Origin of the sequence: Lactiplantibacillus sp. 7.2.4, from assembly GCF_018991185.1 — a bacterium.
Taxonomy (GTDB): Bacteria; Bacillota; Bacilli; order Lactobacillales; family Lactobacillaceae; genus Lactiplantibacillus; species Lactiplantibacillus pentosus.
The window spans coordinates 1-57671 of record NZ_JAGYGS010000010.1 but is presented as its reverse complement, the minus strand read 5'-3'; the positions used below and the strand labels follow the sequence as shown (position 1 = coordinate 57671).

Below are 57671 nucleotides of genomic sequence, written 5' to 3'. Positions count from 1 at the left end.
TTAATTGAGTCAAAGGGGGAGAATCGCTATGAAGCAAGTGCATTTATTAACGCCGGTCGCAGGGCAGCTAGTTCCGCTTAAGGCGGTCCACGATCCAGTATTTTCACAAGGCATGATGGACGAAGGCTTTGGGATTGAACCAACTGAGGGCCAGGTCGTTGCGCCAATCAGTGGTAAGGTAACGATGGTGGCGGCTAGCCTTCACGCCATCGGTTTTACGGGGAACAATGGTCTGGAAGTGCTCGTGCATTTAGGAATCGATACGGTCGAATTGGCGGAGAACCCACCGTTTACCGTCACCGTCCATGTCGGGGATACCGTGGAAGCGGGTGACAAAATTGCCACGATGGATCTGATGGCGATTGCGAATGCGCATAAGGCCACCACCGTCATTATGGCCGTTACGAATTCGGTGGATCACGTCACCAAGCTGACACCAGAAGTCGGTGAAGTCCGTGCGGGTGTCGTTGGCGCGGTCGTTGAACTCAAAGAGGACGTGCCGGCACAGCCTATCGTTAAGGGCCAGGGTGGCAAGTACGATGAACTCGCCACTCAAATCATTGCCCAAGTAGGTGGACCGGTCAATATCAAGAGTGTCATCCACTGCATTACCCGAGTTCGTTTTTACTTGAAAGACGAAGGCAAGGCGGACGATGACACGATTCGCAATCTCAAGGGTGTCATCGATGTGGCTAAGGCGGGTGGTCAGTATCAAGTGGTGATTGGTCCCGCAGTTAACGACGTCTATGATGCGATCGTTGGGCAGCTTGGGGCTGGCTTTGGTGACGCGGATGCCTCCGCCGTTGCGATGGAAAAGGAAGCGAACCGGCTCGCCTGGCAGAAGATGTCGCCGTGGCAGAAAGTGAAACACGGGTTTAGCAGTCTGATTGGGGTCATCACGGGCTCCATGATACCAGTGATTGGCTTGTTGGCCGCTTCTGGTATCTTAAAAGGGATTCTGTCGTTACTGACTAATTTCAAGATAGTTTCGGCAACCACGCCGACCTACGTTATCATCAACGCGATGGGCGACTCGGTCTTCTACTTCCTACCGATTTTCGTGGGCTTCACGGCTGCTAAAAAACTCGGTGCGGATCCCGTTATCATGGGAATTGTTGGTGGGGTGCTCACTTATCCAGCCATCGTTGGGATGGCGACGACTGGTAAGGTGACCGGACACCTGTTAGGGATGGCGATCAATGCCAACTTCTTCGGAATCCCGGTACACGTGGCTTCCTACACGTACTCGATCTTCCCAATGATTGCGGGGGCCTGGTTAGCAAGTAAGTTGGAACCATGGCTCAAACGGGTGATTCCAACGGTGCTACGGATGATTTTTGTGCCACTGTTTGAAGTTGTCTTGATTTCTGGTGCGATTATCCTGATTCTCGGCCCAGTCATTACTGCGTTATCTGGCGCTTTAGCTGCCGGAATCGTGGCGATTTACAAACTAAGTCCGGCTATCTCTGGCTTGATTATTGGTGGGTTCTACCAAGTACTGGTTATCTTCGGGCTACACTGGGCGATCATTCCAATCGTGGTCAACGACATTACTACAACGGGTCACAGTTACCTGAACGCCATCGTTTCTGCAACGATGGTCGCGCAAGGTGGTGCGGTCTTGGCCATTGCCTTGAAGTCTAAATTCGCTAACATCAAGGAACTCGCATGGCCAGCGACGATTTCAGCTTTCTGCGGTGTCACTGAACCTGCAATGTACGGGATCAACTTGAAATACGGTCGGGCCTTCATCACCGCAAGTATCGGTGGTGCGGTCGGTGGGTTCTTGACTGGACTCTTTAACGTCAACATGTGGGGCTTTGCCGGCTCCCTGATTGGATTCACCTCCTTCTTCAATCCGAAGGGCATCGACTTCAGCTTCTACGGTTTCTTGATTGCATCCGCAGCTGACTTGATTGTCGCCTTCGCATTGACTTGGATGTTCGGCTTCTCAGACAATGACGTTAAGAATGTGAAGACGGCGCCGAAGAAGAAGCATCTTGGGCAGCAGGTCGCATAGGCTAAACGGGTAGAATTGAATGGTTTACTGAGATTTGGCTAAAATTTTTAGCGTAAAATTGAGATCTTATTGGCAGTCATCGTAAATTGGTGGCTGCCAATTTTTTGTGGTCGTAGCGATGATGGTTGGGGGACGATGACTTAAGCGCAGTGCACGCCAGTTTCTAAGTCAGCAGGAAACAGACTTTTATGGTACCTTCCTGACCATAAGCAGTTTTGATTGACAAACGCAACTAAATCCGGTTTAATGTAACTAATGAAGTTACAAGAAGGGGCGGGTTAAGATGAAATATGCGATTACAGGTGCTACGGGTCATTTGGGGCAACAGATTGTTGCGGCTATCAAACCGTTAGTGGACCCCAGCGACTTATATTTAGGTGTTCACACGCCTAGTAAAGCACGGGCTTATCAACAACAGGGCATGCAGGTGATGGCAATTGATTACCAACAGCCAGAACGATTAAAAGCTTTTTTCCAAGATAGTGATGTCTTGATTTATATTCCAAGTAAGAGCCACGATAGTTATTCGCGGGTACAAGAGTTTGAAAATGTCTTAGCGGCAGTTCAGCAAGCGAATGTGCAGCATTTGTTAGTGATGGGCTTTATTGCTGATCAAGTCAACAATCCCTTTGCGCTGTCGGCGTTTTACGGCTACGTGCCGCGGCGATTAGCTGGGACTGACCTCAATTATACGATTGTCCGCAATGCGCTGTATGCTGATCCGTTGGTGCCCTATTTGCCCGAATTAATCGAGCGGCACAACGTCATTTATCCGATGGGCGACCAAGCTTTGAGCTTTATCAGTCAGTCGGATAGTGCCGCGGCGTTTGCCAAGGTCGCAACGACGCCAGCCTTATTACAACGCGGCCGCATCTACACGCTGACTCAAGAGCAGGCCTACACGATGCCAGAATTGGCGGCCGTTTTGAGTCAAGTTAGTGGACAATCGATTGGCTATCAACCGGTATCGTTGCAGGCCTTCAGCGACATGTATAATCAGAATAATGAAGGCCCGATGTTAGCGTCAATGTACGCGGGTGGGGCCATGGGATTGTTAGCAACGGTCAGCGATGACTACCAGCAGATTATGGGCCAGCCAGCACAATCCTTAACTGACTACTTACAAACGACGTACCGTCTTAGCTAATTAATCACACAAAATTCCCAGTGAGTTAATGGTGGCGACTAGATTCCATGCTATAATCTAGTGTAATAGCAATTTTGGAAAGGAGGCGCCAGCATGGCAAACGGGACGCGTAGAGATTTACGCGAGCTATTCCATAAGGGTCAACTAACGATTGGCATTAGTGAATTGAGCAGAATGACTGGTGTCTCGCCACGACAACTGCGGTATTGGCAAAAAAAGGGGTACATTATTCCTAAGAATGAGGATGAGCCAGGTCAGGCACGCATTTATACCATGAAAATGGTTATCAAAGCGGCCGCGATGAGTAACTTACTCCAAACTGGTTATACGTTGAAGGCGGCGGCTGCTCAGGTGGATGAGCGGATGCGACCAGCCCAAACGATGTATCACGTCATCTTTGATCGGTATCAAGGGTATCAAGTGGCGGACGATGGCCAGATTCTAGTCGATTTGGGGCCATTTGACCCCCAACCCGAGCAGGAATTATTTGCCAAACTCGTGGGGGACAAAGTGGTGTTTGATTTGAAGAATCGGCGGGAATTAGAGTAGTGAAGTCCTTAGGTCTGGGGGAATCTCAGGCCTTTTTGTGACGGATAGGCAACTTGTGAAAGTAGGAAAAGCAAGATGAAAACAATTAAACTAATCGTAAGCGACATCGACGGTACCTTAGTTGACAGCCACGTCCAATTATTACCCGCGACGATTACGGGTGTTCAAGCGGCGGTCGCAAAGGGTGCAAAGATGGTGTTAGCTTCAGCGCGCTCACCCAAAGGGATGTTTGGTATCGCCCAGCAGTTGGGGATTAATTCTACAATGATTGCGTATAACGGGGCGCTAACGGCAACCACTGATGCCAATGACCAACTGACAGTCTTTGAGGAACGGGCGGTTGCTCCTGAATTGGCGCGGTCGGTTCAGGCGTTGATCGCGCGAGAATGGCCAACTGCTTCCATCAATATTTATACGAATAATGACTGGTTGGTGGCCAGCATGGGTCAGTGGGAGCAACAAGAAGCTGACGGCATCGGCTATCAACCACACGTGGCTGACCTTGCCGACTGGCTACAAGTGGCGCCAACGCCAGTGCACAAAATTATGATTATGGCAGAGGCTGCTGTGATTCAAGCAATCGAGCAACGACTACAAACGTCTGAATTTAAAGACTTAGCCGTTTATCGTTCTAAAGCGACGTATCTAGAAATCGTGGCCACCGGTGTTACCAAAGCCGCTGCTTTGAAAAAACTGTTGGCGGATGAACAACTCGCAACAGCTGAAACGCTGGGGTTCGGCGATAACTTCAACGATGTTGCGATGCTCCAAGAAGTGGGCGTCGGAGTGGCGATGGGCAACGCGCCTCAAGCTGTTAAGGATGCCGCGGATATGGTAACGACTGATAATGATCATAATGGTATTCAACTAACCTTAGCACGGTATTTTGCTGATGTAACGCGTTAATTAGTACGTTCGGCTGAGAAACGTTAAAATAATACAAAAGAGGAAGTCCCCAATATGTGGGCTTCCTCTCTTTGCTGTATCCAAAATAGTGTCTGATGGATAGCTGGCTTATTATGAGCGCACTAAGATTTCTTGAATGGCCGCACTAGCTTCCAATGGTTGATGTCCCAAGACATTTGCCAAGTCTGCTGACGTTTCAGCTAGGGCACCATCATTGATTGGAGCTTGAAATGAGGCAAATAAAGCAGCGGTATCATGATCGAGGCCAGTCGCTTCAAGGGATTGCGTGTATGCTTCCTGACTGACTTGCGTAATCTTAAATCGGTTACCAGTTGCTTTTTGAAGTGCTTGACCGAGTTCGGCATAGGTGCGAGCTGCTCCTGCAAATTCGTACACTTCTTGAGGATCTTCTGCCATCAAAACGTTCGCGGCAGCCGCTGCGTATTCTCGTTCCAAGGCCCAGCCAGCCGTATTGTTAGTCCAATACAGGGCTTCTTGATTATGATTGCCGCTTTGTAAGAATCCCATTTCGTTTTCCAAATACCAGTTGTTGCGCAGAAAGCTGTGCGCAATATTGGTCGCTGTAATGGCATTTTCGGTCGCACGATGGTCACTAGCGAGGGCACTAACTGCTGTCTGTGCGTGGGGGAAACTAGTGTAGGCGACAAATTTAACATGTGCGGCGTTGAGTGCGGTCACGACATTTTTATGAGCAGTGGCCCGGTCAACGGGACCGCCGGGTTGTGAGGAGACGAAGAGCACGCGTTCGACATCTTCGAAGGCTTTCGTCATGGCGTCGACATCGTCATAATTTCCGATTCGAATTGGATTATCAGGAAATAGTTGCGTGGCTTTGTCCTGATTACGAGCAATTACTAACACATTTTCAGGACCGATTTTAGCATTAAGCGTACTAACGGCACTTTGGCCAAACTTGCCAGTAGCGGCAGTGACAGCATATTTCATAAGTAAAACATCCTTTCAGCTTGCTGTATCAATAAAAATTACAGTAATCAGCTTATCACATGTAACTTCAAAGTCAACAACTTTGCTTGTGATAATTGGAAAGACTACTACTTATACGCCGAATATCGGTTGGTTTCCTAGAGAAATAATGGCTGTGATTCTGTCGTAATGTGTTACTAATGTAGTTTCACCATGGATTTTGGGTTGCCCGCAATAGCCGCCGTTTTTGATTCATGTTCAAAAAAATAGGATTAAACAACATTGCGTTATCTAATCCTATTGATGAAAATCAGTGGTAAATGATGTGGCGTTATTTATTATTCAGCGAAGTCAAAATCCGCTGCGCGACCTGGCTGTTAAAGTCGTTGGTCTGCAAGCGTTCGAAGACTTCTCGCATAATGTGCATCAGTTGTTCGTCTGACAATCCTTGAGCAGACAAGGTATTCAGCATGACTTGCAAGAGATCTAGGGGCAATACTGGACGCTGGTCAGGATGGGCGCTGAAGAATTCCTGTACCGCTTGGTCGTGTAATTGCCAGTATACGGGGTTTTGCACGTCGTCGAAAATCGTTTTGAGTTGTTCCAGCGCCGGGGTCAACGGAATGTTTTTGGCGATGATCGTCGTCAACACGCCATCACGGGCTGGAATGCGAACATCCGCCACGTAATCCTTTAACAATAAGAAGTGCGTCTTGAACGGTGGCCGTAGTGTAAAGGTCATCGTGAGTGCAATTTGGCTATCAGTAGCTGCCATGGAGATTCCCCCTTCGAAAAAATAAATTAATTAATGGCGTTTCGTAAAGCGTACGACCGCCTCACAGCGCGCCGTTTGCGGGAACATATCGATCGACTGAATGTAGTCGACTTGGTAGCCGCGCGTCAATTCTTGTAAATCACGCGCAAGGGTCGATGGATTACAAGAAATATAGACGAGTTTTTCTGGTGCGCTTTGTAAGATAGCGTCGATTAACACGCCGTCCAGGCCGGTACGTGGTGGGTCGACGACCATCGCGTCCGGTGTGAATCCGCTGGCTAACCATTGTGGCAGTAAGACTTCGGCTTCGCCAACTTCGTAGTGGGCGTTCGTGATTTGGTTGCGTTTCGCGTTAGCGTTGGCATCCGCAACCGCGGCCGGAATCGTATCCATACCCCGAACTTCTTTGGCGACATCCGCGAGTGACAGGCCAATCGTTCCGACCCCCGAATAAGCGTCGACTAAGGTCTCGTTAGGTGCTAAGTCGAGTGCTTCGCGTGCCAACCGATACAACTTCTTGGTTTGTTGCGGATTCAGTTGGAAGAATGCCCGTGCAGACAGGTCGAAGACTAAGCCGTCGAGTTCCTCCGTAATCGTTGGTTTACCAGCGAGTAAGGTGGTTTGATCACCCCAGATGAGGGACGTCTTACCAGCGTTAACGTTTTGCATGACTGAGACGACCATTGGTAACTTTTCAGCAATCTTCATCAACAGTTGGTGCTTCTTGGGTAGCTTAGGCGTATTGGTGATGAAGACTAGTTGGACTTCACCAGTTGCGGCGGCTTCGCGAACGACCAACGTTTTAACGATGCCTGAGTTGTGAGTTTCATCGTAAATCGGCACTTCGAGTTCTTCTAACCAGGCGACGACTTGACGCATCACCGTCATGGTTGCTGGCATTTGAACGGAACAAGTCGGTAAGTCGACTAGGTCATGACTATTTTCTTTGTAAAGTCCGGCGGCGACGTGACCATCGATCATCCGAACTTGAAATTGGGCCTTGTTGCGGTAGGCATACGGGTCAGCCATGCCAATCGTTGGCCGGACGTCGTAGTGGCGATAACCGGCTGGTCGATATTTTTCGAGTGCTTGGCGAATCAAATCTTGTTTGAACGTTAATTGTGCCGGGTAGTCGAGGTGTTCGAGCTCGAAACCACCCACTTCGCCCGCGTAGACGTCTTGTGGATCGACGCGGTCCGGGCTTGGTTTACGAATACTGCGAATTTTAGCTTCCAAATACCGCGGATGGACTGCGGTGACTTCAGCGACCACGACTTCTTCTGGTAGGGCGCCTTTGACGAACGTAATCACGTGCTTATAGTAACCGATTCCTTCGCCATTGATGCCGAGGCGCCGAATCGTGAGTGGAAAACGTTGGCCGATCGTAACGGTCGACTGCACCTTCTCGGCCGGTTGCTGCCGGCGTCGATCATTGTGTGATCGGGATTGGTGCGAATAATGGTTAGATTGTGGCATAAGTTTAATTTTGACCTCGTTTTTCTGTGAACTGTGTTAACTCCCATTATAGCATGGCGGGAAAGCGACAATCACTGAGTAGTTTTCATTGAAAGCAGATACATTATCAGGTTATAATGATTCTAATCTAATAACGGGGGTGGCTAGAAATGAAGGCGTTAATTTCGTTGTCACAGGTTAATTATCAAGTTGCGGATCAGCACATTTTGCATGATATTAATTGGCAGATTCCGGCGGGGGCCCACATCACGTTGACTGGGCCGTCGGGGGGCGGCAAGAGTACTTTATTGCGAATCATGGCGGCCATGATTTCGAAAACGAGTGGTGACTTGCAGTTTGAGGGCCGACCGATTGAAAGTTACGACCCCATTATGTATCGGCGGAAAGTCTCGTATTGTTTCCAACAACCGACCTTATTTGGCGAAACGGTGGCGGACAACTTGGCCTTTCCCTATCAGATTCGCAAACAACCAATGGATACCAGCCGCGTCGTGACGGCCTTACAGAACTTCGGTTTGTCAGAACGGACCTTACACCAACCCGTCACCGAGCTTTCCGGTGGGGAGCGGCAACGGGTGGCCTTGATTCGCAACGTGTTATTTTTACCACAAGTCCTGCTTCTAGACGAAGTGACGGCGGGATTAGATGAAGCGAACAAGGATATTGTCCACCAGTGGTTACGGCGACTTAATGAGCAGGAACACGTCACGACCATCATGATTAAGCACGATACGACGGAGATTGCCGCAGCCGACCAGCTCGCGAAAGTTGTCGATGGACGCTTGGAGGTGCACGCATGAATTTAGCAGTTAATAATACATCGTTGTTTCTCGCAGCCATGTTAGTCTTAGTTGCGCTCGGGATTAGCTTGTGGCAAAAATTGGGCTTAGACAAGGACATTATTATTGGTGTCGTTCGCGCAGTCGTTCAGTTGTTCATTGTCGGCTACTTGTTGAAGTACATTTTCCGCGTTAATAATTTATGGCTGACGCTAGCGATGATGGGCTTCATTATCTTTAATGCGGCGTGGAATGCGAAAAAACGTGGCCCGGGCATCGACCACGCGTTAGGAATCTCACTATTAGCCATCTTTGTCAGCACCGGCGTGACGTTGGGCGTACTCGTTTTATCAGGGGCCATCAAGTTTATTCCGTCCCAGATGATCCCGATTTCTGGGATGATTGCGTCGAATTCAATGGTCGCGATTGGGTTGGCCTACCGCAGCTTAAATAGTCAATTCCATGATCAACGTCAGGGCGTGCTGGAACGACTGGCACTCGGGGCGGGCTTGCTAGATGCTTCGATTGCCATTGTCCGCGAAGCGATTCGTACTGGAATGTCGCCAACAATTGATTCTGCCAAAACAGTCGGGTTGGTCAGTCTGCCAGGTATGATGTCTGGGCTGATTTTTGCCGGCGTCGATCCTGTGCGGGCCATCAAGTACCAAATCATGGTGACGTTCATGCTCTTGTCAGCGACGAGCCTGGGCTCGATCATCGCGTGCTACTTGGCTTACCGCAACTTCTATAATGCCCAGAAACAACTAAAGTAATGTGATGGGCCACGCAGCTTGGGTGGGCCATTGCTGGTTTTAGGCTAAATGATGACAATTATCAAATCAGTTAGGCCAAAGTAATGGTTCCTGATTGCAGTCCCGCGGCGACTCCGATATGATGGGAGCTGAATAAAACGTTATGCGGGGGTGTTGATGTGAATAATGCGGCAGTGTGGGTCCCAGTTCCAGCCGTGTTTTACTGGGGTTGGCTAGTGCCAATCTTCTTTGGAACTGGCTTTGGGTGGCGGTACCATCGCGATAAAGTGCGCTTAGGTAACGGCATCTGGTTTTCGCTATTTTTCTATTCCTTTTTAGCCATGTTGGCCGTGACGATTCTCGGCAGTAATATTCATTGGCTAATCATCATCAGCGGCACGTTATTTGTGTTGTTACTACTCTTGATTGGGCTGATTTTCGCGTTACAGGCCTTTCTTCTATTATGGAACGCCTGGATTATGTGGCGTCATGAAAGCCATACCTTGTCCAATATGTTGACCTTGTATCTGGGCTTAGCGATTCTGATTTTGCCATTTATCGGCAATCGGGTGAGTCAGTACGTCCCACAACCAGTCAGCCATTTCATGGCGATTTTTCCCAACCTCGTAATACTCTACGTGGGATTTTGGTTCTATAACTATTTGACGATGCTGACGATTTATCAATTTAACTGGCCGCGATTACGGCAAGATTATATTATTGTCCTGGGGGCGGGCTTGCTGGATGGTAACCGGGTCTCACCATTGCTAGGTCAGCGGATCATGCGTGGCTTGCGATTTTATCAAAAGCAACAGCGTAAGACGCAGCACCCCGCCATCATGATTTTTTCTGGTGGTCAGGGTGGTGACGAAACGGTTCCAGAAGGCCAAGCGATGCTAGATTATGCGATTGCCCACGGTTTGCCGGCGTCGGCTGGTTGGGCGGAGACGAAGTCCAAAACGACGCTGGAAAATATGCAGTTTAGTAAGCACTTGATTGACCAGGGCCCAATCAAGCAACCGCGCACGATTTTTGTAACCAATAACTACCATACGCTGCGAGCGGGGATGTTTGCCAAGCAAGCGGGGCTCAAAGCGGATGGCATCGGCGCGCGCACGGCCCGGTTCTTCTTGCCTGATGCGATCTTGCGAGAATACATCGCCATCTTCGTCCGCAATAAGTGGTGGCACGCGCTGGCGGTGGTGGGGCTGTTGATTATGTCACTACTGCTGGTGTGGTTTGATGCTTATTATGCTGGGTGATGACAGAACGGCTCGTTAGTAGCTCCGGTTAAAGTCGGTAGCGACATCGTTTTAGTGAGCGAGATCCAGATAATGCTAGATTAAAAGTGGCGCCTCAAGAATTGATTGCAAAATTCTTGAAGCGCCACTTTAGGTTTTCGGTGGATCAAAATGAACAAGTTGTTGGCCGTAGTTGGTCGGGGTCGTGTATGTGTTAGATACCAAGAATCGTATTGAACACGCTTTGCGGTAATTTGATAGTGTTCTTGGTAGCACGCCGTTTGTTCGCGCTTTGGCGGCGTAACAGGGCGGCCTTTTTGGAAACGCTATGCTTGTCACCGTTGACGGCCGCATTTTTACGTAATGGCGGCACATCCACGCGCGCTAGAACTTTCCCTTCCACGATCGCCTGAACCGGTGTTGGATACAATTGGCGTGGCACGGTTGATTTCAGCCCAATGACTAATTGCTGGGTCATTTGTGGCGCGTCTTCGCGATGAACGACGAAGGTGAGCGCGTCCACGGGTGCGTAGTTGATATCGACTTCCACTTTGACGAGATCACTCGCCTCATTATCGTAAAACGTCGTATTGAGACTCGCAAACCTGTGTGAGACGGATTTGAATTCAGAGAAGAAGTGGGACGCGATTTCAGACAACGGAATTTTGACCACAGCAACGACTAGCTCGCCATTGTTCGATAAGTCGATTAGGGTCCCTTTGTGTTGTTCAGCGAGCTTCAGTACCGCGTTCAAACTAGCATCGGGCGTCGTAATTTCGGCTTTCATGAAGGGTTCTTCGACTTGCTCGATCAAGCTGAAAGCGGGAAATTGCACTGGATTGTTGACGACGACGTGCTGCCCGTTTTTGAGCGTCACGTGATAGGTCACATTCGGCGCGGTCGTCAGAACATCGATGCCATACTCATCCTGCAGTCGCTCACGGATGATCTGAAGGTGAAAAGCGCCCAGAAAGCCACAACGAAAGCCGACGCCGAGCGCTTCTGACCGTTCTTCAACGAATGTAAACGAGGGGTCGTTCAAGTTCAATTTTTGGACGGCCGCTTTGAGTGCGGGGAAATCATTGTTTTGCGGATACAAGCCAGCGAAGACCATTGATTTTGCAGGTTCGTATCCGGGGAGGGGCTGACTAGTCGGTGTCTCCGCGGATGTCAGGGTGTCGCCGACGCGAATTTGTTTGGGGTCTTTGATGCCCGTGACCACGTAGCCCACATCGCCGGCATGTAAGCTGGCTTGGGGCAACATGTTCGGTGTCATGACGCCAATTGATTTACTGGTGAAATGACAGTCAGCAGCCATTAAATTGAGCGCTTGTGGGGACTTGAGTTGACCGTCAATCAGTCGAACGTAGGCGATGACGCCTTGATAGGGATCGTACAATGAGTCGAATACTAAGGCCTTTAGCGGAGCGGCAGCATCTCCAGTGGGTGCGGGGAGCCGGGTCCGAATGGCTTCTAAGACGGCGGGAACGCCTTGGCCCGTTTTGGCGGAAATCAATAAGACTTGGTCTGGCGTAAACGCTGACTCGAGGTCGTGTAATTCTGCCAAGGCGGCTTCGATGTCCGCTGAGGCTAGATCGACTTTATTGAGCACCGGAATCAGGGGTAAATGGTACTTTTTAGCAATGCGATAATTGGCGATGGTTTGGGCCTGGACGCCTTGAGTTGCATCGACTAATAAAATCGCACCCTCCGTAGCCGACAAACTTTTAGCGACTTCGTAATTGAAATCAACGTGACCCGGAGTATCAATTAAATTGTATTCGTATTCCTGCTCATCCTCGCCCTGATAATAATTGCGAACGGTCCGCGCCTTGACGGTGACCCCATGGGCTTGTTCAACTGCCATATCATCTAACAGCTGGGCCCGTTGTTCGCGCGTGCTGACAGTCTTGGTCAGTGCCATGATTTGGTCTGCTAGGGTCGATTTGCCGTGGTCAATATGGGCGATAATAGCAAAGTTACGAATATTGCGTTGGTTCATTTTTTCGAAAACTCCTCTAAATATTGGATTAAATAAAATTTGATCTGTTGTTGTGCTTCGGGCACCAATTGGATTTCAAAATCCGGATAGGTCCGTGCTAACTTCTGGTGATTAAAACTCGTCAACGAGGCCATGTTCATGAGACCGCTGATGATCCCACTTTGCACAATAAATAGGTGACTGAACTGGGCCTGTTCTAACAAGTGGTCAGTTTGAATCACTAACTGTTGACCCAAGCGCTGGCTGACGGCATACAACGCATCTCGTTGTGCGATGGTCTCGGCCATGTTCGCTTTACCTTCAAGGATGGGCCCGCGAATCGCATTCAAACGAATCAAAACGTCATGCTGCTCGATCAATCGTTTCGTCTGCTCGACCATCCAGGCGATATACTCAGATGCTGAAAAGTTTGCTTCTTGTGTCAGTGCTGCAATTAGCTGCTCAAAATAGCGCTGGTAATCTTCCAACAAGATGGTCATGAACAGGTCTTCCTTGGTGGCAAAGTAGCGAAACGTCGTGCCCTTAGAACTACCCACAGTTTCAGCAATCTGCTGCATCGTAATTTCCGTATAGCTGTTATGAGCAAACAAATCGATGGCGGCCTGCATGATTGCCTGCCGTTTGGCCGCTTTTTGGTTGGGGGTGTAAATATTAGCCATGTGAACACCTTCTTTTTAAAAATGACTGGTGGTTATCTTTGGATAGGGTACACCAAAAATAACTGGTGGTCAATTTTGATGATCAACCTAATGGAAGCTAAGCGGTCTGGTCGAATATGGAAGTATAGTTCCATATTTTAGAAAGTTGGGTGTAAATGGAAGTATACTTCCATATTTAACAAATAACAGCTAAAATGGAACTATACTTCCATTTCAGAAATTAACCGCTAAATCCAAAAGTGAGGTGCTATCCATGATTAAGCGTGCGGAATATCTAAGAAAACTCATTCAATTTCGAGATACCGATTTGATCAAGGTTATCACGGGCGTTCGGCGCTCCGGTAAGTCGGTTTTGTTGATGCAATATCGAGATTACCTAAAGTCTCAAGGCGTTGCCGACAATCAAATTATTTATTTGAACTTTGAAGAATTGGAACTTTTGAGCGTGCGTACTGCCGACGCGTTAGTCAAAGTGTTACAGCCTAAGCTGGATAAGCAACGCCACCAATATATCATGCTGGACGAAATTCAAATGGTCGACGGCTGGCAGACGGTGGTCAACGGTATTCGCGTCAGTTATGATTGCGACATTATTGTGACTGGTTCTAATGCAAAGATGTTGTCTGGTGAACTGGCAACACTCTTAAGCGGGCGTTATGTGGAGATTCCCATTTATCCATTTTCATTTAAAGAATTTTTAGCAGCTAAGGAGATCACGTCCGATTCACGTGAGGTGGACCAAGCGTTTTTGGCCTATGAAAAGTACGGTGGCTTCCCACTCGTTACCTTAAGTCCGGTAGCGCTAAAAGATGACATTTTATCGAGTTTGTATGACACGATTACGTTAAAAGACGTCGCAGAGCGAGCACAGGTTCGTGATATTACCTCACTGCGAGCGCTAGTCGCGTTTTTAGCCGATAATATCGGTCAATTAGTCCAACCTGCCAAGGTTGCGGGCGTATTGAAGAATGAAGGCATCTCGATTAGTAATCATACGGTTGAAAACTACCTACAGTTGCTAGAAGATGCGTTCTTATTTTACCGGGCGCGACAATACGATTTACGTGGCAAAAAGTATCTGAGAACTGCTGGTAAATATTTTATCGTGGATCCCGGGTTGCGACGGACGGCAATCGGTCGGCGGCCAGGCAATTATGCTGGTCAGCTTGAGAACGTGGTCTACGTAGAATTACAGCGACGGGGTTACACAGTAGACGTTGGCAAAATGAACACGAAGGAAATTGACTTTGTGGCCCGTAAAGTTGACCGCGTTTTATACGTTCAAGTATCTTATGAAATCCCGGCCAATAGCCATGAAACTGATAATTTACTGCAATTACGAGACAATTACGAGAAGTTATTGATCACGCAACGACATTATCCAGACATTCACGATGTTGATGGGATTCCGGTCGTTAATATCGTGGATTGGTTATTGCGTGATGCCCCTAGTGAGATGTAAACCAGGCTTAGCGGAACAAGCCACGCCGAAATGCTCATTTTATGACGATTTAGTTATACCGGCGCTTCAAATAATCGCGCAATGCTGCCGGTATCTGCACCACCGTGACATCTTCGCCGAGAAACTGCAACCAATCACCAAAGAAGGCAATTTCATCAGTTGTTGATGGTAGGTAGTGTCTCAAAATGCCTTGCATTTGATAAGGATCGGTGTAGGCAAGTGAAAGTGAGAATGGGTGGTAACGTTTAAAACGGCTAACGGCGGTCGCCCCGAGTTGTAACACGACATTTGGTTTGGGTGTGGCCGCTTTTAATTTGGCGGCAATCGTCTGGGAATCCAAATCGTTCTGCGCGGCTGCCACGCCAGTAATCTTGGCTAAGGGTAATTGGACTAAAGTCGTGGTGTCTAACTTAATAAATTCAAGCCACCACTGACTTTGTTCATGATATAGATGGGTAACGGCAATTTGATAGGTTTGACCGTGATTATCCGTGATCTGCATACACTGGCTGATAAGTAGTTGTTGAATCAAAGCCTCGAGGACGGGGTCAGGTAAGTCAGCGCGGTCAAGTAAGTTGGGATTTTGGGGATGAGTCCCATCAAAGACTAATTGTTGACTCAGGACTAGTAAATCGTCTTGTTGGGTGATTGGAATTAGACCAAGCAACTTTTCAGTAACGGTCCGACGACTAGTGAGGTAAGGCAGCTGTTGGTTGCGGGTTGCCATGAATGCAATGAACATCATTTTGATTTCGTCGGTCGTAAAATGAATGGCTGGGAGCACTTGATTACGCATGACCACGTAGCCACCGTTGCGACCTGGTTCGGATACGAGTGGTAGTCCTAAATCTTCGATTGTCCGAACATAACGAATAGCGGTTGAACGCGAAATATCGAATTCTTGCATCAGTTCTTTGAGTGTAAACTGGGAGCGGTTGTTGATATAGCGCATGATTAAGTTAATGCGGGTTGTTTTATTCATCGGAAACCTCCTCTTAAATTAATGCTCTTGAATTAAAGGTGTCATTTTTTGATACGGTTTGTTGCTATTATAAAGGCAATCAAACGGAATACCAAGGTAATTCCCAGAAAGTAGGATTAATTATGGCAACTTATCAAATAAAAACAAAGGAACAATTTACTGTTGTGGGCTTGGAACTGACGATTAAGAGTCAGTTCAATGATTTTGCCGGAATTAGTCGTGAAAAGGCTGATTTTTGGCAACGCATCGAGGCGGATGGGGCGTTGGCCGAACTCAAATCTGGCGCCAAAGATGATTGTTTGTACGCGGTAAATGAAGCCGTCAATAATAAGATGATGTACTATGCAGCTGTTTTGCCCAAAAACGATACCCTCCGTGCTGACCGACGCATTGATTTTCCTAGTGGGCCTTATCTAGTCGTTACGGGAAGTGCAACGTCCCAAGATGAATTGGCTGGCCAACTAACTGGCGCTGTCTTTGGCGAGATTTTACCCCAACTGACCAGTCATCGTTATGTTGGTGGTCCCAACGCGATTCAAATCCAAGCTGTTGGTGACCAATTCAAAGGCGTCGCATTAGTCCCAGTCGTTGCCAACTAGGCCGCTTCAGTTCAGTCGCTGATTACTAAACATGTCAAAAAGCGCGTTCAGACCAAGTTCCTAAACAGGTCTGAACGCGCTTTTTAGTTTGGTGAGAAATCAAGGGTGGTTAATTACTGCTGGTAACCGTAATATCGCCGTCGTTGGTTGAAAGTCGATACTGGCTGGCAGCGGACGGATTCACTTGGTAGACGCCGTTGTCATTGGCATGGTGGCCGAAGATATTGAGGTCGCCGTCGCTGGTGTTAGCGTGAATCCCCGTTGTCCGGGGCGCTGTTCCACGGATGTCGCCGTCACTGGTTGAAGCCGACAGACTGTCTGTGATCCGATTATTATTGAACAAGATGTCGCCATCACTAGTAGTCATCCGCAGGGCTTTGAACCGGTTGTTGGTCAGGTGGATATCACCTTCATCGGTCGTGATTTTAGAAGCTGCGGTGGTGAAGTGGCTGTTAGTGACGCTGACATCGGGGTCACCGGCAATTTGCAGACTAGGGGCCGAGACCCGTGATAAACGGATGTTGCCACCTGATAACGCCATGGACTGATTGATTTTAACGTTGCTCAAATTAACGTCAGCATCATCGTTGAACACGTTTAATTGGTCGACAGTCACATTTTGTAAGGACAGGTTGCCGGTCTGATCGGATTCAGCGGTCACTTTTTCAACCGTAGTCCCCTTAGGAACCGTAATGGTCGTCGTATCGGTATATTGACCAGCGTTGCCGAACATGAAGCCGGCACTGTGCGAATCGTCGGCAGTCGAGGTAATCGTCAAATGCCCGTGACTAGTTTTGATTTTTGGAAACGTGCGGGCGGCCGTCACGGTAATCTTGGTGCTCGTCCCTTGCTTGATGATGATATTGCTGCTGGTATCAAGCGTGATTTCCTTCAACTGACTAACGTGGTAACTACGACTGCGATGACGCACGATATGAAAGCCTTGTTCCCAATAAATGCTTTGAATCCCGTTATTAGCGATGCCAAACATCGTTAAGATGAGTCCTAGCACCAATAAAACAACGCCAATTCTAATTGTCTTTCGCATGATGACGACCTCCTCTCTCTGCACGATTCTTCTTGACGAACCGGTGGTATAAGTTTTGCACGATTTTTGCGATCCCTTGAATAATCAAACTGATGAGCCAGATGAAGAGTGGCATGATCAGTAATTCGGCGCCAATAATCGCAAGCCCGCTACCGAGATAGAATAGGGCAACCCAGAGTGACTGACCAAAGACCCCAATTCCAGCGGTCAACATAGCGAAGGCTAATAGGGTGACGGCTACTAGGATGGCACCGACCGCGATAATAACGGCAAAGGCCGACACGGCGATGGCAAAGAACACGGCTAGGATTGCAATCAGGGCCGGAATGGTGATTGGCGTTGAGAGTAATGCCAGGACAATCAACCAGATAGTGCGGACGTTAGCTTGTGATTTTTGCCGTTTGGATGTATTGGCACTGAGATTCTCGTTGAAGCGAATGGAATAATCCGCCAGCACCTTGCGCTAACCCCAATTCAGCCACACAGTCATCGTAATTGTCGATGCCCGCGTCGAGCAGATATTCGCGATAAAATTCAACAACCTCATCGCGTTCGTCGTCGGTCAGCTGAACGAGTAAGGCTTCAAATTTGGATAAGTAGTCGTTCATCGGTGATCCTCCCCCTGTAATAGTTGATTGATAGCTAGGTAATACGTCTGCCACTCGGTCTGAATCGTGGCCAGTTGGGTCAACCCCGCGCTAGAAATTTGATAATAACGGCGGTTGCGCCCTTGGTAGGCCTGGTCATAAGTGGTGACCCAGCCATTCTTTTTCAGTCGTCGTAACACTGGGTACAGTGTGGATTCAGAGACCTTAATGGCTGCCTGTAGTCGCTGGGTCAGCGCATAACCGTAGTAATCCTGGTCTTTAAGACAAGCGAGCACGCAACCGTCGAGAAGCTCAGAACTGATTTGAATCGCCATTATTATCCCTCCTGTTATATTATACGTCGTATAGTATCGTTCACAGAGTAGTATACAGGTCGTAGTTGGGGATTGTCAAACGGAAATCGTGAGTTGTTGATCCTTGGCAGCTAGGGAATTTTGGATAACTAAAACAGGGCAATCAGTTGGATGGTTATTTGTTGCGTCTAGACTGCCAATTAAGCCGGAGTCAGTGGGGACAACCTATTAAATGGTAAATCGTGATACTAGCGTGATCGTCAACAATTTGCGGTCACACAAAAAGACGGTCAAGAAGATCGGCCGCCATTTTAACTAATAACACGTTAATAGAATAGGCAAAACGAACTGGTTTCTGTCAGAATGCTGAAAAGAAACCAATCACGAAGACAATCAGTAGAATCGCCCACCAGTAACCAGCTAAGAAGTCCCAAATGTTCATTTTGCCTAATTTACGGACGTAGCGGTTGTGCTTGGGGTCAAAGACGAATTCGGTCGAATCGACTTTTTCTTCCGGTTTTGCGCCAAAGACCAGCGTGTCTAAACCGACGTTAAAAATATCGGTGAGTTTAATCAGGTTGGTGAGGTCGGGGGTTGAATCACCTGCTTCCCACTTTGAAATCGCCTGGCGCGAGACAAATAGTTTCGCCGCTAAGTCGTCCTGGGTCGTGTTAGTTGATTTGCGAAGTTTTTTTAGTTGGGTGGGGAATTGATTCATGGTAGCGTCCTCCAAATAAGTAGTGTTAGAAATGTTTTTTTCTGAAAATCAAGTAGCCTAAAGTAACGAACAGTAAGGTGTAGCACAAGGTTCCCGTTAGTAATTGTGCGTTGGATAACTGGCTCGTCGCATAGTAGGTCACGTAGTTATAGTATTCCCGAGTTAGGTTAATCATGTTGAATGGATTCCATTTGATAAGCGGCAGCCAATCCCGGTAATTTAAAAGTGAACTAGAGACAAATTGGCCCATAAAGACAATCAGCAGGCTGATAATCGTTACGGTGGCATTACTGTTGATCAGGCACGAAAATAAGAAAACTAAACTAATGATGAACATTGTCGTTAGTAAATCCACGCCAACGGTTTTCAACATATTTTCCCAGAGTGGCTCATGGTAAAGATAAATGGTGGACCAGGACACGTGCGAGTTTAAGGGCGCATATCTGAGGCCAATCGTAAATAAGATGGCGATGGCGTGGAGAAAACAATCGTAGCAGAACAGCACCAGATATTTGGAGAGGTAAACAATCGCTTTATTGGGTGATTTGGTTAATAAGGTTAGAATCGCGTTGTTTTGAAACTCCATCGAAAAGGTCGTCGCGCCCACCACGACTAGTAATAAGATGATCCAGTCCGGCGAGTTGTAGTTTGTCACAGTTAATAGCTTACCTTCATTGTAACCGATTCCGTATCCGGTGATCACCATTAAAAGCAATAAGATAATTGGTGCCCACCACGTGATTTTTCGATGGCCTAGTTTGTAGAACTCTTGGTAGAGATTGCGGCGCAACATAACGAGGCTCCTTTCAAAATTAATTAAATCGCACGAACTTTAAATTGATGATAGCCAATTATTAGAAAGATGATGCTATAGACGAGCGTTCCGAGAACGAGTTGGCTATTTGTTAACAGTGACAGGTCTGCATAAGCTGGTGATGATAATTGCTGGGTCACAAAGACCATGTTGAAGGGGTTCCATTTTAGAATGCCTGCTAATGACGAAAAGGTCTTGATGATTGCGACCGAGAGACTGGCACCCCAAAAGACGATGATTAGGCCGATACCAATGACGGCGGCGTTGACCTGAATCACCATTAGTAACATGAAGGCCAACGTGATTAAGAAAAATGAGTAAAGCAGGGTGCTGGCATTATTGATCAGGACGATTTGCACTAATTGCGGCGTCCAAGGGTAGCGGTCGCCGGTGAAAATTGGCTTTAGGAGCATCGTGATTAAAGCGGAAACAACTGTCAGTAACAAGCCGTAGCCTAAAATAACGATTAGTTTAGCACCGTAAATCGCACGTTTACTAGTACTCTTGTAGACTAATGGCACAATGGTGCGGTAGCGATATTCCATTGATAGAAATGCGGAACCGACCGCAATCAAAATGAGTGTTATCCACTGGGGTGCCCCAAATTCAAACGTGATAAGTTGGGATGATAGTCGTGTCGTTTGGCCACTGTAAATCATCAAAAAGGGTAGGACTAGGAGGCCCCACAAACCGTTCTTTTGATGGATAAATTTATATAATTCAATCCTGAGATTAGTTTTCATGATGAGGGCCTCGTTGTTTTTCCAAGATAGTAACGATCAATTTTTCAAAACTCGTTTCGACTGGTGTCAGCTCGGTTAGGTAGAGGTCGTCTTGACGTAAGACTTTTTGACTATTAATTCGGTCAGCTTGTTTGATAATCAAATAAGGGGGCATCGACTGTAAATGCCACCTGCGCATTTTGAAGTGCGGTTATCGTTCGTGATTGATCGTTTGTCAGTAATCGATACTGCGTTTGATGGAGCTGGTTAAAGGTGGTGATTGGCTGATTAATGATAATTTGGCCGTTGTTGACGAGAATGATGCGGGTCATGATTTTCTGCAACTCACTTAAAATATGGCTACTAATCAGAAAAGTCGTACCCTGAGCTGCACGTTGCTTGATCAGATTTCTTACTAAAATCGTCGCTTCAATATCGAGACCATTCATCGGTTCATCTAGAATGACGAGTTGCGGCTGATTCAGCAGGGCAATGGCGATCCCTAATTTTTGCTTCATACCCAAGGAGTAATCTTTGGCTGGTCTGTCAATGTAGGGCGTTAATTCTAATTGTGTTACTAACTGCATCAGGTCAGTCTGGTCATGCGAGTATAACGTTAGGTTTTGCCGGCCTGTGAGGAACGGGTAAATGGCCGGATGCTCGATCAAGGCACCGACGTGGGTTAACGCGCTATGATTATTTTCGGTGACCAGCATTTGATTAATGCGAATCGTCCCAGTAAATTTTGTTAATCCCAGAATGGTTTTCATAATGGTAGTTTTACCCGCACCATTTGGTCCAATCAGCCCGACAATCTGACCTGGTGAAATATCAAACGTCGCGTGCATTACTATCGGTTTTCGTCGGATAAAGGTACTAACGTCTTGAAGTTCTAACATTATCCATCATCTCCAAATTCTAAGTTGATCTACGATTGAATGCTTCAATCGCTTCGCTACATCCAGCGTGGCTTTTTACCGCGTTACCTTCAAGCGGTTAAACGTAACATAGTCGCAAATGAAGGGAGAAGTAGCGCAACTCAGTGTGGCATAATTGCACAGAAATGCTGGTGTGACGCGGTTAGATAGGTTGCCCGGTAATTATCAAACAAGGTGGCCTGAGACCTTAAAATGTGGGCTTCGCGGCTTAACTTTGTGTCCATCACGTTCCAGTCATTGCCCAGAATACCTGGAGGCCGGTGTAGGACGCATCCACTACAGAAAGCTTACAGTAACTTGTACTGTTTCCAGTGGGGCTCAGCTGGCAGCACTTGAACTTAGAAAATAGCATTATCTAATCATCCTTAATGCTAATGAATAACTAGCACAACGCGTATAATATATATAGCGAAAAATCACATAGCACGATTATGTCATGGGTCCAATGGCAGACAATCATCATCCTAAAATTCCTGGGGATATTTGGCTTTTTGGGATAGACATAGAAAATAGGGAGTGTTATCTAAAATTCCAAATCAAAAACGGTGATATCATATTCTGGACTTCAACTCATCCTGCCGAATACTCGGTAGAATATCCGCTTAAGAATAGCTTATTTCGGCTTGCATCCTTGGAGGTGCTCATGATGACAAAAAAGTTTTTTTACAATGAAGAATTAGACACTACGGAAGAATATTCAGAGGTGTGGAAGTACGAACTCATGCAAGTCAAAGACATACCCGACTTGATAGTCCGTAATCATTACTGGAAAGATGATCGAGGAGAACTTTGGTTAGATTTTGACGACCCCAATGAGAACTTTAGAAGAGCCTTTAATGCTTATAGAAGTCGAAAGGGATTCATGCAACCAAATGACATAAAAAAGTTACGAGAAAATTTGCGCTTGAGCAAGCGTGTCTTCGCTGAACGTTTAGGCATTAGCTATGAAAATGCCTCACGGATAGAGAATAATAAACGAGTTCAGACACCTTCACAAGAAATCACCTTCAGAAAGGCGCAACAAGACTGTGAAAGATAAGGATTTTTGACGAACTAGTGCCACGCGTATCGTAATGCCTAGTTGAACTCGCACGCTTAAAATAGGTGATGAGACCAAAAAAGTCCCACTAGAATTTTTCTAGTGGGACTTTTCAATTGGATACCGATTTTAGCTAACCAGACAACTTATTTATCCGTCACGTTGCCACCAAAGTACTTGTTAGAAAGTTTCTTCAAAGTCCCGTCTTTCCGGAGTTCTTGAATGGCTTTGGAGATTTGTTTTTGGAGTTTGGCGTGCTTCTTAGTGAGGATGGCGCCAATCTTTTGTGTCTTGATTTCAGAACCGCCACTGATCAATTTCAAGTTGGCTTTTGGGTTCTGCTTGAAGTAAGCGTAGAAGGCTTCCCGTGAATTGATGGTCCCAGCGACACGGCCTTGATTGACCAGGTCGATCGATTGTTGGAAGCCGTCAGTTGGCGTCACGGTCGCGCCTAAACGTTTCGCGTCGGTCGCGTTGTTACTGGTCGTCGTTTGGGCGACTTTCTTACCCTTAATGTCTGTGATCTTATTGATGGACGAATTCTTCTTAACGGCCAATTGTGATTTCGAATAGATATAAGGCGTTGAGAAGAGGTACTTTTGTTTACGTTGTGCCGTTTCGGCAATGTCGTTGATGACCACGTCATACTTATCGACATCGAGTCCGGCAATCAGTGAATCAAACTTGGTTGGGACGAACTTGGCTTTTAAGCCTAATTTCTTGGCAACCGCTTTGCCGAGGTCGACTTCAAAGCCGGTCAACTTGCCGTCTTTGCGGTAACTGTAAGGTTGGAAGGTGCCTTCCAAACCAATTGTTAAGGTGCCGCTCTTCTGCAAATCCAACTGACTGCTGGCTGAAGAAGATTTGGAAGAACTAGAGCTGCCGCAAGCCGTTAAGGTCACGGTCAATGCAAGTCCAAAAAGTGCTAACGCAATGGTTTTAAGCCATTTTTTCATGAGATTACCCCCGTAATGTGTTGTTGTGACTAAAAAAATCAGCAGTCATCCTGTCAAAAAGGACGACTGCTGATCGTGGTACCACCTTAGTTTCCAAGCGCGTGCACGACGCCTGGCTCTATGAGTTAATTAACTCAGTACGCTAACGGGTACGACACGTCACTGGCTTGCAACTGCTCACCAGCACCATTTAGAGACCATCTTCGCAGCATAATCCGACCGTTTTTCACCAACCAACGGCTCGCTAAGCGTGATTATTCCGCTACTCATCTCATCACAACGTTTTGATATTGAAGCTAGTTTACAAGAGTAAATGATAATTGTCAAATCATTTTGCCATCTTTGATTAACGATATTATCATTTTAGACAAAAAAAGACGCCCAGCCCAGGCGAGATGCGTTGGGATGGACGCCGAACAAAATCTAATTTAGTTTATTGGTTGGCCTTGTCCGAAATCGTCGTAAAGGTCATTGCGGCTAAGAAGTCGGCAATTCGTTGGGTCGGTTGTTTGAAGAATTCTGCGGGTGTGCCGTCGAATAAGATCTTACCGTCTTCGACAAACAGAATCTTGTCGGCCACCGCCCGTGCAAATTCCATGTTATGCGTCACGATGATCATTGAATCTTGTTCTTGAGCCAGCGCTAATAGCACGCGGAGGACGCCAGCTTCTAATTCAGGATCCAAGGCACTCGTGGGTTCGTCCAGTAAAATATATTCAGGATTCATCGCGAGTGAGCGCGCGATCGCGACCCGTTGTTGTTGCCCACCAGATAGTTGGCCGGGGTAAGCGTCTGCCTTATCCTGTAAGCCGACTTTGTCCAGTAGGTCTAAGGCCGTTTTTTGGGCAACCGCGGCATCTTGTTTCAATACCTGTACGGGGCCTTCCATGACGTTTTTCAACACGCTGAGGTGGGGGAAGAGGTTGTAGCCCTGAAAGACCATCCCAGTCTTGCGCCGAATCGTCAGAATCGTTTTGCTCGTCAGCGGCTTAGTGAAGTCAATCGTTTCGTCATTGAAGTGATATAAGCCGTTTTCAGGGCGCTCCAGTAAGTTGAGGGACCGGAGTAAAGTCGACTTACCAGACCCGGAAGGCCCGACGATAACGGTCGTTTGATGTTCCTTGAACTCAGTATTGATGTCAGTTAACGCCTGGTGATTGCCAAACGTCTTATTAAGATGCTCTAACTTGATCATTGTGCAACCTCCTAGTTAAGTGGCCGTAAGTAGCGGGACGTCCGTTTTTCCAAGTAGCCTTGTAGCCAGCTGAGAATCGTACATAAAATCGCATACAGCGCGGCAACCAGCGAATACATCACGAGTGGTTGGTAGTTCTGCGCTGCAATCTGTTGACTAACTTCGAACATTTCGATGATCGTGATTGAAGCGGCCAGTGACGTATCCTTCACCAGACTGATGAAACTGTTGGCCAATGGGGGTAGTGAGACGCGAGCGGCCTGTGGCAAAATGATGCGTTTAAGGACTTGCGACTTAGTCATCCCGATGGAATAGGCGGCTTCCCACTGACCTTCAGGAATCGAGAGAATCGCGGCCCGAATCGTTTCAGCACAGTAAGCCCCGGTGTTCAACGAGAAGGTCGCGATACCGGCAGTCCAGGGGTCCAACTGAATCCCGTTTGGAAAAACACCCTTGATTTTGAGGTAGGGTAAACCAAAGTAGACGATAAAGAGTTGGACTAGCAGTGGTGTGCTCCGGAAGAGCCAGACGTAAAAGTTAGCGATAGCTTTGAGAATCAAGAACCAGCCGCGCCGAGCCGAGATTTTGACGAGTGCGGTAAAAACGGCCAGAATCAAACCGAGAATAAATGAAATAATGGCAATCGGAATGGTGTATTTGATCCCTGCCGCAACGATTTGAGGGGTCGATGTAACGATAATGTGCCAGATTGAATCCATAGGGTGCCTCCTGTGATAGTTAGATTATGGTGCTATGTATCCCGCGTGAATCGCGGGCGTGGTCATTACTTGTCAGTAACGTTACCACCAAAGTACTTGTTAGACAATTTCTTCAAGGTTCCATCCTTACGAAGTTCTTGGATGGCTTTTGAAATTTGCTTCTGGAGCTTTGGATGTTCCTTAGTGACGATCGCACCGATTTTTTGAACGGCAATCTGGTCACCAGAATTGATCAACTTAATGTTGGCTTTCGGGTTCTGCTTCAAGTAAGCATAGAAGGATTCCCGGGAGTTAATGGTCCCAGCAGCCCGGCCTTGTTCAACTAACTCAATCGATTGTTGGAAACTGTCGGTTGGGGTAACGGTCGCGCCTAAACGTTTCGCATCCGTAGCGTTGTTACTAGTGGTCGTTTGTGCCACTTTCTTACCCTTGATCTGGGTAATCTTGCTGATGCTTGAGTTCTTCTTGACTGCCAGTTGGGACTTAGAATAAATGTACGGCGTTGAGAAGAGGTACTTCTTCTTACGTGCAGCCGTTTCAGACATGTTATTCATCACGACGTCAAACTTGTTGGTGTCCAGTCCGGCAACTAACGAATCGAACTTCGTTGGGACGAACTTGGCCTTTAAGCCCATCTTCTTGGCGACGGCTTTACCAAGTTCAACTTCAAAACCAGTTAACTTACCATCTTTACGGTAACTGTAAGGTTGGAAGGTGCCTTCCAAACCGATCGTCAACGTCCCCGATTTTTGTAGCCCTAAGTCGCTGGACTTACTGCTACTAGAGTTGCTTCCGCAGGCGGTCAACGTGACGGCTAACCCGAGCCCCAAAATCGCAACACCTAATTTTTTAACCCATGTTCTCATGATTCACACTCCTAGAAATTTTTCACGACACTCCTAGTTTATCCGAAAATGAATCTGTTAACAAAAAATAAGCATTGGATCTCCAATGCTTATTTCATAATCGGCTAGTATAGCGTTAGTGTAGCGAATCGGCGCAGGACTGTCAAACCTTTTTTTGGCGGCCAAAAGGTGGTTCGTAGTTGCTACAACGGCTATTTGGCCATTGACAGCGAGGATGTGTAAAAGTTTACCCGCTAACTGGCAATCGTCACGGCGCTTCAGTCACTAGTTGGCTTGACGGTGGAAGAGGCGTCAGCCCACATGATGAACCGGCGCGATACGATTGGGACTGAATGACGAACTAGTGCTAGACCAACAATGATTTGATAATTAACATCGGTTTGGAACGTACTAATAATATGAGTTGGTGAGCGGATGTTGAGGCTAGTTGCGCCGCTGCGAGCCCAGACAAAGAAAAGACGCTAATTTTGGCAAGTCATCGGTACTTTCTGACCATGAAAAATGCGGCGGCAGTCGTGGTTGACCGTCGTCGCATTTTGAGTGGGCTAATTAGAATGGTGTTGCCAAGGCAGTCGTTGGTACCGTGACTTGAACCGGTTGGAGAATTTGTCCAAGTCGCTGGATGCCTTGCGTGATGGTTGCCACGTCGGAATTGGTAAAGTTCAAGCGGAATCCGTTCGTGACTGCGCGGCTAGCAAATTGGCAAGCTGCTGGAACGTAAGCGACGTGCGCCTGTGGAAGAACCACGTCATTTAATAGGGCTTTGGCGTCCACACCAGCTGGTAAGGTGACCCAGATGAAGAAACCACCGTTTGGCCGCGTGTATTGCACGTTCTTTGGGAAGTAGTTATCGAGTGCCGTCAGCATCGCGTCGCGTTTTGTCCGATATGCAGCACTAATCGCTGCGACGTGTTCATCGATGTCGTGGCTGTCTAGGTAGCTGTTGATAGCTGCTAAAGTCACATTTGGTGATTGGACATCGATAGCGGATTTTAGTCCGACCAATTCTTGCATGATGGTGTCACTCGCCACGATCCAGCCCGTCCGCAAAGCGGGTGAGAGAATCTTGGAAAAACTGGAGATAAAGATGACCCGACCTTCAGTATCGTAATGCTTGATGGCAGGAATGTTTTGCCCGCTATAACGAAGGTCCCGGTATGGGCTGTCTTCCAAAATAATGACATCATATTGATTAGCAAGAGCAACCATTGCTTGGCGACGTTTGGCACTCATCGTCGTCCCGGTCGGGTTGTGGAAGTCAGGAATCGTATAAATCAATTTGATTTCAGGATGAGCCTTCAAGGTCTTGCGAAGTTGCCGAATGTTCATGCCATTATCATCCACTGGAATTTCATAATAAGTTGGTTCGTAAGTGTCAAAGGCGGCGAGGGCTCCCATGTAGGTTGGACCTTCAACGACCATTGCATCGCCGTGGTTTAATAGTAGTTTTGCAACTAGGTCGATGGCTTGTTGCCCACCTTGAGTCATTAGGACGTTGTCAGCACTGACTTGCACATCCGCATGAGTTGCCATGCGGTCAGCGATTTTTTGCCGTAGTGCCGGTAGCCCTTGCGTGGATGAATATTGGAAGATGCCCTGGCCGTCTTGTTCGATGGCGTCACGATAAGCTTGTTTCAAATCGTCATCCGGAAAGAGGTGCTGGTCCGGAAAACCGCCAGCGAAGGAAATGTTTTCCGGGTTGGCACTATTCTTGAAGATTTCATCGAGGTCTGAAGTGTCGTTGTTTAACACACGGTTCGCAAATAAGTTTTTCATGATAATTTCCCCCACTCAATTTTTTGTCCTTAAACTGTTTTCTTTGATTATCAATATGATAAAATAAACCTTGGGATTAGTAAAACTCAACTTTTTCAATATTAAGTGAATTCTATTCATCTAAGGAGGGTAAAAACACGATGGCTAACTTTGCTTATGAGGTTTTTTCGACTGTAGTTGCGCAACATACGTTTTACCAAGCCGCTGCGACGCTTAACGTGACGCCGAGTGCGGTCAGTCATTCCATTAATCAATTAGAGAAGGAACTCGGTTTTCCGCTGTTCATCCGGAACCGTTCAGGCGTTGAACTTACTAGTGATGGTCGGCAGGTTTTGCCGTATGTCCAGGAGATCTTGAACACCGAAAGTAACCTCCGACAGGTCGCTGATAACATCCAAGGCCTGCACTCCGGATCCGTGCGAATCGGCGGTTTTAGTAGTGTTTGCATCAATTGGTTACCCCGAATTATCCGCGAATTTAATCGTGAATATCCCGATATTGAGATTTCAGTGATGCAAGGTAATTTTAATGAAATAACCAACTGGGCCAAAATCGGGACGATCGATATTGGCTTTACGTCGATGCCAGTCAATGAGAATTTACTCGTTCATTCGTTGATCAATGATCCAATCTACTGTGTCACGCCGGCAGACTTCATTCCTGAAAACGGGGAGTACATCACGACTGACGATGTGGCCGACAAAAACTTTATTCTGCAACAAAGTGACTATGACCGGGATACGAAGCTGGCGCTGGACCACTACCACGTTACCAATAATTTCTTGCGATTCTCCATTGATGACCAATCGATTATTTCAATGGTGGAATCCGGCCTAGGAATGGGGATCCTGCCGCAATTAGCGCTACGCAAACTAACTGGGGATGTCAACACGTTTTCCTTCGCTGAACCGTATAACCGTGAAATTGCACTAGTTGCCAACAAGACGCAGGCGACGGCCCCTTCAACGGCGATGATGATTCGGGCCATCAAGCAGTTTCTGACCAAGGAATATCCAGACCAGATGCTGTGGCAATAGAACGGTAGCTTGCAGTCAACTGCATGTCATGAATTATGATTAAAAAGTGCGGGTAGATTTGCTGTTGGTCTGCCGAGGGCGCGTCCTAGTCCGACTTACGGGGCCGGCTGACAATTGCTGGAACAGGGCGGACATCGATTTGAACTCACGCAGAAAAACACTGCGCAATTTCAAATACGAGTCTTCTTCTAGCCCGGGAAACCCGCCCGGACAAGAAGAACTTCGCCCTTGAGCATTGTCAGCCAGCCCCTTCAGTCGGGAAGCCGCTCGAATGGCGGAGGAACGACCACCTAACTTGGTGCAATTGGTTATGGAACATTAAGAAACTGGACCTTCAGGCAAACTTTTTGAATCAGCAGCAACGCTGATTTACGGCAATTTAATACTGAGAAGATTGCCTGAAGATTATGGATTACCTCAATGAAAACTAGCTGAATACCATGCTTACGGTTAGACGGAAAAGTCGCGTTAGTCTTCCAATTCAAGACTTTAGGGCATCAGCTTAACCTAGAAAAATCCATTAAGTTGATGGTTCATAGAATAGTTGGCCGAGAACTCATTGGAGACCAGTCTCACAGTTGAATCTCAAAATACCCGTTTATTGAGAATCAACGACTGTCCATCAAAAGTTGAATTCGCACATGTCTGCCTTTCGAATACAATCCCAGAATGCCTGGAAGACGGCTTAGGACGCGTCTATCACAGAAGATTTACGCCAACTCGCCCCATTTTCCAGCGGTTCTCAGCTGGCTGCATTTGAACTTAAGAACTAGCACGTTTTAATCATCATTAATTCCGAATCATAATTAAGTATATAAAACCGGCTCCCTCGAATCAGGGAGCCGGTTTGTTAGATACGGTATTAGTATGGTACGCCTGACTGACAGGCCTAATTGATGAAGGATTGAATAATGTTGCCAATGCGCCGACTATTCAGTATGCCGGATTCGGTGCGCCAAGTGCGTACGACATGTTGCTGGTAGCGTTTGACAGTCGGTTTGAAAATCGATTGGCCGGCCAAAGCGCTTTGAAGCGGGAGCGTTTGCTTGGATTTGGCACTTTTTTCAGCAATGATCAATACCTGTAACTTGGGATTGATGGTCTTACGCTTGGCAATCAGTGTCTTGAGCGCAGCTGTCTGATTTTTTGCAGCCACTGGCGTTGTTTTGCGACGACGGTTTTGTGAGCCGGTCCCGTTGAAAGGGGTCGCGATTAAAACCAAATGTTGCGGTGTCAGTGCAATCGTGGTCTGTTCGACGTAAGTAGTGGCGGTTAGTCCGCCATCGCCATAACTGACGAGGTTGAACCGCCGGAATTTGAAATGCTGTTGAGCAAGTCCGAGCACCCGTTTGAGTAATTGCGCTTTTTTCGTTGTACTGATGCCAGTTGGCAACTGCACTTGAATGTAAGGGCGATTGTCGCTATTTAGTAGTTGTCCTTTGAATACCACGGTACCATTGGTGCTGGCTTTTGCCGTGACGAGCGTTTGTGAAGCACTGTTATGTTGAATATTGGCCGTTAGTTGTTGATTTTGTTGATGCGTCAAGTGGCTATCTAGTAGTAAGACCATTGGAATGCGTTCAGTTGAGGTCACTGTTACCGCTGTGACCGGTTTGGCCTTACGAACTTGATGTTGCCACAAGATGACGCCCCCAATCATGGCTAGTAGGACGGCCAACCAAGCCGCACCAGTCAGGACTTGTTTCGTTGTTGCTTTCATATGCACTACTCCATCTTTTCGAATAAGCTTCACTTTAAATGTAAGCTACCCGCACAAAACTTGCAACTGTTTCTACATCTTTAAGACAGCAAAAGTCCCAGCCAACAAAATTTGGCTGGGACTCCTTAAAGGTATCAGTCTTGTGCTCCGAACAGGGCAGAGACTGATGCTTTAAGATTACGTTTGGTACTCAAAAAGCATCACCCCCTTTCATTAATTGTCCGTAGTTTAGTCTCTTTTACTGGTAAGGTCAACTAATTAGTTCCCAATCTTGCCAAACGCGGTATAATAAAGTTCCTTGGCAGGGGCACTCGGCAGTTGTCGGGTACTTGATAACTGAATATTCAGTTATGGCATTGGTTATTTGGCGGGTGAATACTCGTGAGAAGCCGTGCTAAAAGGCCTGATTCAAATTTGAATCAGGCCTTTTGATGTTTGACGGTAAAATTAGAACTATTTTCATTCACTAACTAGCACAACGCGTATCAATCCGTCGGTGATATGCCGATAACCTATCACTGATGATTAGTGTTTAGAACTAACTGGCCGATGCAGCGCAAATATTAACAAGCTTGCGATATAAGCAAGAAAAGTGATGAATAGTGCCCATGCGTGACGAGAACTATTAGCAATTGAAATCGTGATATTGCTGCGACCTGCTGGTAATTTGGTTTTTAACTGACCTTGCGAATGTGTGTATTTTACGAGATGATTGTTGACTTTGATCTGATAGTTAACATTCTTATAGCCAATAACAGGTAATCTCAAAGCTTTTGTATGGGCCTGCTGCAATTTAAAACTAACCTGCTGGTCATTAGCAGAGATGAATTTAAACTTGGCCATGCTTTTATGGTCAAATGCTACGGTCTCTTTATTTACACGATTAGCGTCATTGAAACTCAGGTCTTGTTTTAAGGCATGTTTGATTTCCGGTTCAATGTTTGATTTCTTTAAATGATAATCTGGTACGTCCATCCGATCAATATTTTCATAATAGTTTTTTGAAGTGAGGTGTCGTATCCGAAACTGATGAACTGCGGCGCTTGAAGAATCGTGAGGTAGTGACGATAAATAGTTTTTTTGGTTTTGACGATGGATTTGTATGACACCAGTTAAACCAATGATAATCACAAACAAGCTAATAAAAATGGTCGTTGATGTTGTGTGCCAGTTGTTATGATTTAAATATAATATTAAGGAAATTGTTGTTCCCACAGCGACTATAGTTAAAAAACGCATGGTAAATTGTATGAGTGTGGCAGGCGTATTAATTAACTTAAATGTGGGAAGCCAATTCTGTGCCAATATGAAGATGCTACCGGCCCCAATTGCCCAGTAACGCCATGAACCGGTGGCTTTACTCAAAAGTTGTGCCAATAAATAAATCAGAATAAATGTGATCGCGATTCCCATATGTGCACCAGTTGCTGATTCTGTGATGTCATTGCTTAAGATCCGTGAGAATTCATTGTTAGGATCCAGACCAATCAAACCGGGAGTCGGAGATACCATCTTATTGTGAAGCATCCAATCTATGACGTTAAAAAGTGAATAGAGCGACATTAAGATTGTGAGACCAACACTTAGCATCAAATATTTTATCTCATTCAGATCCATCTTCCGAGAAAATAAGCGTATGATTTCGAGAATTCCGACGAATATTGTGAAAATTACCAGCGATAATACATGTGAGTTGGCAACCAGGCTCATACCAATAGATAGCCAGAAAATACCACTTTTCTCCCGGTTCCATATTTTAAACAAGCCTAATATTATCAATGGTAAAAACGCGTATCCAAATGCTTCCCCAATTGCGACACGTGTATACATTAACTGAAAGTGGTAAGCGTTAAATTGATAAGTAATCATACCTAACAGTGTAATTAGTCGATTATGGCTTAGATACTTTGCTAATAGATATGAGTTAGTCACTGTAATGATATTCATTATGAAGAAGCCCAAGGCAAATGCTAGCATAGGACTTTGAATAAGTAATCTCGGGATTACGTATATCATCATGGTGAGCCAAGGATACATTGCGTTCATAGCGACGCCATTGTTTTTAAACCCAATGAAATTGACGAGACTTGGCAAACGTCCAGCTTTGAAGGCTTGATAAAGTGATTCCAAACGCGCGAGGTGAATAGACCCATCATTGCTTAACGCAAAAAAATGCCCAGTAAAAGCTGGATAAGTCGAGATAAAAGCTAACACTAAAATGATTAGTGTGGTGACAATTGCTTTAAACTGAGTTGAAGTTAAAATTCTTTTAAATCGCATGGCTAACATTTATGCATTCCCCTTATTCCCCACTTTTTTATACAATAATTACAATAGTAAACTTGAAAGTTCTATCTGTCACGAGATTATTAATGATTAACATCAATGGTACCTTTTAAAACTTATCCCAATGATTTAATATAGTTATATTATATACGTAAACGTCGACGATAAACGCTAAAATCTAACTATAACGTTCATCATCGTTTGGAATTAAATAAGGGGCAGGTAGCGGCGATGTATGACGCCGTAATTTACCGGTTTATTATAGGGGGAGTATTAAGAATGAAGCTGACAACGCTCACGATTGTGGTGCCATGCTATAACGAGGCTGAAGTTTTACCGACTTCGGCAGAGACACTACGTCAGATATTGCAGAATATGATTGACATCAAGCAAGTAAGTCAAAAGAGTAAGATTTTGTTTGTCAATGATGGTAGTCGTGATAAGACTTGGTCATTGATTCAACAATTAGAACGTGATAATGCGTTGTTTACCGGATTAAAATTTAGTCGAAACTTTGGCCATCAGAATGCTTTAATGGCCGGAATGAAGGTTGCGGGGAAGTACTCAGATTGTGTGATTACGATCGATGCTGATTTGCAAGATGATGAGAACCTGATTCCTAAGATGGTTGCGAGCTATCAAGAGGGCAATGAGGTGGTCTTAGGCGTGCGCAATGATCGTTCGAGCGATTCTCATTTTAAACGGTGGACCGCCGAAGCGTTTTACGGCTTAATGGGGAAAATGGGTGTTCAATTGGTCCCAGACCATGCCGATTTCAGACTGCTGGGACGACGCGCAATCGACGTACTAATGGAATATCAAGAAACCAATCTGTTCCTGCGCGGTATTGTACCGCAATTGGGCTTTAATACCGAAAAACTTTACTATCAACGCAAACCCCGACTCGCGGGTGAGACTAAGTACCCACTCAAAAAGATGTTGTCATTTGCTTTTGACGGTATTACCTCATTTTCGATTGCACCAGTAAAAGCAATTATGTCGTTGGGAATTTTAGTCATTGGGATTAGCCTCATCATGGTCATTTACGCCATCGTCCGCTTCTTCACCGGCAATGTCATCAGCGGCTGGACGTCGTTAATGACCAGCTTATGGTTTTTAGGTGGCATTCAATTAGTCGGTATCAGTGTGATTGGCGAATATATCGGGAAGATTTATGCGGAGGTCAAACACCGTCCGCGTTATATTATCGAACAAGATGACTATACGCCGACACAGCAAACAGCCCAGCTGAATGAAATGGTAGGTGCGTCTTAGTGACTAGAAAGTTATTGATTGGCTTCAACTGGCTAGCCGCTGGTGTTTTAAGTATCGTTCTGTTGCTGGCTGCTTTAATGCCGACAGACTTCTTCAACAAGGAAGACTGGGCAAAACCAGTCATTCTGATTGTGACGGCGCTAGGCTTCTTGCTGATACTTAACGCGATCAAAAAGGCCTGTCAGAACATTTCGGCGCGCACTTATCGCTACTGGTTGTATGGGATTGCCGGATTGATCCTGATTGCGCAAGTGTGGGTGGCGGTCCACTTTATTGATGCGACGCGGGCCGACGTCTACTTTGTGCGTAACCAAGCGATTGCGCTCGCGCAAGGCAGTCATCGCTGGGCGTATTATTTCAAAGTTTATCCTAATAATGTGAATTCTGCGCTGCTGGAAAGTGTGTTCATCAAGCTCTTGTTAGGTATGGGCATCAAGGCACCGTGGATGATCCTGAACCTGTTGCGGTTTGCGTGGATCGATACTGGACTGTTGTCGGGATTGGTGCTGCTCAAACATTGGCAACATTGGCGTCCAAGTGGGTTATTGTTGATGCTGACTTGGCTGCTGAGTATCCCCGTCTATAGCTACGGAGTGTTTCCATACAACGACGCCCTCGTGATGCCACTGGCGCTAAACGTGGCGGCGTTAGGCTGGTTATTTGTGAACAAGCGTGGCTGGCAACGGTGGCTTGCGGGTGTCGGGACCTGGTTACTGCTCGCAATGGGTTATGTGATGAAGAGCAATCTAGTGGTGCTAATCATCGCGGTCCTGTTAACGGTCGGCCTGATGGTGGTGCGCGACAAAACCAGATGGCGACTAGCTGTTGAATGGTTAGTGGGCAGTGTCGTGACATTGGGCCTGATCACGATGTTGATGACGACGGCCGCTAAGCATAACGGCTATGTCAAGGATCCTGAGCTGGCCACGCCGGTCACGAGTTGGATTGCCATGAGCTTGAATCCGGATACGCAGGGGCAATATCATGGTGCCGATTTTTATCCGATTCGCAATACGAAGACTCAGGCTGCTAAGAAGAAAATGGCGGCTGAGTCCATTAAGTCACGCGTTGAGCAGATGGGACCGCTTGGATTAGTCGATCATTTTTATCAAAAACTAGGCGTGTTTTATAGTCATGGTGACTTCGACGCCATCAATTTGATTGCTCAGTGGCTCAAAGCGCCTTCACGGTATATTCTGCACCAACGGCACTATAAATTCTGGGCATTATTGCTGACACAGAGCTGGTATTTGGCCCTGCTGATTGGAAGTATATGGCAACTATTCACGCAGCGAAAACACTTGATTTCAACGGCGATGCTCAGCTTAGTTTTGCTTGGACTGACAGCCTTTCATGTGCTTATTTGGGAAGTTGAACCGCGCTATGCCTTGCCATTGTTACCCATCATTATGTTGCTCGGGTGTGAGGGCTGGAGCACAATGCCAGCGCTGGCCTTGAACTTCAAACGACGATTGGCGGTCAGTTGGGTGCTGATGTTGGGCGCCTTGGTTGGCATGCTGAATCTGATGCAGATGAGCAAAAAAGTAACCGTGAACCAGATCTCGATTGCGATGCAGGGAAACGGGGCTTATTTCACCCCGAATACGCTGAGCGTTAAAAATCGCTATCACTTCGTTGTTCGACTGCATGGTGAACAAAGCAACCAGTTAGTGTTACACACCAAGTCGAAGAATCGCGTGACAATCGTTGTTAAGCACCAAGGCAGCGTCTTGAAACGAGTGACGGGTCAAGCTGAAAAGGTACAACAGATCAATTATCGGGCGGTCCATGCTAAGCAGCTGAACGTCACGATCATTAATCATGGTAAGACGCCAGCACTTTATGGTAGTGGGCTACTGCACTTTTCGAATGACACGGGCGCAATTACCAAGCAACCTCAAATGACCATGCAATGGAACGTTAATCGGGTCTTTAAGCCAAAGAACCCAACGCAAAAAATCAAGTTAACACCCAATAAGTCGATTGCGGCGATGACGGGGCTTTTCCTGGTGCTAGTGCTAGTCAGTATCTGGTATCGTCCCGCTGATGAGCTAAATCAACGCAAACGGGTTTAACACGAATATAGTAATGTCTTGTGAAAGGCTGTCTCGGTATTTTAACTGAGACGGCCTTTTGTGATTGAATCGTGTTTTGGTTTGCTATTCATCGGCCGGGGTGCAATCTCGACTTCCGGGGCCGACTGACAACGCTGAAAACTGACACGTTTTAATTATCGGCAATATCAAATATTAACGCGTAATAAATAAATTCTAGTAATGATAACGTGTGACCTATGGCAGATGGCAGCTAGCTGGACTGAATTTACGCTTTCAAAATGACAATCAACCGAAAGCGCGGGTTAAGCTTTAACGGCGTCTTATCAAATCTGGATTGACCTTTTTACTAAATTGGTACGGTCTACTTAAGAACTTAATCTTTTCTTTAAAAAGTGCTACCGCATCAGGTCATTAAATGGTAAATTAATAGAAGTAGTTTTGTCATATTTCTTACATTCATAGGGAAGAGGGATTATTCACATGGTCTTTAACTTGGTAGTTAATATTATTGGGATCGTGGTTTTCATTGCCATTGCCTACTTATTCTCCAAGCAAAAGCACGCCATTAACTGGCGTTCAGTTGGTGTCATGTTAGTACTAGAAGTCTTATTGGCATGGTTCTTAACGGGGTCACAAATCGGTGTTGACGCGGTCAAAGCGGCAGCGGATGGGTTTACTTGGCTCGTTAATGTTTCATACGATGGGATCGCCTTCGCATTGGCTAGTTGGGTCAATGTTAAGTCGATGGACTTTGTCACTAGTTCATTATTACCAATCTTGTTGATTGTGCCATTATTCGATATTTTGACCTATATTGGCGTTTTACCATGGATTATCAAATGGGTCGGCCGCGGGTTAGCTTACATTACCGGTCAACCAAAGTTCGAATCATTCTTCGTTGTTGAAATGATGTTCTTAGGTAACACGGAAGCCCTCGCTGTTTCACAATTACAGTTGAAGCAGATGAAGGCGCAACGGAACTTGACGATCGCAATGATGTCAATGAGTTGTGTGACCGCGTCAATCTTAGGGGCATACATTAAGATGATGCCTGGTCAGTTTATTTTAACTGCGGTACCAATGAACGTTTTAAACGCCGCAATTATTGCTGCTATTCTGAATCCGGTCGATGTTAAGCCGGAAGAAGATACCATTGCCAAAATCTCTGGTAGCGCAGCTGTTGAAGAAACTACCGAGACCACTGAAACGAGCGGCTCTGAAGAATTAGCTCATGAACAAGTTAAAGAAGCTAAGCCAGCTCGCGAACCATTCTTCTCTTTCTTAGGCGATTCAATTTTAGGCGCTGGGCGCCTGATTCTGATTATCGCTGCTAACGTTATCGCCTTCGTTGCGTTAGCGAAATTAATTGATAAATTATTAGGTTTGATCAACAGCAATTTATCACTTGAAAATATCTTTGGGGTCATCATGTTCCCATTTGCTTGGTTACTCGGGTTCAATCCTAGTGATGCCTTCCAAATGGCTTCGTACATGGGGACCAAGTTAGTTACTAACGAATTCGTTGTCATGGGTGAAGTGACCAGCAAAATCAATGATTATGCCCCTCACTTCCGGGCAGTCTTGACGGTCTTCTTAACTTCCTTCGCGAACTTCTCAACGATTGGGATGATTATTGGGGCCTTCAAGGGAATCGTTAGTCGTGAAAAGAACGACTTGATTTCACGGAACGTCGGCTACATGCTATTATCTGGTATTTTAGTTTCACTATTATCTGCTGGTGTCGTTGGCCTATTCGTTTGGTAAACCAACCAGTCATTATTTAATTACGGAGAGCGTCAGCATATGCTGGCCTCTTTTTTTATTACGCTTTTCGGTAGCTGGCATGACTTACTGTTGAAACGTGCCGGTTAGTTCAAAGTCAAAGGCGGCCAGCTGAGGCCCGCTGGGAATAGTGCGAGTTCGCGTAAACTTGCTGTAGTGGATGCTTCCTACACCGGCTTCCAGGCATTCTGGGCAATGGCCGTGACGTGGTGGGTACAGGTTTGAGCCGACAACCCGCGTCTCAAACACTGGCCTTCCACTAACCAAGCAAAGAACGCTTGCTAAGTGGAATTTCACCACTGGGCCTTGCCTAGAATACCTTCCAGCCGGGATGGTGTTCGAAAGGCAGACATATGCGAACTCAACTTTTGATAGATTGGTCATTGATTCTTAACATACGGTTATTTTAAGCATTCAAACTGTAAGGTGAGCTACTGTTTTCACTAAGTTATCCTAACTTGTATTTGAACGTTATAAATCAATAGCATCACTGAGCATTGTTATTTTTCTAGTCGACCGAGATTACAAACCTTGAATCCTAGACGAAAGGCAATACTATCGGTGAATTTTAAAGCTAGTTACCAGTAATACTTATCAATGATCTTTAGACCGTCTTCACAGGATTTACATGCCACAAATCAGCGTCATTGCTGATTATGAGTTTATCTGAAGGATCAGTCGCCCAATATTCAGTGATCAATTGCACCAATTTAGGTGGCCGTTTATCTGCCATTCGAGCGGCTTCCCGACTGGAGGGGCTGGCTGACAATGCTCAGTAGCCAAATTATTCTTAGTCGGAAGTGATTTTCTTCCGGCTTAGAATAAGACTCGTATTTGAAATTGCGCAGTGATTTTCTGCGTGAGTTCAAATCGATGTCGGCTACGTTCCAGCAATTGTCAGCCGGCCCCGGAAGTCGGACTATGGCGCGCACGTGCAGACGAACAAGCATCTGAATTAACCGGCACGTTTTAACAGTGATTAGTACTGGTAATCATTAGCGTGTTATGTGGTAGTGTGAGTGATGTGATCGTGAGAACGGGAGGGCGGCAATGGCGTGCGAAAAAAATCATAATCGATATCGCTAGGGAAGATGACTGGAAAGGTAGTCTTTTCAAGGCTTTTCACGATTAAATCGGCGGGCCGCAACATTGATTTTGCGTGCTATTTACGTTAAAGTTATGAGGTGACGTGAAACATTAGGTTGTTTCACAAAAAGAGGACGAATGTGACCCTTTTAAGGAGTATTTACGAATGAATCCAGAAGAATTTACACAAGCGCTAGCTCAGCATGGTATTGCGTTAACGGCGAAGCAATTGGCGCAATTTGCAACGTATTTCAAATTGTTGGTCGCAACCAATCAGCAGTTTAATCTCACCACGATTACAGCCGAACCAGAAGTGTATCTGAAACACTTTTATGATTCGTTGACACCGGCATTTTACGTTCCGGCGTTGCGTGAACAGCCACTGACGATTTGTGATGTGGGTGCCGGGGCTGGTTTTCCATCCATTCCATTGAAAATCGCTTTTCCACAACTACAAGTGACGATCGTTGACTCGTTGAACAAGCGCATCAATTTCTTAAAGGATTTGGTGCAACAACTAGACGTGGAAGACGTTCAATTGTTCCACGATCGCGCGGAGACGTTTGCCGGTAAGAAGTCCGTGCATCGTGAAAGCTACGATGTGGTAACGGCCCGTGCAGTGGCGCGGTTGTCTGTACTGAGTGAGCTATGTTTGCCGCTAGTGAAAGTCGGTGGGCAGATGGTGGCGTTAAAAGCGGCCAATGCCCGGACTGAAACGGCGGAGGGGACGTACGCGGTACAGCAATTAGGCGGTAAGATCGTGCAGGACACGGCCTTCACGTTGCCGGTAACGGATGACCCGCGGCATATCATTGTCATTGACAAGCGCAAGCCGTCACCAAAACGTTATCCACGTAAACCGGGAACACCGGCTAAACAGCCGTTAACGGCGCCAATGTAATGTAAGGTGGGGAGGTATTTCAATGGCATTTTCTTTATTTGGTTCCAATCGTGATAAACACAAAGATGAGACGGCTGCAGCGCCGACCGACCAGCAAATCGTTCGGATTCCGGTCACTGCCATTATTCCCAACCGGTTTCAACCTCGGCAAGTCTTCGATGAAGCTGGAATCAACGAATTAGCGACGACGATTGCTGACCACGGGTTGTTACAACCGATCGTCTTACGAGAATATGAACCTCAAAAATACGAGATTATTGCGGGTGAACGCCGTTTCCGTGCCGTTTCATCACTGCACTGGGCAGATGTGCCCGCTATTATTCAGAAAATGGATGATGGTGAGACGGCTTCAATGGCGCTGATTGAAAACCTGCAACGCCAGGATTTGACGTCGATTGAAGAAGCTCGGGCTTATCAAGAATTGATGGAACTCAATCACTTGACCCAGTCCGCGTTGGCGAAAGAGTTGGGCAAGAGCCAGTCATTAGTGGCGAACAAGTTGCGATTATTGAAGCTTGCTCAACCCGTTCAAACTGCACTACTGCAACGTCAAATCAGTGAGCGGCATGGACGTGCGTTACTTAATTTGGACGTGGCGCAACAGCCAGCTGTTTTGAAGCAGGTCGTCTCAGATCAGCTGACGGTGAAGGAGACTGAGCAGTTAGTCGCAAAACAGCAAACGCCGCACAAGCCTAAACGGAAGCGGGCGCGCGGGTTGACTGGCGATACGCGCATTGCAGTCAACACAATCAAAAAATCAATCAAGATGGTCACGGATGCCGGCCTTCCAGTTAAAACGCATGAGGAAGAGACGACGGATGGCTATCGAATTACAATTGAAATTCCAAAAAATCAACCAAGGGGTGATCAATAATTATGGGAACCGTAATTGCACTCGCTAACCAAAAAGGTGGCGTTGGCAAGACGACAACGAGTATTAATCTCGGAGCCAGTCTGGTCGAATTAGGCCAAAAAGTCTTATTAATTGATACGGATGCGCAAGGGAATGCCACGAGTGGCCTCGGTATTCAGAAGTCGACCATTGAACGTGAAATTTATGACGTTTTGATCAATGACGTTCCCATCAAAGAGACGATTATCCCAACGAGTCACAAGGGCTTGGATATTGTGCCAGCGACAATTCAATTGTCCGGGGCTGAAATCGAACTAACCCCAATGATGGCGCGTGAGACTCGTTTGCGTGACGCAATCGATGACGTGAAAGCAGACTATGATTACATCTTGATCGATTGTCCGCCTTCGCTGGGGCTACTGACGATCAACGCTTTTACCGCCTGCGATTCGATTCTGATTCCTGTTCAGAGTGAATACTATGCGCTGGAAGGGCTCAGTCAATTATTAAATACGATCAAGTTAGTTCAAAAACATTTTAATAAACAACTCCGTATCGAAGGCGTCTTACTCACGATGTACGATGCCCGGACCAATCTGGGTGCACAGGTCAACGAGGAAGTCCGCAAATACTTCAAGGATGCCGTTTATAAGACGATCATCCCTCGAAACGTTCGCTTGTCTGAGGCGCCAAGTCACGGTTTGTCAATCGTGGATTATGATGCGCGTTCGAAGGGTGCACAAGTATACTTAGCTCTAGCAAAGGAAGTGTTGGCTGCTCATGGCAAGTAAAGATAAAGATAATAAGGCACTAGGACGCGGAATTGGCGCGCTATTTGCCGATGTTAATGAACCAGCTAGTGAAGAGTCCGTCGTTGATTTGGACCTCAAAGATATTCATGCCAATCCCTATCAGCCACGGCGTACCTTTGACCAGACTGCTTTAAAAGAATTGGCGAGCTCAATTGAAAAGTCTGGCGTTTTCCAGCCAATCATTGTGCGGCAGCCGGATGCGGAAATCAACAAGTACGAGATCATTGCCGGCGAACGCCGTTTTCGGGCTTCTAAATTAGCCCATCAGACGACGATTCCAGCCATCGTGCGTGATGTCACTGAAGAACAGATGATGGAAGTTGCCGTGCTGGAGAATTTGCAACGGGAAGACTTAACACCGCTGGAAGAAGCCGAAGCTTACGATTCTTTGATGAAGAAGCTGAAGTTGACGCAAGCTGAGGTTTCCAAACGACTAGGCAAGAGTCGGCCATACATCGCCAACTACTTACGCCTATTAGGACTTCCGGATGGCGTCAAGCAGTACATTCAAAAAGGGCAGTTGTCGATGGGACAAGCCCGGACACTGTTATCGCTGAAGGATAAGACCAAGCTAGCGCCATTGGCAAAACGGGTCGTCAAAGATAACTTAACCGTGCGGCAGCTGGAACAAATCGTCGCACGTTATAATGGTGAGGATCAAAAGCCCGCTAAAAAAGTGGCTGTTAAGAAATCACCGTACATTCGTGCCAGTGAGGAACAGTTGCAAGAAAAATTTGGGACTGCCGTTTCAATTTCAGCCAAGGCCAATAAGAAGGATCAGGGGAAGATTGAGATCCCATACTTATCTAACGAGGATTTGACGCGTATTTTGGAAATCTTGAGTATTGACTTGAACTAGTTTGGACGCGTCAGTTGGGTGCTGATATTCAGCTGAACGTTTAAACGCAAATAAATTATTTTATAAAGGAGCGTTGCGCATGTATGATTTAGGTGATATTGTCGAAATGAAGAAGGCGCATCCGTGTGGTGTCAATCGCTGGGAGATTACCCGGATGGGTGCCGACATTAAAATCAAATGTACGGGATGCGGTCACGTGGTCATGATGCCGCGTCGCGAATTCAATAAGAAACTCAAAAAAGTATTAGAAAGCAAAGCCGACCAAGCTTAATTATTAAAAAGGAAGAGTGAATAACCGATATGGCACTTACAGCAGGTATCGTTGGGTTACCAAACGTTGGTAAATCCACATTGTTTAACGCAATTACGAAGGCGGGCGCCGAAATGGCCAACTACCCATTCGCGACCATCGATCCAAACGTTGGGATGGTGGAAGTTCCCGACAAGCGACTCGATCGCATTCAAGAAATTATTCCAGCTAAGAACGTCGTCCCAACGACGTTTGAATTTACCGATATTGCCGGAATCGTTAAGGGCGCTAGCAAGGGTGAAGGTCTGGGGAACAAGTTCCTAGAAAACATTCGCCAAGTTGATGCCATCGTGCACGTTGTCCGGGCTTTTGATGACGATAACATTACCCATGTGACGGGGAAAGTCGACCCACAGGATGATATTGAAACCATCAACTTAGAGTTGAGTCTGGCGGATCTAGAAGCCGTTGACAAGCGTTTAGCTAAGGTTCAACGGGCTGCTAAGGGGAATGATAAGGAAGCCAAGGCTGAATTAGCGGTTTTGGAAAAAATCAAGCCAGCCCTCGAAGCCGGCAAACCAGTTCGTTCCCTTGAATTCAACGAAGACGACCAACAAATCGTCAAGGGATTATTCTTGTTGACGTCCAAACCAGTGCTGTACGTGGCGAACATCGCTGAAGATGATATGGCGGACCCTGAAAATTCCAAGTACTTCCAAGTCGTTGCGGACTACGCCAAGCAGGAAGGGGCCCAAGCAATTGGTGTCGCTGCTGAAACGGAAGAAGAAATCGCCGAATTGGATGATGACGACAAGGCCGACTTCCTAGCCGCGGAAGGTGTCGAAGAACCTGGTTTGAATAAGCTGATTCGGGCTTCTTACAAGCTCTTAGGCCTTGAAACCTTCTTCACGGCTGGTGGCAAGGAAACCCGTGCCTGGACGTTTAAACGCGGTACTAAGGCGCCTCAAGCAGCCGGTATTATTCACTCTGACTTTGAACGTGGTTTTATTCGGGCTGAAGTGATGTCATTTGACGCGTTGGATGAAGCTGGTTCGGAAGCAAAAGTTAAGGAAAATGGTAAGTTACGTTTGGAAGGTAAAGACTATGTCATGCAAGACGGTGACATCGTTGAATTCCGCTTCAACGTTTAGCTGAAAGGAGCAATGTATCGTGAGTGAGAGCGAAACTTCAAAGACACCAAGGAATGCAGCTGCTGGTGCTAAGCAGGTCAAAGCAGCTGAACGGCCGATTCATGAAGCCACTGAGCTGACTAAGCGGAATGCAGAATATATGCGGCAGATGCGCAAGTCATTGGACGCCACATCACTAACCGGTGAACGCAAAACGGCCGTGTTAGATGAAATGACGGCGACCCTCTTGGCTGAACAGGGCCGCGGCACGACCGCCCGTCAATTATACGGGACGGTCCAAGAACGAACAGAGGAAATCGTTAATCCGAAGAAGACACCGGTCGAACGTCAAAAGGCCAACTACTGGGTCACGGCGTTGGATAATGGGCTGATGTTATTCATGATCTTCTGCTTGATGTACGGGATCATGGGCTTCATCGGCAATAATGCCACTAAGAACTCCGCGGGTGCCAACGGGATCACCGCGATCTTGATTACGTCAGCCATCGGGGGCTTAGGGGTTGCGAAGTTGTTTGAATACCTCATGCCAACCAAGGATGGTAAGAAGGTTTCCCTCTGGAAGAAGATTGCCTGGTCAGTGCTAGCCATTATCGTTTGGATGTTGGTCTTCACGACGATGTCAATGATTCAAGGGCCATTGAACCCTGTCTTACCAGGTATCGCTTACTTGATCATCGCTGTCGTGGTCTTCTTTGTCCGGATGTGGTTAAAGCGCCGGTTCAATATTACGACGAGCATGTTTTAGAGCCACGACTGATTAGACTGGTGTGGATTACGCCTGAATTCAAACGCGGGCAGCCAGTCAATTAGCTTAACTGGGCGCTGAATGCACTCGGTAGTCTTAATAGTGACAACGAAACTTAAAAATGAACGTCCCCAAGTCAGGGTACAACTGATTTGGGGGCGTTTTTGGGTTGCCTACAGTTGGCTGGAGCGCCGGTGATTAACTTGAAACGGTGGCACTTAATATTAGTGAGCCGTACCGAATGATATTGTGGTGAGAGCCGCTTTAGCTAGCCTGATGTCAGCACCGGATAGCGATAGTGACAACCAGCCGTTTCCAGCACTAGTTACGATGGCTGGTCAGGTTACGAATTTACTAATGAAAAATAAGAACTTTCTGAAAATGAACGTAACCCCTTGCATTTATGCGGATGTTTTGTTACCTTTACAGATAAAAATAAAAACATAAGGAGCTAACGTTCAATGTCTAATTGGGATACAAAGTTTGGAAAAAAGGGTTACACGTTCGATGATGTACTATTAATTCCGGCCGAAAGTCATGTTTTACCGAATGAAGTCAATTTAGGTGTTAAACTTGCCGATAATTTGCAGCTGAATATTCCAATTATCAGTGCGGGAATGGACACTGTTTCAGAATCCGCAATGGGAATTGCCATGGCTAACCAAGGTGGCTTGGCAGTTATCCATAAGAACTTAAGCATTGAAGCGCAAGCTGAAGAAGTTAAGAAGGTCAAAGCAGTCGTTAAGGATGATGACCATCCGCACGCCGCTGTTGACGCCAATAACCACTTATTAGCCGTTGCAGCCGTTGGGGTAACGAGCGATACCTTTGACCGTGCCGAAGCCTTATTTACGGCTGGTGCCGATGCGATCGTGATCGATACGGCCCATGGTCATTCAGCCGGTGTTCTGCGCAAGATCAAGGAAATTCGGGAACACTTTCCAAAGCAGACCTTGATTGCTGGTAACGTCGCCACTGCTGAAGGAACCCGTGCTTTGTTTGAAGCCGGCGTCGATGTTGTCAAAGTTGGTATCGGCCCTGGCTCGATTTGTACGACACGGATCGTTGCTGGTGTTGGGGTGCCTCAATTGACGGCCGTTTATGACGCAGCTAGCGTGGCCCGTGAATATGGTAAGCCAATCATTGCCGATGGTGGGATCAAGTATTCCGGTGATATCGTGAAAGCCTTAGCTGCTGGTGGGAACGCCGTCATGCTCGGTAGCATGTTAGCCGGTACGACGGAAGCACCTGGTGAAGTGGTCTTCGATGATGGTCGTCAATACAAGTTCTACCGTGGCATGGGTTCTGTTGGTGCGATGTCACAAGCTCATGGGTCATCTGACCGGTACTTCCAAGGTGGCGTGAACGAAGCCAACAAGTTAGTACCTGAAGGGGTTGAAGGTCGCGTCCCATTCAAGGGTAGCGTCAATGATATCATCTTCCAGATGCTCGGTGGCTTACGTTCCGGGATGGGTTACGTTGGTGCGAAGGATATTGACGCGTTGATCGATAATGCGCAATTCGTTGAAATTTCCGGCGCTGGTTTACGCGAATCACATCCACACGAAATTCAAATTACTAAGAATGCGCCTAACTATTCAGTTAATGGCTAAATCAAATTCGGGGATGTCCAGGTGATGGGCATCTCTTTTTTTGTTGGGTGAGATTTCAAGAATTTGTAAATGAATTAGGTAAGGGCTGTCAAGTTCATTATGACTGACTAAGCTCGTAACACAGCTATTTAATCTTGCTTATTATTTACTGTATCGCCTCATCACGCGTTTTTATTAGGCTGAACGGCCTGATTGCGCTATGATGGACCTATTAATTGGCTAATAATTCGGGGCGTCCTGCCACGTTGTCTGACGTGTTTGGGTCATCAGCAACGTAAGCGCAAGATTCGCTTACTGTGGTAGCGTTGTTGAACCGGTAAATAAAGTGAAACGCAATGAAGACTAGTATGGCGAATTCATGCGACGCCACCAAGTCGTTAACTCCAGCGACACATAATAGTTGCGTTTTCCCTAAAATCAACCGTTAAGTGCCAAGTTAGTCCGGTTTTTTGGTAAAATAAAAGCAGGATTATTTAAGGAGACTAATATAATGAAAATTTTAGTAGTCGATGACGACAAAGAAATTGCACAACTATTAGAAATTTATATAAAAAATGAAGGCTATGAGCCAATTAGCGCCTACAATGGCCGCGAAGCACTGACTAAGTTAAATACGAACCCAGATATAGCCCTAATGATTTTGGATATCATGATGCCCGAAATGGACGGTATCGAAGTTATCAAGGAAGTTCGGAAGGATTCACAATTACCAATTCTTGTCCTATCCGCCAAAACTGGTGACATGGATAAGATTCAAGGGCTGATTACTGGGGCAGACGACTATGTCACCAAGCCATTCAACCCACTGGAAATCATGGCCCGGGTCAAGTCACTCTTGCGGCGTTCTGAGAATAATGTCACGACCACTGAACCAGATGTGTTGGATATTGGCCCGTTGACGATCAACAAGGATTCGCATGAAGTTAAGACGCTGACTGGTAAGGATATTCAATTAACGGCCTTGGAATTCGGTATTTTATACCTATTGGCAAGTCACCCCAACCGGGTCTTTTCGGCGGATGATATTTTTGAACGTGTTTGGCAACAAGAGAGCATTGTGTCGGCTAAGACCGTGATGGTGCACGTGAGTCATTTACGGGATAAGATTGAAGAAGCGACGAATGGTGAAAAAGTCATTCAGACCGTTTGGGGCGTTGGTTATAAGATTGAAGCGCGTTAAGTGAGGGTTAACTTGTGAAATTAACGGGACGCGAAAAAAGTGAACTGTTTTTTGAAGGAGTAGTAACGGTTATTTTGCTACTCCTTTTAAACTTGTCGATCGTGGTCTTGATCAACAGTACGATTGCGCATAATCCGGGCCTCCAAAGTGGGATTTTCCAAATTAAACGGTCCATCAAAATTGGCCCGAACAATTACCAACTCTGGAGTTATGAGAATATCTTCATCGGCTTAATGCTGGTGGCAGACGGATTCGTACTGTATTGGCGGCTGATTCGGCGCTATAAACAAATGCAATTGCGCCACATTATTAGCGAATTACATTACATTGCTGCCGGGCACTTTGACCACCGGATTGATTTTAATCTGACTGGCGATACCCAACGCGTGGTTGAAAGCGTCAATGCGTTAGTCGATTCAGCAATTCATTCGATGGATGAAGAACGCGAGATCGAGCGGTCCAAGGATGCGCTGATCACGAATGTCAGCCACGATATTCGAACGCCGCTGACGTCGATTATCGGCTATCTCGGGCTGATTGAGAATAAGCAGTACCAATCGAGCGAGGACTTGGTCAAATACGCCCATATCGCTTATTTAAAGGCCACTCAGATGAAATCACTGGTCGAGGACTTGTTTGAATATACGAAGTCACGGCAAACGGAGACGCCACTTGCGATTTCTAAGCTGAACCTGACAGCGATGTTGGAACAATTGGCGGCGAGTTTTGAATTGGAAGCCAATAAGAAGCATCTGACGATTCAAGTCGAGACGGGGCCGCAACCGATTTATTTAGAGGCGGATGCGGAAAAACTCGGCCGCGTGTTCAGCAATCTGATTACGAACGCATTCAAATATGGGACGGGTGCCAAAAATATTTTCTTGCAGGCCGAGCAACGCGATGATGAAGTCGTGATTCACGTCACCAACGATGGCAAACGGATTCCCGCTGAATCCCTGGGCCGGCTGTTTGAACGATTCTATCGGGTTGAAGAATCACGTTCCAAAGCGACGGGCGGGTCTGGACTAGGGCTAGCCATCGCTCAGAGCATCGTCGACCATCACGGTGGCTACATTTATGCGCAGAGTGATGATGAGCAGACGAGCTTTGTGATCCATCTTCCTGTGAAGCATGACCACCCATTAACAAAAAAACAGTCAAATATGATAAATTAGCTTGTTTCCATGCACATAATTATTTAAACTAAACATAGCATTCAGGAAAGGGATAATTGAGAAATGAGATTTGCGGGAAAGTTAAAGAAACTTGTGATTGCCCTCGTTGCGGCGGTCACGTTTAGTACGGCTGGTTTAGGCATTGCAGGTGCTGACTTACAGGCCCAAGCCGCCAGCACACCATCGATTTCAGCGAAAGCGGCCATTGCCGTGGACGCGTCGACTGGTCAGATTCTGTACGACAAGAATAGTACGAAGCCAATGGCGATTGCCTCAATGACTAAGATGTTGAGTACGTACCTCATTCTTAAGGCCATCCACGAAGGCAAGTTATCGTGGAATCAAAAAATCAGTGTCAGCAAGGCTGTCGCTAAGATGAGTCAGAATACGGAATATGCGAACGTGCCATTATTATCAACCAAGACTTATTCCGTACGGCAATTGTACAATGCAACTGAAATCTACTCCGCTAACGCCGCCGTTACAGCTTTAGGTGACGCGGTCGCCGGTAGTCCACACAAATTCGTTAGTTTGATGCGGAAGACGGCTAAATCGTGGGGCATCACGGATGCAACGATTATTAACGCCAGCGGGCTGACCAACAAGGAAGTTGGGAGTACGATCGGTTACAGCAACGTCTCTGGTAGCACTGAAAACGAAATGTCAGCGCAAGATGTTGCCACTGTTGCGCAAAAATTATTATCCACTTATCCTGAAGTCCTGAAGACTTCTAGCATCGCCCATGCCTGGTTTGAAAAGGGTACGAGTTCCGCAACGAAGATGGATAACCGGAACTACATGCTGAAGGGCTTAGTTAAGCACTATTCTGCATTGCCTGTTGATGGGTTGAAGACCGGGACTTCCACTAAGGCTGGGAATGCCTTCACTGGAACGGTCAAGTTCAGCAATGGTAACCGGATCATTACCGTCGTTATGCATGCTGGTGCCGCCAATGATAGTGGGACGGAACGGTTTACGCAAACGGCCGAAATCATGTCGTACGTCTACCACAACTTCACGACGACGACCATCAACAAGAATGGGACGATCAATGGCACCAAGTCAGTTGACGTTCAAGATGGGAAGGCATTGACTTCGAAGCTGGTATCAAACAGTAAGGCCACTAAAGTTTACTTACCAACTGGTTCTGACGCTAGTTCAGTTACTGGGAAAGTCAGCTTGAAGAAGTCAGCAACGACGTCTGGCAAGCTACAAGCACCGGTCAAAAATGGCAAAACGGTCGGGACTGCTAAGTTAAGCCTTAACAAGAAGACCATTCAAGTGGTCGATGGGACGACTAGCAAGACGATGACCGTCAACGTTACGCCTAAGAAGTCCATCGACAAAGCAAACATCTTTGTTCGGATGTGGCGCGGCGTTCGTAGCTGGTTTAACTAGCGCGTTACGTGACTGAAATTATCGTAAAGTCCGATTTGATTTTGACAATTAACGTTAGTCGAATGACTTATTAAAAAATCGCTTCGCTAGAATTTGTAATTCTGGTGAGGCGATTTTTTTGATGCTAGTTCATATCATTGGGCGAGTGATGGTTATTTCAAATAAGGTAACATATTATTAAAAATGATGTCATAGCCAGCAGGAAGTGGATGGAGACCGTCAAAAGTGAGTGTTTTCTTTAAATTACCCGCGGTATCCGTTAACCCAGCGTTTAAGTCAATGAAATCGAAGTGATGCTTTGTAGCTAGCGCTTTGACTTTGATATTGGCTGCCATTGTCATCGCATTAGTCCGATGTTGCGCAACATTCGGATGGGGATCATCAGTGGGATTAAAGTCGGCGACGGTGTTGATTGGGTAATAGGCCATAATATAGACTTGTGTATTCGGCAGCTTGTTAGCAATTAGCGTCATTATCTGATCATAATTATGCATCATGGTTTCTTCTGGTAGGTTAAAGCTCATGTCATTTGCACCGATTTGTAGGAACAGGATACTGGGTTGGAGCTCAAAAATCAGGGTATCCATATGCGCAAGTTCGTCGGCAGTGGTCATTGCGCGAATGCCACGATTATAGATTTTATGTTTGAGCTGTAATTTTGTTTGTAGCGCTTCAATTGGAAAAATTTCAACGGTCGATGAGCCAGTGATGACAATCTGCCCTTTGAGTGCGGTTTGATTGGCGGTAGCATATTTGTTTAGAATGGTTTGTTGAAACTTAACGATGCGCGGATCGAGATTGGTTACCTGGATTGATTCGTTAGTCATGATAAAACCTCATTTCTAAATAATGTTAGTTAAACTAACTGTTTGCAATGCTAACTCTAAATAGTTAGTATTGCAAACAGTTTTGATGACTAATTTTATTTGGTATACTTGAACCATGGAGTGTGAGAATATGGTAGATACTGAAGCAACAATTGCATTATTTCACCAAGTCGTCCGTGGTGAAGAGGTACTAGTACGCGAAAGAATGGCCAAACCTATCCCAACACAGCAATTGATGGTCTTAGCTTTCATTGTTGCCCATCCAGGCGTTATTCAACGAAACATTGTTGACCTGATTGGACGAAAAGCCGCAACCGTATCGGTGATGTTAAAAAATATGGAAAAGCAGGGGTTGATTACACGGCAAATACCGAGTGATAACTCGCGAAACAAGAAGATTTTCGTAACTGATGAAGGCCGTAAGCTCACTGAGAGGTTTAAAGAAACCCGCCAGCAAGTCCACGAAGAAATGTTAGCCAACTTATCGACGGATGAACGACAAGAATTGCGACAACTAGTGGCCAAAATCAAAATACCAGATTAGCGGGTTGGTGTACTAGTTGTCCTCGATGTGTGGGAACAGTCGGATTGATATCATTGGATAATAATGGTGAAAAGTATTGCGGATTCGCTCGATTGAATTGTATCAGGTCTAAGCGGGTGAATTCTTTTAGAACCAATTAGATTGTAAAAGCTTGGTGATGTATATGAAGATGGCCTTTGATATTTGAATCTGGTAGATGCGTGATGTGAGTTCGCATTCAGCCTTAATAATGATGAGACGTGTGATTACTTAAGTTTAAAGATAGCTGATTTAAAATAGCTGGAAACAATTTGAGTTTAATCTATTTTTCCTGTTCCAGCGTTGTCAGCCAGCCCCGGAAGTCGGACTAAGGCGCACATCGGCAGACGAACAATAATCCAACTCATTCGATAAAATCCGAGTCGAATTTAGTTAGCATAACTTCCAATCAAATGTATAATTAAACTGAGAGTAATCGTTAAGACGAATGGAGTGGGAAGCTATGAGTGTGTCATTACGCATCGCAACAATGTCGGATTTACCAATTATTGTGGATATTTATAACCAAACGATTCCAAGTCATCAGGTGACTGCTGACCTTAAGCCAGTCACGGTGGAGCAGCGGCGGCCGTGGTTTTTGAGCCATACGCCAGAACACTATCCAATGTGGGTCGTGATCAACGATGACTTAGTGATTGGCTGGGTCAGTTTATCGCCATTCTACGGGCGCGCGGCTTACGCGAAGACTAGTGAAATTTCAGTCTATTTGGATCGTAGCGTTCAAGGTAAGGGCCTGGGTAGTCAAGTGCTGGCATTGATTCCACAAAAGCTACCAGCACTGGGGTTAACGGCGATTGTCGCGTACATTTTTTCAAGTAATATGGCCAGCATTAAGCTCTTTAAAAAATTTGGTTATGAACAGTGGGGGTTCCTGCCAGCAGTGGCTGAGTTAGGTGGTCGTCCTAACGATTTGGTGATTTTGGGACAACATTTTAAGTGAAAAATAGTTAAGGAACCGCTTACATACGCTGAAAAACTTAACAAGGTGTAGGATTGCTATAAAAAACATGTTAAAATTAAGTTCGAGTGTCTAAGTAGTTCGACGCTCAACATTGTTGCTAGAATTCTTTACTGGTATGGTACTGGAGGCATTCTTGGTGAAAAAGAACGAGCCAAATTGGTTAGTGGTATTGCGGACTGTGATGCCACTTGGGCTTAGCTATATTCCCATCGGGTTAGCGTGTGGGGTGCTCTTGCATGCGGCCGGGTTCAACCATCTACTGACGGCGTTAATTTCGGTAATGGTCTTTTCCGGTGGCGCCCAATTTTTAATCGCATCGATGCTGACAATCAATGCACCGATGACAACCATTATTTTGATGATGTTTTTCTTGGAGTTACGGTACGCCTTGTTAGGTTCCAGCCTATCGCGTTACTTAAAAGGGCAATCGCTACCGTTTATTTTTACGTTTGCGTTTTCGATGAATGATGAAAACTACGCGGTCAACTACTTAAAGTTCGCAACCGATAAGCATTGGAAACCATCACAAGCACTGTTGGTCGAACACTATTCGTTGCTATTCTGGACCGTCAGTAACATTGTCGGGAGTCTGATTGGCAGTGCCCTGACGATTAATCTCCAAGTGGTCGATTTTGCGTTAACGGCGCTGTTCATTTATATGGCAATTATGCAAACTAAGAGTCGCTTGATCATCTTAGTTGCGATATTGTCTGGCGTTTTAACGATCGGGTTCCTAGTCTTGATGAAGAGTACGTTGGGCTTAGTCGTTTCAACGCTACTCGCATCATTGACCGGTTACTTTATTGAACGTTACTTGTTAGCACATAAGCCAGAAAGTCATTTACTCTATAAGGTTCACGATCCCACTGGCCCAGCAGCCATGGAAGAATCTGACAAGTAGGGCACAGAGGGGTTTTTCTTATGCAATCAGTCAGCTCAATGAGTAGTATGGACCACTTTTGGTTGGTCATTTTTTGTGCGTGTGTGGCCTTTATTCCACGCTTCTTTCCATTACTGTTCTTTACGAAGCGGAAGATTCCAGAATGGTTCAACGAGTGGATGCGGTTCGTACCCGTCTCACTGTTTACAGCGCTCGTTGTCAAAAGCGTCTTCATTGATAGTAAGTACGCGGTGATTACTTCGGGTAATCTGGGCATGATCATTTCAGCGATTCTCGTTGGATTTGTGGCCTACCGGACGCGTTCAATGACGTTGTCGGTGGTGATCGGCTTAGTATCAGTGATGATTTTCGTGTTGTTAATTCATATATGATGTTAGTTGGAACTGGATGATCCGGTTCTTTTTTATTATGGTTAAAATAATTGTGAGGAGGCCTGTAAATGACGTGGTTATTGGTATTCTTACCAGGACTGTTGGCAGGACTAGTCCAAGGCTTGACCGGCTTTGGGGCAGCAATCGTCATGATGATTTTTCTACCGCAACTTTTTTCAATTGCGCAAAGTGCTGCGGTTGCTGGGGTGATTATGGCGGCAAGCGTACTGACTTTGGTTTGGCGGAATCGGCACCATATTCATTTACGCCAAATCGTGATTCCGTTTATCATCTACGCGAGTGTAGCGGCCTATTCAGTGCATCTCGGTCAAGAATTGGATGTGCAACTATTACGCCGGTTACTCGGGGCCTTATTAGTGGCGTTGGCAATTTACTTCAGTCTAAGCAAACGCGCGGCCACCCAAGTCTACCCGTGGTGGCTAGCCGGAATCTTTATGATTATTTCAGGCTTTTTCAATGGCCTGTTTGGTATCGGTGGCCCCTTAATGGCACTGTATTTTCTTTCGTTGGCAGATACAACGGCTGATTATTTGGGTAACTTACAAACCTTCTTCTTAATTGATGTCGTCTATATCTCAACGGTGCGGGTGCTCAACGGCATTTTGACACCAGTTCTGATTCCAAATATCTTGATTGGAATGGTCGGGGCGGTCATTGGGACTGCAATTGCGGCACGCATCCTACCGCATTTACCGATGACAACGGTGCGCCACCTGATTTACCTGTTTATTGGATTGAGCGGGAGCTATTATCTTTTTATTTAAGCGCTTCGTCAAGTGAAGTTGATAGACTGTAAATCTTATTTAGCGGTATCCCGGCAGCGACATAAAAAACGACTGATTCAAAGCGACCTTCATAATAGGCCGTGACTTGAATCAGTCGTTTTGTATTAATCAGTGAATTTGAGTGCCCGCCCCAGTCCGTGCTAATCAGCTGCGGTAATTGTCCCTAATCCGTATTGGTAGAGAAGCTCGTCAGTACGGTCTAAATCATAGCGCTGGCTGAGTGCAAAGATAATCAGTGCATCCCATTCATCTTTGGCATACAAGACGGCATAGCCGGTTCGTTTGAGCATCGTATTGAGCTCAGTCAGTGAAAGCTTGAACCCAAAGCCTAACGCAATCATGCGTGCCCGGTTGGGGCGGCGTTTGCCATCAAAATACTGGTAGCCAATCGATGGCGTCAGATTGGCTTGTCGGATGACCTGACTTTTAGTGACCTGCTTAACCTGAATCAGCTCGGCAAGGTATTCAGCTGGGTTGGTGCGGATGAAACTGCTGGCCATATTTGTCATAAATTGATCGGCCTCACTTGCTTGTTCGATTTCGTTGAAAAGTTCACTCGTTTTACGTTCTGTCACGACTGGCCCTCCTTAATACGTGTGGTTTGATTAGTATTAGTTTACCAGAGATTATTGCAATTTAAAGGTCAAATGACGATCACTGAAGTAACTTGGGTTATAAATCAGTTCAACGGTCCCGTTCGCTTTGGCTTGGCCGGTCATGGTTCCACTGACGGTCCCACCAGCGGTCAAGTCGCCACTATCCAGTTGGTCATTCGCATCAATGTTGATTTCATCCAGACTGGTTTGGTTGCCAGCGGCTTTGATTTCGAAGTCGTAAGGGTTGTAGGAGACTTTTTCCTTACCGATATTTTTGAGCTTGACCGTCACGGTGTAATACTGATTGCCAGTTTTCGGCTGATCATCATCCAGTGTCGTGGCCGTTTTGACATCGGTCACTGTCACCTGAACGTGATCGATGGTGGCCGTTTCGCCAACTTTGTAAACGCGCTTGGTTGTGGCCTTTTTCGAGCTAGATTTCTGACTCGTGGCCTGTTTGGCAGATGCGGCCTTAGAATTAGTCGCGTCATCGGGCGAGTTGACGATGCCGATGACGATAAAGGCGCCGAGGGCAATGAGCACCCAGACCCACCAACGTTGATACCATGATTTGCTTGTCTTCATATGCTTGACCTACTTTCTCAGTGCTAAGCCGCCTGCGATGACGATCAGTAGGCCGCTTAAAATCCCAAAGGCGCTAACGAACACGAAATTCAGAATTCCGCATAAGATAATTAACCAGCCCATCAAGACGTGGTTGCGGTTAATAAAGGCGCTCAAAATGATAGCTAATGCGGAGACGACGATACAACCGACGCCGAGATTACTAACACCGGCGCTACCGCTGGCTTCAAGAGCGCTACCGATACCGCCGATCGTCATGGCGAGTAGTCCGGCAATGATACCAAAGATACCGCCAATGATACCGAGAACTAATTCGGCCGTCCGAGAGCGGGGTACTGATGTGGTGAGATCGGTTTGACTATTTTTTGACATTGTAATTCCTCCAAAAGTATGGTTATGATAAGTGTTGATAATTTAAGTAAAAAGGGGGGCCGCCGGTTGTTACCAATTGTGCAGGCGATGCAATTATTGAGCGAAGCGGGCTACGAACCACTGGGGCCGCTGTTGCCAACACGCGAATTTCCATTATTAGTTAAAAAGCAACAAGTGGTGTCCGTCGCAAAAATCGTGCGTGATGACAATCTACCCGTCTTGCAACGACTCAAGCAGCAACCGGTTCCCCGGATGCCCCAAATTGAGGCGTTATTAACGCGGCCGGATTGTGTCGTCAGTATCGAAACGCTGATCAACGGTCAGACTCTGGCCGACCAACTGCGAACCCAGGGGCCTTTTTCCCCTGAAATGACGGCCCGGGTTGCAACGGAACTGTCACAGACTTTACAAGCACTAGCTGACCGTGAAATCGTGCATCGCGACTTAAAACTCAGCAACGTGATGTGTTATCGCGACCACTATTACTTGATTGACGTGAATGCGGCCCGACAGCACCATGTCGCCCAAAACGCAGATACCCGCTTACTCGGAACGAGTGGTTTTGCGGCCCCCGAGAACTATGGGTTTGCTCAGACCGACCAACGAAGTGATATTTACTCGCTAGGGGTGGTCTTGAACTGCTTACTAACGGGTCAGGAGCCCCGCGGTCCATTGGATACAGCGACCCGCACTGCGGATGAGGTCTGGGGCCCGATTATTGCCCAAGCCACGGCACTGGACCCAGACCAACGCTATCAAAGCGCTACGGCGATGCTCGCTGCCATCCCGGGCAAGTCGGCGCCGGTAAGCCCGCAACCCAAACCAGATACGCCTAAACGGCAAGCGTTTAAAGTCCAGTTAACTGCCAAGTGGCAACACCGGCTACAACGTGGACTCGTAATCACGTTGTGGGTTTTGTATGGGCTCTTAATTCTCGGCTTAATGGGTGCTGGTTGGGACCAGGCGACCGTTGCTGCCAAAATTAACTTTTGGTCGAGCGGCTTTTTGATGTTCGTTGCCCCGTTAATCGCTCATTATTTCAATCGTTGGCTCAAGCAACAGTGGTCGTCCAAGCAATGGTCCCGTTACCGTTGGTGGTTGCGCATCGCCGAAACGGTCGCCATTTTGGCGGGAATCATTTACATTGGATAATGTACATTGGCTGGTTAACCATTCGCTAGTACGTTAATTATCATAATCGTTACGATGCTAAAAGGCTTATGCAAAATGCATAACTGTTGGGTCATTTCAATTTGGGTGTTGTGGGCCACACCAATATAAGTGCTAGCGGACCTGTAAGTTTAGACTATGACTAAGCGCTGCTATATTAGTCGCGACTGATAGGAAGTCGCTGGTTGATTGTCATCAGCAATAATCCGTTTATATAGAAATAATCGGCCATTCTAGTGTTTTAGATTGCCGGTTAATCACGAAAAATTCAATGTCCGACTAGTTATGCACAACTAGCCGGACTTTTTTAACGTTTTGGTGATATTTTGAGAT

General features: G+C 46.4%; 57 protein-coding genes and 1 other annotated feature. Of the genes, 31 read left to right on the top strand and 26 right to left on the bottom strand.

The window, feature by feature from the left end; genetic code table 11:
• Nucleotides 1-28: 28 nt before the first annotated feature.
• The 4 genes from KGF70_RS05410 to KGF70_RS05395 all read left to right on the top strand — a co-directional run bounded on the left by KGF70_RS05410 (nucleotide 29) and on the right by KGF70_RS05395 (nucleotide 4622).
• Nucleotides 29-2020 (top strand): PTS glucose transporter subunit IIABC, encoded by a 1992-nt coding sequence (locus tag KGF70_RS05410; protein WP_216768975.1) that lies wholly within the window; start codon nucleotides 29-31, stop codon nucleotides 2018-2020.
• Between the two features lie 283 nt (nucleotides 2021-2303).
• Complete coding sequence (locus KGF70_RS05405) at nucleotides 2304-3167, top strand: SDR family oxidoreductase (protein WP_216768977.1); 864 nt, start codon at nucleotides 2304-2306, stop codon at nucleotides 3165-3167.
• A 93-nt stretch (nucleotides 3168-3260) separates the two neighbouring features.
• Nucleotides 3261-3716: a MerR family transcriptional regulator gene (locus KGF70_RS05400; protein WP_050339885.1), complete on the top strand. Its 456-nt coding sequence runs from the start codon at nucleotides 3261-3263 to the stop codon at nucleotides 3714-3716.
• Between the two features lie 75 nt (nucleotides 3717-3791).
• Nucleotides 3792-4622, top strand: coding sequence for a Cof-type HAD-IIB family hydrolase (locus KGF70_RS05395; protein WP_216768979.1), 831 nt, complete (start codon nucleotides 3792-3794; stop codon nucleotides 4620-4622).
• A 111-nt stretch (nucleotides 4623-4733) separates the two neighbouring features.
• On the opposite strand, the gene KGF70_RS05390 is transcribed toward KGF70_RS05395, so the two are convergent.
• From KGF70_RS05390 to rlmD, 3 genes are all read right to left on the bottom strand, one after another.
• Nucleotides 4734-5588 carry an NAD(P)H-binding protein gene (locus tag KGF70_RS05390; protein ID WP_216768438.1) on the bottom strand — a complete coding sequence of 285 codons (855 nt, stop codon included), beginning with the start codon at nucleotides 5586-5588 and terminating at the stop codon, nucleotides 4734-4736.
• A 310-nt stretch (nucleotides 5589-5898) separates the two neighbouring features.
• Nucleotides 5899-6342 (bottom strand): hypothetical protein, encoded by a 444-nt coding sequence (locus tag KGF70_RS05385; protein WP_003639858.1) that lies wholly within the window; start codon nucleotides 6340-6342, stop codon nucleotides 5899-5901.
• Between the two features lie 30 nt (nucleotides 6343-6372).
• Nucleotides 6373-7818: a 23S rRNA (uracil(1939)-C(5))-methyltransferase RlmD gene (gene rlmD, locus KGF70_RS05380; RefSeq protein WP_122217979.1), complete on the bottom strand. Its 1446-nt coding sequence runs from the start codon at nucleotides 7816-7818 to the stop codon at nucleotides 6373-6375.
• A 149-nt stretch (nucleotides 7819-7967) separates the two neighbouring features.
• Here rlmD and KGF70_RS05375 point away from each other — a divergent pair, with 149 nt between their 5' ends.
• From KGF70_RS05375 to KGF70_RS17750, 3 genes are all read left to right on the top strand, one after another.
• Nucleotides 7968-8618, top strand: a complete 651-nt coding sequence (locus tag KGF70_RS05375; RefSeq protein WP_216768437.1) for an ATP-binding cassette domain-containing protein — start codon at nucleotides 7968-7970, stop codon at nucleotides 8616-8618.
• The gene (fetB, locus tag KGF70_RS05370) at nucleotides 8615-9370 is read left to right on the top strand and encodes an iron export ABC transporter permease subunit FetB (protein ID WP_003639855.1); all 756 of its coding nucleotides are present in this window, start codon (nucleotides 8615-8617) and stop codon (nucleotides 9368-9370) included. The genes KGF70_RS05375 and fetB overlap by 4 nt, the downstream gene beginning before the upstream one ends.
• A 158-nt stretch (nucleotides 9371-9528) precedes the next feature.
• The gene (locus tag KGF70_RS17750; protein ID WP_216768436.1) at nucleotides 9529-10611 is read left to right on the top strand and encodes a YdcF family protein; all 1083 of its coding nucleotides are present in this window, start codon (nucleotides 9529-9531) and stop codon (nucleotides 10609-10611) included.
• A 193-nt stretch (nucleotides 10612-10804) separates the two neighbouring features.
• Here KGF70_RS17750 and lepA read toward each other — a convergent pair whose 3' ends face one another.
• Nucleotides 10805-12592: a translation elongation factor 4 gene (lepA, locus tag KGF70_RS05360; protein ID WP_216768435.1), complete on the bottom strand. Its 1788-nt coding sequence runs from the start codon at nucleotides 12590-12592 to the stop codon at nucleotides 10805-10807.
• Nucleotides 12589-13251 (bottom strand): TetR/AcrR family transcriptional regulator, encoded by a 663-nt coding sequence (locus tag KGF70_RS05355; RefSeq protein WP_105921029.1) that lies wholly within the window; start codon nucleotides 13249-13251, stop codon nucleotides 12589-12591. The genes lepA and KGF70_RS05355 overlap by 4 nt, the downstream gene beginning before the upstream one ends.
• Before the next feature lie 253 nt (nucleotides 13252-13504).
• On the opposite strand from KGF70_RS05355, the gene KGF70_RS05350 reads away from it, so the two are divergent.
• A complete protein-coding gene (locus KGF70_RS05350) occupies nucleotides 13505-14713 on the top strand; it encodes an ATP-binding protein (RefSeq protein ID WP_216768434.1) in 1209 nt (402 codons plus the stop codon).
• Nucleotides 14714-14762: 49 nt separating this feature from the next.
• Here the strand turns inward: KGF70_RS05350 and KGF70_RS05345 are convergent, their stop codons facing one another.
• Complete coding sequence (locus KGF70_RS05345) at nucleotides 14763-15695, bottom strand: YafY family protein (RefSeq protein WP_216768433.1); 933 nt, start codon at nucleotides 15693-15695, stop codon at nucleotides 14763-14765.
• 122 nt (nucleotides 15696-15817) lie between these two features.
• On the opposite strand from KGF70_RS05345, the gene KGF70_RS05340 reads away from it, so the two are divergent.
• Nucleotides 15818-16294, top strand: a complete 477-nt coding sequence (locus KGF70_RS05340) for a GyrI-like domain-containing protein (RefSeq protein WP_216768432.1) — start codon at nucleotides 15818-15820, stop codon at nucleotides 16292-16294.
• Nucleotides 16295-16403: 109 nt separating this feature from the next.
• On the opposite strand, the gene KGF70_RS05335 is transcribed toward KGF70_RS05340, so the two are convergent.
• The 9 genes from KGF70_RS05335 to KGF70_RS05300 form a co-directional block, all read right to left on the bottom strand.
• Nucleotides 16404-17342, bottom strand: a complete 939-nt coding sequence (locus tag KGF70_RS05335; RefSeq protein WP_216768431.1) for a DUF4097 family beta strand repeat-containing protein — start codon at nucleotides 17340-17342, stop codon at nucleotides 16404-16406.
• Nucleotides 17326-17799, bottom strand: a complete 474-nt coding sequence (locus tag KGF70_RS05330) for a hypothetical protein (RefSeq protein WP_253954804.1) — start codon at nucleotides 17797-17799, stop codon at nucleotides 17326-17328. The genes KGF70_RS05335 and KGF70_RS05330 overlap by 17 nt, the downstream gene beginning before the upstream one ends.
• Nucleotides 17723-17950 (bottom strand): hypothetical protein, encoded by a 228-nt coding sequence (locus KGF70_RS17215; RefSeq protein WP_253954803.1) that lies wholly within the window; start codon nucleotides 17948-17950, stop codon nucleotides 17723-17725. Before KGF70_RS17215 ends, KGF70_RS05330 begins: the two co-directional genes overlap by 77 nt.
• Nucleotides 17947-18264: a PadR family transcriptional regulator gene (locus KGF70_RS05325; protein ID WP_050339868.1), complete on the bottom strand. Its 318-nt coding sequence runs from the start codon at nucleotides 18262-18264 to the stop codon at nucleotides 17947-17949. The genes KGF70_RS17215 and KGF70_RS05325 overlap by 4 nt, the downstream gene beginning before the upstream one ends.
• A 337-nt stretch (nucleotides 18265-18601) precedes the next feature.
• Nucleotides 18602-18961 (bottom strand): helix-turn-helix domain-containing protein, encoded by a 360-nt coding sequence (locus KGF70_RS05320; RefSeq protein WP_105921032.1) that lies wholly within the window; start codon nucleotides 18959-18961, stop codon nucleotides 18602-18604.
• Between the two features lie 25 nt (nucleotides 18962-18986).
• Nucleotides 18987-19751 carry an ABC transporter permease gene (locus KGF70_RS05315; protein WP_216768439.1) on the bottom strand — a complete coding sequence of 255 codons (765 nt, stop codon included), beginning with the start codon at nucleotides 19749-19751 and terminating at the stop codon, nucleotides 18987-18989.
• A 26-nt stretch (nucleotides 19752-19777) separates the two neighbouring features.
• Complete coding sequence (locus tag KGF70_RS05310) at nucleotides 19778-20518, bottom strand: ABC transporter permease (protein WP_216768430.1); 741 nt, start codon at nucleotides 20516-20518, stop codon at nucleotides 19778-19780.
• The gene (locus tag KGF70_RS05305) at nucleotides 20508-20672 is read right to left on the bottom strand and encodes a hypothetical protein (RefSeq protein ID WP_216768429.1); all 165 of its coding nucleotides are present in this window, start codon (nucleotides 20670-20672) and stop codon (nucleotides 20508-20510) included. The genes KGF70_RS05310 and KGF70_RS05305 overlap by 11 nt, the downstream gene beginning before the upstream one ends.
• The gene (locus tag KGF70_RS05300) at nucleotides 20641-21396 is read right to left on the bottom strand and encodes an ABC transporter ATP-binding protein (protein ID WP_216768428.1); all 756 of its coding nucleotides are present in this window, start codon (nucleotides 21394-21396) and stop codon (nucleotides 20641-20643) included. Before KGF70_RS05300 ends, KGF70_RS05305 begins: the two co-directional genes overlap by 32 nt.
• 475 nt (nucleotides 21397-21871) lie before the next feature.
• Here KGF70_RS05300 and KGF70_RS05290 point away from each other — a divergent pair, with 475 nt between their 5' ends.
• The gene (locus KGF70_RS05290) at nucleotides 21872-22474 is read left to right on the top strand and encodes a DNA-binding transcriptional regulator (protein ID WP_247738419.1); all 603 of its coding nucleotides are present in this window, start codon (nucleotides 21872-21874) and stop codon (nucleotides 22472-22474) included.
• 146 nt (nucleotides 22475-22620) lie between these two features.
• On the opposite strand, the gene KGF70_RS05285 is transcribed toward KGF70_RS05290, so the two are convergent.
• From KGF70_RS05285 to KGF70_RS05265, 5 genes are all read right to left on the bottom strand, one after another.
• Nucleotides 22621-23430, bottom strand: coding sequence for a transporter substrate-binding domain-containing protein (locus KGF70_RS05285; RefSeq protein WP_105921035.1), 810 nt, complete (start codon nucleotides 23428-23430; stop codon nucleotides 22621-22623).
• Nucleotides 23431-23485: 55 nt separating this feature from the next.
• Nucleotides 23486-23717 (bottom strand) — a binding site (T-box leader).
• Between the two features lie 146 nt (nucleotides 23718-23863).
• Nucleotides 23864-24625, bottom strand: coding sequence for an amino acid ABC transporter ATP-binding protein (locus tag KGF70_RS05280; protein WP_088770611.1), 762 nt, complete (start codon nucleotides 24623-24625; stop codon nucleotides 23864-23866).
• Nucleotides 24626-24636: 11 nt separating this feature from the next.
• The gene (locus KGF70_RS05275; RefSeq protein ID WP_216768427.1) at nucleotides 24637-25344 is read right to left on the bottom strand and encodes an amino acid ABC transporter permease; all 708 of its coding nucleotides are present in this window, start codon (nucleotides 25342-25344) and stop codon (nucleotides 24637-24639) included.
• Nucleotides 25345-25409: 65 nt separating this feature from the next.
• Nucleotides 25410-26210 (bottom strand): transporter substrate-binding domain-containing protein, encoded by an 801-nt coding sequence (locus KGF70_RS05270; protein WP_050339862.1) that lies wholly within the window; start codon nucleotides 26208-26210, stop codon nucleotides 25410-25412.
• A gap of 549 nt (nucleotides 26211-26759) precedes the next feature.
• Nucleotides 26760-27986: a PLP-dependent aminotransferase family protein gene (locus KGF70_RS05265; RefSeq protein WP_216779834.1), complete on the bottom strand. Its 1227-nt coding sequence runs from the start codon at nucleotides 27984-27986 to the stop codon at nucleotides 26760-26762.
• 140 nt (nucleotides 27987-28126) lie between these two features.
• On the opposite strand from KGF70_RS05265, the gene KGF70_RS05260 reads away from it, so the two are divergent.
• Nucleotides 28127-29023, top strand: coding sequence for a LysR family transcriptional regulator (locus KGF70_RS05260; protein WP_050339860.1), 897 nt, complete (start codon nucleotides 28127-28129; stop codon nucleotides 29021-29023).
• A gap of 889 nt (nucleotides 29024-29912) precedes the next feature.
• Here the strand turns inward: KGF70_RS05260 and KGF70_RS05255 are convergent.
• Together KGF70_RS05255 and KGF70_RS05250 are read right to left on the bottom strand one after the other, a co-directional pair.
• Complete coding sequence (locus KGF70_RS05255) at nucleotides 29913-30743, bottom strand: alpha/beta hydrolase (protein ID WP_088770613.1); 831 nt, start codon at nucleotides 30741-30743, stop codon at nucleotides 29913-29915.
• A 525-nt stretch (nucleotides 30744-31268) separates the two neighbouring features.
• Entirely contained in the window at nucleotides 31269-33032 is a 1764-nt protein-coding gene (locus KGF70_RS05250; protein WP_216768425.1) for a hypothetical protein, read from the bottom strand.
• 276 nt (nucleotides 33033-33308) lie between these two features.
• Here KGF70_RS05250 and KGF70_RS05245 point away from each other — a divergent pair, with 276 nt between their 5' ends.
• The 14 genes from KGF70_RS05245 to KGF70_RS05180 all read left to right on the top strand — a co-directional run bounded on the left by KGF70_RS05245 (nucleotide 33309) and on the right by KGF70_RS05180 (nucleotide 50166).
• Nucleotides 33309-34304, top strand: a complete 996-nt coding sequence (locus tag KGF70_RS05245; RefSeq protein WP_050339857.1) for a glycosyltransferase family 2 protein — start codon at nucleotides 33309-33311, stop codon at nucleotides 34302-34304.
• Complete coding sequence (locus tag KGF70_RS05240; RefSeq protein WP_216768424.1) at nucleotides 34304-36379, top strand: hypothetical protein; 2076 nt, start codon at nucleotides 34304-34306, stop codon at nucleotides 36377-36379. The genes KGF70_RS05245 and KGF70_RS05240 overlap by 1 nt, the downstream gene beginning before the upstream one ends.
• A 462-nt stretch (nucleotides 36380-36841) precedes the next feature.
• A complete protein-coding gene (locus KGF70_RS05235) occupies nucleotides 36842-38125 on the top strand; it encodes a NupC/NupG family nucleoside CNT transporter (protein ID WP_050339855.1) in 1284 nt (427 codons plus the stop codon).
• A gap of 1270 nt (nucleotides 38126-39395) precedes the next feature.
• The gene (rsmG, locus tag KGF70_RS05230; protein WP_216768423.1) at nucleotides 39396-40130 is read left to right on the top strand and encodes a 16S rRNA (guanine(527)-N(7))-methyltransferase RsmG; all 735 of its coding nucleotides are present in this window, start codon (nucleotides 39396-39398) and stop codon (nucleotides 40128-40130) included.
• A 22-nt stretch (nucleotides 40131-40152) separates the two neighbouring features.
• A complete protein-coding gene (gene noc, locus KGF70_RS05225; RefSeq protein WP_050339854.1) occupies nucleotides 40153-41004 on the top strand; it encodes a nucleoid occlusion protein in 852 nt (283 codons plus the stop codon).
• Between the two features lie 2 nt (nucleotides 41005-41006).
• Nucleotides 41007-41774 carry a ParA family protein gene (locus KGF70_RS05220; protein WP_003639831.1) on the top strand — a complete coding sequence of 256 codons (768 nt, stop codon included), beginning with the start codon at nucleotides 41007-41009 and terminating at the stop codon, nucleotides 41772-41774.
• Nucleotides 41764-42654, top strand: coding sequence for a ParB/RepB/Spo0J family partition protein (locus KGF70_RS05215; protein WP_050339853.1), 891 nt, complete (start codon nucleotides 41764-41766; stop codon nucleotides 42652-42654). Before KGF70_RS05220 ends, KGF70_RS05215 begins: the two co-directional genes overlap by 11 nt.
• A 79-nt stretch (nucleotides 42655-42733) precedes the next feature.
• Nucleotides 42734-42925, top strand: a complete 192-nt coding sequence (locus KGF70_RS05210) for a DUF951 domain-containing protein (protein WP_003639829.1) — start codon at nucleotides 42734-42736, stop codon at nucleotides 42923-42925.
• A 29-nt stretch (nucleotides 42926-42954) separates the two neighbouring features.
• Entirely contained in the window at nucleotides 42955-44055 is a 1101-nt protein-coding gene (gene ychF / locus KGF70_RS05205; protein ID WP_216768422.1) for a redox-regulated ATPase YchF, read from the top strand.
• Nucleotides 44056-44074: 19 nt separating this feature from the next.
• Entirely contained in the window at nucleotides 44075-44800 is a 726-nt protein-coding gene (locus KGF70_RS05200) for a DUF1129 domain-containing protein (RefSeq protein WP_003639827.1), read from the top strand.
• A 461-nt stretch (nucleotides 44801-45261) separates the two neighbouring features.
• On the top strand, nucleotides 45262-46413 hold the full coding sequence (locus KGF70_RS05195; RefSeq protein WP_101874094.1) for an IMP dehydrogenase: 1152 nt from the start codon (nucleotides 45262-45264) through the stop codon (nucleotides 46411-46413).
• Nucleotides 46414-46903: 490 nt separating this feature from the next.
• Nucleotides 46904-47593 carry a response regulator transcription factor gene (locus KGF70_RS05190; RefSeq protein ID WP_003639824.1) on the top strand — a complete coding sequence of 230 codons (690 nt, stop codon included), beginning with the start codon at nucleotides 46904-46906 and terminating at the stop codon, nucleotides 47591-47593.
• Nucleotides 47594-47607: 14 nt separating this feature from the next.
• Nucleotides 47608-48768 carry a cell wall metabolism sensor histidine kinase WalK gene (locus KGF70_RS05185; protein WP_050339852.1) on the top strand — a complete coding sequence of 387 codons (1161 nt, stop codon included), beginning with the start codon at nucleotides 47608-47610 and terminating at the stop codon, nucleotides 48766-48768.
• A 63-nt stretch (nucleotides 48769-48831) separates the two neighbouring features.
• A complete protein-coding gene (locus tag KGF70_RS05180; protein ID WP_216768417.1) occupies nucleotides 48832-50166 on the top strand; it encodes a D-alanyl-D-alanine carboxypeptidase family protein in 1335 nt (444 codons plus the stop codon).
• 152 nt (nucleotides 50167-50318) lie between these two features.
• Here KGF70_RS05180 and KGF70_RS05175 read toward each other — a convergent pair whose 3' ends face one another.
• Nucleotides 50319-50993 carry a GDSL-type esterase/lipase family protein gene (locus KGF70_RS05175; protein WP_216768415.1) on the bottom strand — a complete coding sequence of 225 codons (675 nt, stop codon included), beginning with the start codon at nucleotides 50991-50993 and terminating at the stop codon, nucleotides 50319-50321.
• 130 nt (nucleotides 50994-51123) lie between these two features.
• On the opposite strand from KGF70_RS05175, the gene KGF70_RS05170 reads away from it, so the two are divergent.
• The 5 genes from KGF70_RS05170 to KGF70_RS05150 all read left to right on the top strand — a co-directional run bounded on the left by KGF70_RS05170 (nucleotide 51124) and on the right by KGF70_RS05150 (nucleotide 54594).
• On the top strand, nucleotides 51124-51537 hold the full coding sequence (locus KGF70_RS05170; RefSeq protein WP_216768413.1) for a MarR family winged helix-turn-helix transcriptional regulator: 414 nt from the start codon (nucleotides 51124-51126) through the stop codon (nucleotides 51535-51537).
• A 481-nt stretch (nucleotides 51538-52018) separates the two neighbouring features.
• The gene (locus KGF70_RS05165) at nucleotides 52019-52516 is read left to right on the top strand and encodes a GNAT family N-acetyltransferase (RefSeq protein ID WP_216786418.1); all 498 of its coding nucleotides are present in this window, start codon (nucleotides 52019-52021) and stop codon (nucleotides 52514-52516) included.
• 136 nt (nucleotides 52517-52652) lie between these two features.
• Nucleotides 52653-53438, top strand: a complete 786-nt coding sequence (locus tag KGF70_RS05160) for an AzlC family ABC transporter permease (RefSeq protein WP_021337274.1) — start codon at nucleotides 52653-52655, stop codon at nucleotides 53436-53438.
• Nucleotides 53439-53458: 20 nt separating this feature from the next.
• A complete protein-coding gene (locus KGF70_RS05155) occupies nucleotides 53459-53809 on the top strand; it encodes an AzlD domain-containing protein (RefSeq protein ID WP_003642419.1) in 351 nt (116 codons plus the stop codon).
• 68 nt (nucleotides 53810-53877) lie between these two features.
• Nucleotides 53878-54594, top strand: a complete 717-nt coding sequence (locus KGF70_RS05150) for a sulfite exporter TauE/SafE family protein (RefSeq protein ID WP_105921047.1) — start codon at nucleotides 53878-53880, stop codon at nucleotides 54592-54594.
• A 161-nt stretch (nucleotides 54595-54755) separates the two neighbouring features.
• Here KGF70_RS05150 and KGF70_RS05145 read toward each other — a convergent pair whose 3' ends face one another.
• Genes KGF70_RS05145 through KGF70_RS05135 form a run of 3 tightly spaced genes read right to left on the bottom strand, consistent with a single transcriptional unit; the run spans nucleotide 54756 to nucleotide 56168 of the window.
• Nucleotides 54756-55190: a hypothetical protein gene (locus tag KGF70_RS05145; protein WP_050339842.1), complete on the bottom strand. Its 435-nt coding sequence runs from the start codon at nucleotides 55188-55190 to the stop codon at nucleotides 54756-54758.
• 51 nt (nucleotides 55191-55241) lie between these two features.
• Nucleotides 55242-55796 carry a DUF4352 domain-containing protein gene (locus KGF70_RS05140; RefSeq protein WP_105921665.1) on the bottom strand — a complete coding sequence of 185 codons (555 nt, stop codon included), beginning with the start codon at nucleotides 55794-55796 and terminating at the stop codon, nucleotides 55242-55244.
• A gap of 9 nt (nucleotides 55797-55805) precedes the next feature.
• Nucleotides 55806-56168: a DUF4064 domain-containing protein gene (locus tag KGF70_RS05135; RefSeq protein ID WP_088770627.1), complete on the bottom strand. Its 363-nt coding sequence runs from the start codon at nucleotides 56166-56168 to the stop codon at nucleotides 55806-55808.
• Between the two features lie 66 nt (nucleotides 56169-56234).
• Between KGF70_RS05135 and KGF70_RS05130 the strand changes: the two genes are divergently transcribed.
• Nucleotides 56235-57320: a protein kinase gene (locus KGF70_RS05130; protein WP_253954802.1), complete on the top strand. Its 1086-nt coding sequence runs from the start codon at nucleotides 56235-56237 to the stop codon at nucleotides 57318-57320.
• Nucleotides 57321-57671: the final 351 nt, after the last annotated feature.

Coding starts and splice junctions, on each gene's coding strand:
- KGF70_RS05410 (WP_216768975.1), top strand. CDS start 29: ATGAAGCAAGTGCATTTATTAACGCCGGTCGCAGGGCAGCTAGTTCCG.
- KGF70_RS05405 (WP_216768977.1), top strand. CDS start 2,304: ATGAAATATGCGATTACAGGTGCTACGGGTCATTTGGGGCAACAGATT.
- KGF70_RS05400 (WP_050339885.1), top strand. CDS start 3,261: ATGGCAAACGGGACGCGTAGAGATTTACGCGAGCTATTCCATAAGGGT.
- KGF70_RS05395 (WP_216768979.1), top strand. CDS start 3,792: ATGAAAACAATTAAACTAATCGTAAGCGACATCGACGGTACCTTAGTT.
- KGF70_RS05390 (WP_216768438.1), bottom strand. CDS start 5,588: ATGAAATATGCTGTCACTGCCGCTACTGGCAAGTTTGGCCAAAGTGCC.
- KGF70_RS05385 (WP_003639858.1), bottom strand. CDS start 6,342: ATGGCAGCTACTGATAGCCAAATTGCACTCACGATGACCTTTACACTA.
- rlmD (WP_122217979.1), bottom strand. CDS start 7,818: ATGCCACAATCTAACCATTATTCGCACCAATCCCGATCACACAATGAT.
- KGF70_RS05375 (WP_216768437.1), top strand. CDS start 7,968: ATGAAGGCGTTAATTTCGTTGTCACAGGTTAATTATCAAGTTGCGGAT.
- fetB (WP_003639855.1), top strand. CDS start 8,615: ATGAATTTAGCAGTTAATAATACATCGTTGTTTCTCGCAGCCATGTTA.
- lepA (WP_216768435.1), bottom strand. CDS start 12,592: ATGAACCAACGCAATATTCGTAACTTTGCTATTATCGCCCATATTGAC.
- KGF70_RS05355 (WP_105921029.1), bottom strand. CDS start 13,251: ATGGCTAATATTTACACCCCCAACCAAAAAGCGGCCAAACGGCAGGCA.
- KGF70_RS05350 (WP_216768434.1), top strand. CDS start 13,505: ATGATTAAGCGTGCGGAATATCTAAGAAAACTCATTCAATTTCGAGAT.
- KGF70_RS05345 (WP_216768433.1), bottom strand. CDS start 15,695: ATGAATAAAACAACCCGCATTAACTTAATCATGCGCTATATCAACAAC.
- KGF70_RS05340 (WP_216768432.1), top strand. CDS start 15,818: ATGGCAACTTATCAAATAAAAACAAAGGAACAATTTACTGTTGTGGGC.
- KGF70_RS05335 (WP_216768431.1), bottom strand. CDS start 17,342: ATGCGAAAGACAATTAGAATTGGCGTTGTTTTATTGGTGCTAGGACTC.
- KGF70_RS17215 (WP_253954803.1), bottom strand. CDS start 17,950: ATGAACGACTACTTATCCAAATTTGAAGCCTTACTCGTTCAGCTGACC.
- KGF70_RS05325 (WP_050339868.1), bottom strand. CDS start 18,264: ATGGCGATTCAAATCAGTTCTGAGCTTCTCGACGGTTGCGTGCTCGCT.
- KGF70_RS05320 (WP_105921032.1), bottom strand. CDS start 18,961: ATGAATCAATTCCCCACCCAACTAAAAAAACTTCGCAAATCAACTAAC.
- KGF70_RS05310 (WP_216768430.1), bottom strand. CDS start 20,518: ATGAAAACTAATCTCAGGATTGAATTATATAAATTTATCCATCAAAAG.
- KGF70_RS05305 (WP_216768429.1), bottom strand. CDS start 20,672: ATGCCCCCTTATTTGATTATCAAACAAGCTGACCGAATTAATAGTCAA.
- KGF70_RS05300 (WP_216768428.1), bottom strand. CDS start 21,396: ATGTTAGAACTTCAAGACGTTAGTACCTTTATCCGACGAAAACCGATA.
- KGF70_RS05290 (WP_247738419.1), top strand. CDS start 21,872: ATGGGTCCAATGGCAGACAATCATCATCCTAAAATTCCTGGGGATATT.
- KGF70_RS05285 (WP_105921035.1), bottom strand. CDS start 23,430: ATGAAAAAATGGCTTAAAACCATTGCGTTAGCACTTTTTGGACTTGCA.
- KGF70_RS05280 (WP_088770611.1), bottom strand. CDS start 24,625: ATGATCAAGTTAGAGCATCTTAATAAGACGTTTGGCAATCACCAGGCG.
- KGF70_RS05275 (WP_216768427.1), bottom strand. CDS start 25,344: ATGGATTCAATCTGGCACATTATCGTTACATCGACCCCTCAAATCGTT.
- KGF70_RS05270 (WP_050339862.1), bottom strand. CDS start 26,210: ATGAGAACATGGGTTAAAAAATTAGGTGTTGCGATTTTGGGGCTCGGG.
- KGF70_RS05265 (WP_216779834.1), bottom strand. CDS start 27,986: ATGAAAAACTTATTTGCGAACCGTGTGTTAAACAACGACACTTCAGAC.
- KGF70_RS05260 (WP_050339860.1), top strand. CDS start 28,127: ATGGCTAACTTTGCTTATGAGGTTTTTTCGACTGTAGTTGCGCAACAT.
- KGF70_RS05255 (WP_088770613.1), bottom strand. CDS start 30,743: ATGAAAGCAACAACGAAACAAGTCCTGACTGGTGCGGCTTGGTTGGCC.
- KGF70_RS05250 (WP_216768425.1), bottom strand. CDS start 33,032: ATGTTAGCCATGCGATTTAAAAGAATTTTAACTTCAACTCAGTTTAAA.
- KGF70_RS05245 (WP_050339857.1), top strand. CDS start 33,309: ATGAAGCTGACAACGCTCACGATTGTGGTGCCATGCTATAACGAGGCT.
- KGF70_RS05235 (WP_050339855.1), top strand. CDS start 36,842: ATGGTCTTTAACTTGGTAGTTAATATTATTGGGATCGTGGTTTTCATT.
- rsmG (WP_216768423.1), top strand. CDS start 39,396: ATGAATCCAGAAGAATTTACACAAGCGCTAGCTCAGCATGGTATTGCG.
- noc (WP_050339854.1), top strand. CDS start 40,153: ATGGCATTTTCTTTATTTGGTTCCAATCGTGATAAACACAAAGATGAG.
- KGF70_RS05220 (WP_003639831.1), top strand. CDS start 41,007: ATGGGAACCGTAATTGCACTCGCTAACCAAAAAGGTGGCGTTGGCAAG.
- KGF70_RS05215 (WP_050339853.1), top strand. CDS start 41,764: ATGGCAAGTAAAGATAAAGATAATAAGGCACTAGGACGCGGAATTGGC.
- KGF70_RS05210 (WP_003639829.1), top strand. CDS start 42,734: ATGTATGATTTAGGTGATATTGTCGAAATGAAGAAGGCGCATCCGTGT.
- ychF (WP_216768422.1), top strand. CDS start 42,955: ATGGCACTTACAGCAGGTATCGTTGGGTTACCAAACGTTGGTAAATCC.
- KGF70_RS05195 (WP_101874094.1), top strand. CDS start 45,262: ATGTCTAATTGGGATACAAAGTTTGGAAAAAAGGGTTACACGTTCGAT.
- KGF70_RS05190 (WP_003639824.1), top strand. CDS start 46,904: ATGAAAATTTTAGTAGTCGATGACGACAAAGAAATTGCACAACTATTA.
- KGF70_RS05180 (WP_216768417.1), top strand. CDS start 48,832: ATGAGATTTGCGGGAAAGTTAAAGAAACTTGTGATTGCCCTCGTTGCG.
- KGF70_RS05175 (WP_216768415.1), bottom strand. CDS start 50,993: ATGACTAACGAATCAATCCAGGTAACCAATCTCGATCCGCGCATCGTT.
- KGF70_RS05170 (WP_216768413.1), top strand. CDS start 51,124: ATGGTAGATACTGAAGCAACAATTGCATTATTTCACCAAGTCGTCCGT.
- KGF70_RS05165 (WP_216786418.1), top strand. CDS start 52,019: ATGAGTGTGTCATTACGCATCGCAACAATGTCGGATTTACCAATTATT.
- KGF70_RS05160 (WP_021337274.1), top strand. CDS start 52,653: ATGGTACTGGAGGCATTCTTGGTGAAAAAGAACGAGCCAAATTGGTTA.
- KGF70_RS05155 (WP_003642419.1), top strand. CDS start 53,459: ATGCAATCAGTCAGCTCAATGAGTAGTATGGACCACTTTTGGTTGGTC.
- KGF70_RS05150 (WP_105921047.1), top strand. CDS start 53,878: ATGACGTGGTTATTGGTATTCTTACCAGGACTGTTGGCAGGACTAGTC.
- KGF70_RS05140 (WP_105921665.1), bottom strand. CDS start 55,796: ATGAAGACAAGCAAATCATGGTATCAACGTTGGTGGGTCTGGGTGCTC.
- KGF70_RS05135 (WP_088770627.1), bottom strand. CDS start 56,168: ATGTCAAAAAATAGTCAAACCGATCTCACCACATCAGTACCCCGCTCT.